This window comes from Undibacterium sp. JH2W (assembly GCF_049340425.1).
In the GTDB taxonomy this organism is placed as follows: Bacteria; Pseudomonadota; Gammaproteobacteria; order Burkholderiales; family Burkholderiaceae_D; genus Undibacterium.
This window is the reverse complement of the sequence record NZ_JBMPOT010000011.1, coordinates 113,781-171,451: the sequence shown is the minus strand read 5'-3', so window position 1 is coordinate 171,451 and position 57,671 is coordinate 113,781. Positions and strand designations below refer to the sequence as shown.

The window sequence follows — 57,671 nt, the reverse complement described above, 5'->3', positions numbered from 1 at the left end:
GTAGTCACCGGCTGGCAGCGTGGCCAGCACACCCTTCTCACCTGAAAAACTCAGGGTTTGCTCACCCGTGGTACGGGTTGCACCGCTGAGGCCATCCACCGGCAATTGCAATTCGCGACCACTGCGACGCCACCATTGACGCAAATCCTTGAGCCATTTGGTTCCCTCGTTGTCCCGCTTTTTCAAGTCATACCAGACCGACAAATTGCCAGCAAATGTCTGGTCTGGTTTTTCCAGCCAGATAGCGACATAGGGTTTGTGGTATTCAGCCACATTCAGGCGTGGCACTTCGACTTTAAGTGTCAGATCAGCCGCGACGACATTCATGGCTGGTGCACCAAGCAGACTGGTGATGGCAAACGGGAGCAATTTACGCATGGGTGTACAACCTTCTTTTGAGTAAGTGTTGAATAATTAATGAATAAACATCAGGGCCAGCATGAGAGGCAACACCAGGCCAAATACCACCACAGGCCAGGTACTGGGGCGCTTGCCTGCATGCATCTTCAGCAGGAACAGGCCAGTCACACAAAAAATCAGGCAGACCACGGCAAAGGCATCGATGAACCAGTTCCAGGCAGTGCCAGTATTGCGACCCTTATGCAAGTCATTGAAATAGGCGATCCAGCCACGGCTGGTCAGCTCATATTCAATCTCGCCATTGTCCAGGGCTATGCGCATCCAGGCGTCGCCGCCGGGGCGAGGCAGGCCTATATACACTTCTTCCGGTGACCATTCCGGCGTTTGATCGCCCAGCTTGATATTCATTTCATGCGCCAGCCAGTCACTGACTTCGCCCGGTATGGCAGCGTCATCGGTATTTTTCAGGGCATTCAATTGCGACAACAGGGCCAGTGGCAGGCGGCCTTCTTTTTTGCTGACCACAGGCTGGGCTTCTATCTGGGCTGAATGGTTCAGGGTGATGCCGGTGGCGGCAAACAGCAACATGGCAATCAGGCAAAGTGCCGAGCTGATCCAGTGCCATTGATGTAAATGCCGTAACCAGAAAGCCCTGCTTTGCTGCGGCGCTAAATTGTCTGAACCGGCTTGCATGGATTTATTCTTGCTCATTCTAAATGATAATTATTCTCAATTGTACATGGAGTCAGGCTGGAAAAGCAGGAGGAATTGTACATTTTTGTTTCTTGCCATCATCCCGATATTTCCAGGCACAAGCTTGCAGCCGCAGTCTGACCATGCTGCGCATGTTAAACTTTTAAGGATTTCAACTTATATTTACCCCATTATGAATGTCGTTATTCTTGCCGCAGGTATGGGCAAACGCATGCAATCTTCCCTGCCCAAGGTCTTGCATACACTGGCAGGCCAGCCCCTGCTGAACCATGTGATTGCCACGGCGCGCCAACTCAAGGCCAGCAATATTTGCGTGGTTTATGGTCATGGTGGTGAGCAAGTGCCAACTACCGTGGCTGCGCAAGACTTGCGTTTCGCCCTGCAAGAGCCGCAACTGGGTACTGGCCATGCGGTAGCCCAGGCCTTGCCCGTGCTCGATATCAGCCAGCCTACCCTGGTCTTGTATGGTGATGTGCCGTTGACTACTGCCAGCAGCCTGGCGCGCCTGATGGCGGTTGCCGGCAATGACAAACTAGGCATACTGACTGTGAATATGACAGACCCGACCGGCCTGGGCCGTATGGTCAGGGAAGCAGGCGTCATCACACGCATCGTCGAACAAAAAGATGCCAATGAGGCAGAACGCCAGATCACCGAAACCAATACCGGCATCATGCTGATACCCACCGCCCACCTGCAAAAATGGCTGGGCAACTTGTCCAATAAAAATGCCCAGGGCGAATATTATTTGACTGACATCGTCGCCCAGGCGGTTGCCGATGGTGTTGAGGTCGTCTCTGCCCAACCAGATGCAGTCTGGGAAACCCTGGGTGTTAACAGCAAGGTGCAATTGGCCGATCTGGAGCGTACCCATCAAAAAAATATCGCCCTCAAACTGCTGGAGCAAGGCGTGGGCCTGTATGACCCGGCCCGCATTGATGTACGTGGCAGCTTGCAATGCGGGCGTGATGTCACTATCGATGTAGGTTGTGTCTTTATTGGCGAGGTCCATCTGGAAGACGGCGTGAGCATAGGCCCTAACTGCGTCATCAAGGATGCCCGTATCGCTGCAGGCAGCAATATCAAGGCTTTCTGCCATATAGAAGATGCCACGGTCGGTGCCAAATCACAGATAGGCCCTTATGCGAGATTGCGCCCGGGGACTGAGCTGGCAGAGGACGTACACATCGGTAATTTTGTCGAAGTAAAAAATAGCCAGATCGCTGCACACAGCAAGGCCAATCACCTGGCCTATATCGGTGACGCCACCATAGGCAGCCGCGTCAATATCGGTGCGGGTACGATTACCTGCAATTATGATGGCGTAAACAAATCCCGTACCATCATCGAGGACGATGCCTTCATAGGCAGCGATACCCAACTGGTGGCACCTGTGCGGGTGGGCAAGGGCGCGACGCTGGGCGCGGGCACGACGCTGACCAAGGATGCGCCGGAAGGCAAGCTGACCGTATCACGCGCAAAACAAATCACGATCGATGGCTGGCAGCGTCCAGTCAAAATCAAGAAGTAAAACAGTCGTGCAGCGGCCAACCCGGAGTTGGCCGCATACATCCGGCAGATCACAATGCCTGCAATAACTGCGCAGCTTTCTGAGCTTGCGGCGCATTGTTTTTCACTATCTCATTCAGATATTTTTTCGCTTCATCGGCATGATTTTTCTCTGCCGCCACAGTCGCCGCGCGCATCCACACTGCACCGCGGAAATTCACATCAGTCTGGGCAAACTGCTGGGCATCGATGACATCTTTCAGCAACTGTTCACCCTGCTCATGGCGGTTCATGATTTTTGGTACCGCCAGATAAGTGGCGGCGGCGACAAAGCGCACTTCCAGCGCTACCGGTACGCTGCCATGCATGGCCTGGCTGGTGCTCGCCAGTTGCAAAGCCTGTTCCACCATCGCTGTGCCATCTTCCAGTGCCGTGGCTTTTTCTGCTTTGGCAAATTTATCGAGTGAAGACTTGGCTGTTGCGGCACCGGCATAAGACATTAGCAGAGGGTTGCCTGGCTCTTGCTGGAGCAAGTGATTGAAGTTGGCAGCGGCTTGCAAATTGGCGGTTCTGCTGGCATCGATCTCGGCTTGTGCCAATGAATTGATGTAATCCTGGTTCAGCCAGGCAGTCACTGCATTGGCAACATATTGTTCCTGGCTGATCGTCGGTGTGCTGATCAGTTGTTTGACCGCGCTCTTGAATTCAGTTTCAGAGAAAGCCATGGCATTGCTGCTGGCCAGGGTGGCGATACCTGCGGCAAGCAGCAGGGTTCTGATCGTCGTAGTAGTAAAAATGTTTTTCATGATGGGCTCCATTCAGTAAGTGATTTGCGTTGTTGGGGACAGCAATGACAGATTAAGACCTGGCTAGGCAAGTCACTACCTGTATGAGATCAGGCGCAGGAATATGGTGTGAAGCATGAAAAATCTGGCGTGAAAGGAAAGCTGGAGCAGAGAGGCTAATTCACAACACTGCACTGCCCTGGCCAGGACAAAGTGCTCTTAGAAAGGCAACTGAAAGCTTGTACTCCTTAGCATGTGTAGCGACTACATGACAGACATGTTGTTCGCAAAACAAAAATTTCCATAGGAGAACACCAATGAAGAAGCTACTTGGCCTGGCCACGCTGGCGTGCATGGCAACAGCAGCCCATGCGCAATCTACCGTCACGATTTATGGCTTGATAGATGCCAACATCACCTACAACAATAATGCCGATGCCAATAAAGGCAGCCAGTTCAAACTCAATAGCGGCGGCATGAATACCTCGCGCTTTGGCTTGCGTGGCAGTGAAGACCTGGGCGGTGGCTTGAAAGCCATCATGCAACTCGAAGGCGGCATCCTGCTCGACACGGGTGCTTCTGATGGCGATATCTTTGGTCGTCAGGCCAATGTCGGTCTGCAAGGTGATTTTGGCCGTGTCATCGCTGGTCGCTCTTACAGTACTACCTACGATTTCATCCTGCCCTTTGACCCCATGGGTTATGCGCCGCAATATTCCTGGGCGACTTCTGCTGGTGCTACAGGTGGTCGCAAAGATGGCATGTTGACCACCATTTCCAACCTGGTCAAATACCAGTATGACGGCAAGGGCTACAAACTGGGTGCGACATATGGTTTTGGTGAAGTGGCAGGCAACACTGCCGGCAATGCCAAATACATAGTTGCAGCCAGTGCCTTTGATGGCCCCTGGGCAGCAGTCATCACCTATGAGCAAAACAATAGCGCGCCTGTCGCCAATGGTTCCTATGACCAGGCCAAGGTCTTGCACCTGGCAGGCTCATATGATTTTGGTGAGGTGAAGCTGTTTGCTGGTTACCGCAATTTCAAGAAAACCCTGGCGACAGGTGCAGCAGATCAACGCAGTGATACCTTGTGGCTGGGTGGCAATTATGCGTTGACACCCGCCTGGACCTTGACGGGCGTCTACTACTATCAGGACATCAAGAATGTGGCAGCAGGTGCAGATGCCGATCCGGGTTTGCTGACACTGCGCGCCAAATACGCCATGTCGAAACGCACTGATATTTATATTGCTGGCGGCTATGCCAAAGCCAGCAATAACAAACTGACAGGTGTGTCACGTGATGATGCAGGCTTTGCGACTAACCAGACTTCAGCAACTGTTGGTATACAACACCGCTTCTAAACTTGCAAAATAAAATTGGCCTGTAGGAGCGGCTTCAGCCGCGAACAGCATACCGTTACGGCTGTAAACGTTCGCGGCTAAAGCCGCTCCTGCGAACCCTGGCAAAGCCTATGTTAATGCGGCCTGACATCTTTCTTCAAAGCCGCCATCGCCATCTTTTCGACCAGGCCAGGTGCTATCAATTTCAACCAGCGACCAAGCTTGCCCTTGAAGCTCATGACCACTTCACGGTCACCACGCTCATAGCCACGTATGATCAGCGACGCGCATTCTTCTACCGACATGGCATCGTCTTCTTTCAAGCCGCTCTTGCCTGCTGCTTCACCCGCAGCGTTATAGCCATGGTAACGTATTTTGGTGGCGACGACACCGGGGTAGGCCAGCGTGACCCTGACGCCAGCCTCTTTCAATTCTGAGCGCAGGCATTCAAAAAAACCAGCCATGGCAAACTTGCTGGCACTATACGCGGTGCGGCCAGGTACACCGATCAGGCCAGCCAGTGAAGAGACGGCGACGATGGCACCGCGTGATTTTTTAAGGTGGGGCAGGGCAGCGTGGGTGCACCAGACGCTACCCCAGAAATTGATACGCATCAGCTCTTGATACCAGCCCAGGTTATCCACTTCTTCCAGCAAGGCCTGGGCTGATTTTCCGGCATTATTGATGAGTACATCAATGCTGCCAAATTGTTCTACGGCAGCCTCTATCAGATTGCGGCAATTGGCTTCCATGCCGACATCGGTTTTTACGATTAAAGATACAGCACCAAAGGTCTTGCATTCGGCAGCGACTTTCTTGAGTGCTTCTTCATTGCGCGCCGCCAACACCAGTGCCAGGCTGGCTCCATATTTCCTGGACAGCTGACGCGCGATTTCTGCTCCTATTCCATCTGAACTACCGGTAATGACGACGACCTTGTGCTTTGCCTTCATAGTTTATAGCTTTCATCCGTTCGATCAAGTTTGCGTATCAGGGAAGGCCAGACAAAGGCACCACCCAAACCACCAGTCTGTACGCGCATGGCTTCTGCCACCCCTTTGACGATGAGGGGATTCACATGGACCAATTCCCCGCCTGCCTGCGCTGCCAGTTGTATCTGGCAAGTCGCTTCAAAGGTGTACATGGACAGGAAGGCATCGGCGATCGATTTGCCCACTGTCAATAAACCATGATTGCGCAACACCAGAAAGTTAGCCTGTCCCATGTCAGCTTGCAAGCGCGGCTTTTCATCTTCCCTGAAAGCAACGCCCTCATAATCATGATAAGCCAGCGATGCCAGCACAAAAGTCGATTGCTGCGACAGCGGCAGCACGCCACATTTTTGTGCGCTGACAGCCACACCCGCCCGCGTATGCGTATGCAAAACACATTGCACATCTTCTCGCGCAGCATGTACTGCACTATGAATGACAAAGCCAGCCGGGTTCACCGGAAAGGGTGAATCAATCACCTTATTGCATTGCTGGTCGACCTTCACCAGAGAGGACGCCGTGATTTCATCAAACATCAAACCATATGGGTTGATGAGGAAATGATGCTCAGGCCCAGGGATGCGTGCACTGATATGGGTAAATACCAGGTCGCTCCAGCCATAGGCTGCCACCAGGCGATAACAGGCCGCCAGATCGGTGCGTAATTGCCATTCTTCTGCGCTGACCTGATCTTTGATTGAGTTTATCTGCATATTGTCTCCAGTGTTGTTTTTTTGTGATTTGGACATACACAAAACCGCCCCAAAGCGTTGCAGCTCCCGCATTCAGCAATACCTTGTACTAAAGTACTGTCTTCGTCGCTACGGTGTTTTGGGGTTTCAGACAACATGTTGTCTGCCAAAGTAACGAACCGCTCCTGCAAGAGCGGTTTCCCATAGCGATAGCCTTGTTGGGGCAATTTTGTGTATGTCCTATTGATTGTTATTTATCGTTATTGGCGCTGATAGCCGCTTTATAAATTGTATTGCGCGGCTGGCTGAACAGCTTTTTTAGCATGGGTTCAAATTCCACCAGCGGAAAAGTTTCTGCATGCGCATCAAAAGAAGGGTTGTCGTACAGGGCGCAAAATTCTGCCGTGCGTTCAAAATGGGGATGAGAGCGGAATTGCTCGCGCATGTCCCTGTCCATCCCTAGATGATGGAAAAAATAATGCCCCTGGAAAATACCATGGTGTTGCACCATCCACAGGTTTTCTTCGCTGACAAAAGGCTTGAGTATGGCAGCGGCAATATCGGGATGATTGAAAGAACCCAGGGTGTCGCCTATGTCATGCAAGAGAGCACAGCAGACATATTCATCATCGCGGCCATCCCGCAAGGCGCGCGTGGCGGTTTGCAGCGAGTGAGTAAAACGATCTATCGGGAAACCACCATAGTCCCCTTCCAGCAAACGCAAGTGTTGTAACACCCTGTCGGGCAAGCCCTGGGCAAACTGGCGAAACTCGCCGCCTATCAATTGCCAGTCTTGCTGGGTACTGTCCTCCATGCGGACGAATTGAGCACGATGTTGCATTTGAATACTCCCTGAAGAAGAGGCAGAGACATACCTTACAATGTAGATTCCCATTGCAACTGTCAAATATTTTACAATTTGATTATTGCCGACTACTGTTGATAATTTTTCTGTTAGTGCAGATTGCAGATGACATCACAAGCACATCTAATGAACACCCTGCTGGCCGACCCATGGTTCGCCAGCTTGCCTTTAGCAGACCGTAAGACCATGTTAGTCTCTTGTGAACATTTGCGCTTACGTCCAGGTGAAATGTTGTTCCGGCAAGGTGACGCGCCCTGTGGTTTTTATGCCCTGCTCAGTGGCACAATCAAGATGTCTACCCTGAGTATGGAAGGGCGCGAAGCCATACTTATTTTCCTTGAGGCGGCTACCTGGTTTGGTGAAATCTCCCTGATCGACGAGATGCCACGCACCCACGATGCAACGGCGCTGGAAGAGGTGGAGTTACTGGTACTTGATCCTGCAGTTTTTCGCAGCATGATGCAGCGCAATTCCTTCGCCGCCGCGATAGCGCACATGCTGGCCAGGCGCATACGCTTGCTGTATGGCATAGTTGAAGATGCCAGCCTGCGTTCAGTACGGGCCAGGGTGGCGCGTCGTTTGCTGTTGCTGGCAGAAGTTGCCCAGCGCCAGCAAAACCAGCATGCCATAGTGCCGGTAACCCAAGAGGCACTGGCCATGATGCTGGGCATGACACGTCAAACCTTATCGAAAGAATTAAGATTTTTCAAGCAACATGGTTTGATACGCCTGGCTTATGGCAAGATAGAAATTCTGGCGGAAAACAAGCTATTTGCCTTATGTGACAAAGAGTGACTTTTCTGACGGCAATCTTGCTTGCTGCAAAGCATCTTTCTGGTCTATCGTATGCAGGTTCGTTATCAAGGTGAGTCTTGATGAATATGCTGACAAAGTGCCATACTGTGCTGTTCTTGCTCCTGAGCCATTTATTATCCCCTGCTCAGGCTGCATGTTCACGCGTCATTAATACACCAGTTGCACCATTGGGGTTTAGTGTGATTGTCAATGGTGATAATGTCACTGGTATCTATCCTGACATCTTGCGTAGTTTGTCTGTCAAAGAAAGTTGCCAATTCCAGTTTTCTTCTGTCCCACGCGCACGCCTGGAAGTGATGTTTGAAAACGGTCAGGCCGATTTGCTATTCCCTGCCATACGCACGGCCAAGCGCGATGAACACGGGATTTTCGTGCCTATGATCTACACCCGCGCCACCTTGATTTCCTTGCAATCGGCCCGCCCCCCCATACGCAGCCAGCAAGAATTGCTGGAGCAAAAAAACCTCAAAGTGGCCGTGGTGCGCGGCTTTGACTATGGCGAGGGTTACCAGACCCTTTTATCCGAGTTGAACAAGCAAGGCAGACTCATCATGGAAGCCGACCCCGTTTCTGTTGCCCGCATCATGAAATCTGGTGTTGCAGACGCAAGCGTCATGGCACCCTATATTTTTGCCGGTGCTGTACAGGGTGATACCAGGGTCGATGATATGGCTGACAAAATCAGGTATGAGCCCTTGGCGGAACTGGGTTGGGGTGATAGCGGGATATACCTGTCCAAAAAAAGCCTGAGTCAGGATGACCGCAATGCCTTGCAAGAGATGATGGAACGTGCTGCCCGTTCTGGCCAGGTGTGGAAATTGTTTTTACGGTATTACAAACCGGAAGTACTGAAAGAGGGTAATCGACCCCGTCAATAGTCAGGAAATAATCGTGGTTTGCTTGATCGCTGATGTACTGATTGCTGAATGTTGTTGAATGTTGTTGAATGTTGTTGAATGTTGCAGGACCAATTAATGAGTTTTCAGATAAATTTACCTGCATTGCGTATTCTCCTCCTGTGCAGCCTCATGGCCCTGGCCCAGCAGGCTTTTGCCGTTTGTTCGCGCGTCATCAGCGTGCCTGTTGCCGCCACTGGGCGCAGTGTCTTGATCAATGGCGACAATATTGAAGGTATCTATCCCGACATCCTGCGTAGCCTTGGTGACGCTTGCAAATTCACCCTGACTGCCGTGCCCAGGGCCAGGCTGGAGTTGTTATTTGAAACAGGGCGGGCTGACTTGCTGATCCCCGCCAGCCGCACTGCAAAACGGGATGAGCATGGCATCTTCATCCCCTTGGTATATAACCGTGCCACCCTGATTTCCATGGAAAGCAATCGCCCTGTGATTGTCTCCATGCAGGATTTGCTGGATAAAAAAGATTTGAAAGTCGCCCTGGTGCGCGGCTTTGACTATGGCCCGGCCTATCAGGACATTATCAAGGAACTGGGCAAACAAGGCCGCCTGTATTTTGATGCCGATCCACTCTCGATCGCACGCCTGCTCAAGGCGGGCATATCTGACTTGACCATTATGGCTCCATCGATACTTGCCGGTGCCATCATGGATGATGCGCGTGTACAAGACATGCTGGACAAGCTGCGCTACGAACCTCTGCCCGAATTAGCCTGGGGAGACAGTGGTGTCTATATTTCAAAAAAATCCCTCAGCAATGAAGACAGGGCGGCTCTCAAGGAAATGCTGGAACAAGTCGCCAAATCAGGCGTGGTCTGGAAAAGCTTTCAGCGCTATTATCCGGCGCATGTCTTGAAAGAAAGCATACGTCCACGTTGAGCGGGTTTACTAAAAAACTATAACGCAATCGCGGTCTCGAACTTACTACGCAAGATAGAAAAAAAACTGCGCACATTACGCACATTCGCATGCGTCGCAAACAGCCTGTGCGCCAGCGCATGATAAGCCGCCATGTCGGCCACCTGTATCACCAGCACAAAATCCGGTCCTTGCGACACCCGGTAACATTGTTGCACCGCCCCTTCCTGCGCCACCAGTTGTTCAAATTCCACCAGTTTCTCAGTCGCCTGATGATCCAGCGTGATTTCGACTATGGCGGTCAAGCCTGCCCCCAGCTTGCTGGCATCCAGCAACGCCACCTGGCGGCTGATGATGCCTTCATCCGTCAGCCGCTTCACGCGGCGCAGACAGGTCGGTGCAGACGCATGCACCCGCAAGGCCAGTTCATGATTGGTCAGCGAGGCATCTTTTTGCAATTGCTGCAAAATGCGTTTATCGAGTTCGTCTAGCTCATTGATAGTAAGCATATGATTGATAATTCCAAATTTTCTTATATATTGAAATAATAGTTCAAATAGAAAATCGATGTTCTATAAATTTCAATAATAGATTAATTTTGAAAGAAAATGTCAAGCCATCTGCTTTAGCATGAACACATATTCATTCTTTATCAGAGGTCACCATGTGCGGTATCGTCGGCGCAGTTGCTCAACGCAATATCACCCCCGTCTTGCTGGAAGGCTTGAAGCGGCTAGAATACCGTGGCTATGACTCATGCGGCGTCGCCCTGCATGTAGATGGCCATCTGCAACGCTCACGCAGCACATCCCGCGTGGCAGACCTGCAGGCGCAGATAGACCAGTCCGGCCTTGCTGGCTACACCGGCATCGCCCACACCCGCTGGGCCACGCATGGCGCACCGTCTTCATCCAATGCCCACCCGCATTTCTCGCGCGAGCGCATCGCCCTCGTGCACAACGGCATCATAGAAAACCATGAAGAACTGCGCGCAGAACTGACGCAAGCTGGTTATGTCTTTGAAAGCCAGACCGACACCGAAGTCATCGCCCACCTCATAGACCACCTCTACAGCGGTGATTTGTTCGAGACCGTGCAAATCGCCATCAAGCGCCTGACAGGCGCATTTGCGATTGCCGTATTCTGCCGCGATGAACCTCACCGCGTCGTCGGCGCACGCCAGGGTTCCCCATTGATCGTCGGCGTTGGCCAGGGTGAAAATTTCCTCGCATCAGATGCCATGGCACTCGCAGGCACTACAGACCAGATCATCTATCTCGAAGAAGGTGACGTCGTCGACCTGCAATTGCAAAAAGTATGGATAGTTGATAGCGAAGGCAAGTCAGTCCAGCGCGAAGTAAAAACCGTGCATGCCCACAGCGGCGCAGCAGAGCTGGGCCCTTACCGCCACTACATGCAAAAAGAAATCTTCGAGCAGCCACGCGCCATTGCCGATACGCTAGAAGGCGTCATCAGCATCATGCCCGAACTGTTTGGTGACGGTGCCTACAAAGTCTTCAAGCAGATAGACTCAGTCCTGATACTCGCCTGCGGCACCAGCTATTACGCTGGCCTGACTGCTAAATACTGGATAGAAGCCATCGCCAAAATCCCTGTCAATGTAGAAATCGCCAGCGAATACCGCTACCGCGAAAGCGTGCCCAACCCCAATTCACTGGTTGTCACTATATCGCAAAGTGGCGAGACAGCAGACACCCTGGCCGCGCTGAAGCATGCACGCAGCCTGGGTATGCTGCACACACTCACAGTCTGCAATGTCGCCACCAGCGCGATGGTGCGTGAATGCGCCCTGTCATACATCACCCATGCCGGGGTAGAAGTGGGCGTCGCCTCCACCAAGGCATTCACGACACAACTGGCAGCACTGTTCCTGCTGGCCCTGTCCCTCGCACAAAGCAAAGGCCGACTCAGCGAAACTGATGAAGCAGAACACATACGCGCCCTGCGCCACCTGCCCGTCGCCATCAGCGCCGTGCTGGCACTGGAACCACAAATCATCTCCTGGGCAGAAGAATTCGCCCGCAAGGAAAATGCACTCTTCCTCGGTCGCGGCCTGCACTACCCCATCGCCCTCGAAGGCGCATTAAAACTCAAAGAGATTTCCTACATCCACGCCGAAGCCTACCCGGCAGGTGAACTCAAACACGGCCCCCTGGCCCTGGTCACCAAAGAAATGCCCGTCGTCACCGTCGCCCCCAACGACACCCTGATAGAAAAACTCAAGTCCAACATGCAGGAAGTCCGCGCCCGCGGCGGCGAACTCTACGTCTTCGCAGACGCCGACTCCCGCATCACCTCCAGCGAAGGTGTACACGTCATCCGCCTGCCAGAGCACTACGGCCAGTTGTCACCCATATTGCACGTGGTGCCACTGCAATTGCTGGCCTACCACACTGCACTGGCAAGAGGGACGGATGTTGACAAGCCACGTAACCTGGCAAAAAGTGTCACGGTTGAATAGGGCATGAGATTGCGTTTGACTAGAACAAATAAAGTTGGTCGGAAGCGAAAATATTCCCTGTAATAAAAGTCTGGGGCATTAATAACCGCGGTCAGCGGATATTAATGCCCGGCTACGGGCCTCCAGCCTGAAACTGTTACAGGTAGCGCGTTTTGCATGGGTGCTTCCGACGCAGGCCAATTGCGGCCCGCTGGCTTGGTTGGAAGATCGTAGGCTGTCACGACAGGAAACGAGCTGGCTCCTAAAGCTCAGTCAGTTAAGCAATGAGTTGCTTAACTGTCCGCCCGGAAGTGTTCAGAATTCGCCTATCCTGTCTTGGTATGACCTATGCAAGCGGACGCGTGCGGTGGCCACTAGTCCAAGTCTCGCTTGAAAAACTGGTATCGAATTTAGCGTGCTTGCCGGCACTCAATCACGAGGCAGCCACCCATCTTCTGCGGACTCAGTTTCTGCGAATCTTGTCTGGTAGTGGTATGACTCATCCACTGCGTTACCTGATCTGGATCTCGACCTGGTTCGATGATTTGTCTCATTTCAAAACTGAGTATGACAAATTGGCTGGTTATATTAATCATTGTGAAGATGAATTGACTGTTCCAAACAAGCCAATGCGCGGACCAACAAGCGAGCAAGTGGAGATTATTGCGATGTTAGAGGCATACGCCAAGGCAGGGTATGCGACATGCTTGTCAATACAAGCACCATCAATTTTACGAACAAAGGCATTTAGAGATTTGTTGGCAACCTCAGGCATGTACCGACTTAGCCAACTGCTTGGGAAACGCTCACGTATCAGATCGCTTACCACAGGACGCTTTCCTGCCACTTAGAGATTTCGCCAGCGATGGCCTTTTTAACGTCAGCTACAGTCACTTTATTGGGCTCGCTTGGGTATTTCTGATAATCGAAGCCGACTAGGCAGATACCACAGTACTCGACGCTGTTGAATGCCGAATCATCCGGATCCAAGTATCTTTTTAGCGCAGCTTCCAGTCCAGGGTCGTTGAATGAGAGCTCCGTTCGTTGCTGGCAGCCCTTCCGACCAACTTTAATTGTATTTGTACTCTCTTGTAAATCAAAGACTTAGTATTTCAGTCCGCGACCAACTTTATTAGTTGTAGTCAGCAACCAGAGTATTGAGTCAGAGGGCTCAAAATTTTTGCCAATAGATTTTTTTTGTCCAAGCATTTTCCCATTTCAATACATAAAAGTATGTATGAGATGCACTATTTTTTTACTTGCCTGCACTGACTAGTGGAAAATACGCAACAGGAAAAGCTATACAAGTTAATTTAGATGGAGAATTGAAAAGCGAAGTATAGCGCAACCAAGTATAAAGTTTTCACACACACGTCAACGGCGCCGTCATGAGTCCGCTGGAGCTGAAAGTTAGGCGATATCACGATGTGCCCTTTGATTGTCTTTGAGATAGAAGGCCGCTAGAATTAATGCAGGAACTGCAGCGACAGCTATTCCTGCTGCGGCAGGGCCTGGGTGCGTGGGACTCAGCCACGGATATGTAACCAATGCCCAGACGCCAAAAGCGACTACGATGGCCATTCCCAGGATAAGGAATACCACTGTCCAGCGAGGCAGAATCACAAGGGTGTCCTCATGCCTGAAGCGAACTACAGTCGCAAACCACAACGCGGCAAGCGGCGGACCGAAAAAGAGCAGCAAGACCGCTTGCGTAAGAATTACGGTCAGGTTAACCCAGTTCGAATACATGAACAAAAGTAGCGAATAAAGTACGGTCACCACGAGCAGATACAACATACCAACTACGGCACCGGTCCTTCCAAAGCTAGACAATGAGGGGCGCGTGAACATTCAGGTCTAAAATAAAATAGGCGTCAAATTCGACGCTAAAACTTGGTTCTCCATGATGGACACAACCGATTTGATCAAGTCCGCACCAAGTATTTTGCCATACCTAATCGAATTGATCATCCTATTTTGATGGCGCACAACTTAATCTATTAGCAAAATTTGCACATGCGATCAGATTGACTGACGAGATAAGGGGTAACATCAGGGCAAGCCCCCTACCAACCCAGGTTGAAGTGGCGTTATCGTGATGGTGGGAATTATTGAGCTGCTTGCCAGGGATGGGGGAGTAATTCGTTGATGTATCGGAATGGCTGTAACGGGAGTTTTTCAAGTTCGTCATTGATGTAGGAGTAAATGGTGGTAACGTATAACGGGAATCTTTATAGGCTCTTTGCTAGCTGAATTGACCCTGTCAGTTTGATCCACCTTCCACTTCCTGGCGAAGGCGGCCACCCGGTCATACGACCCTACAAATCCCAGTTTTTTCAGATCGAGATGAAGCGAGGCAATTTCCAGTGCAAATCAACAACTTCAACCTCAGCTGTCTGTTCTCACCTCGTTTCAATCTTTGCATGGGGCGACATGAAATTTTTCTTGGTGACTCAATTTAAGCGATCGAATTCTGCTGACGCTACTTCCGAATGAAACGCTTTACAGCCTGTCGTGCCTCTCCAGCCAAATTTGGGCACACGCTTATATCCTTCTAGGTCGCCAGGCCCGGGCAGCGATTGGGTCGGCGGCATTCATCCCGCCGGTGCCGGTTTCCCCCCCGATTTGCGGGCATTTGTCGCATGGGTGAAAACACGCGCACCCGAGCCGTTAGAATAGCGGGCAAGTTCTACACGAGGAATTTAATGAGTTCTCCCCCATTTCTGCCATTCAACGAGCCTCCCGTACCGGAAGTCGAGCACGACCGCCGCTTGGTGCGCCGCTACCTGCTGCAGTCGGCGCTGCGCTTCAATGCCGGTTCGCTGTTGTTCCTGTCGCTGGCGATCGCGTTGCTGCCGATCTGGTTGAACTTCGGTCCGGCTGCGCCGGGAGAAGTAGATCACCGCAAGCTGACTCCGTACATTGTCGGCGGCGTTGCGCTGGCGGTGATGGCCTGGCTCGCGCTGATTTCGAGCGGGATCGCCCGCAGCTTTATTGCCCGGCTGGGCGAGGAGGGCAAGGCGCTGTGTACGGAGGCGATGGCTTCTTCGGTGACGCGTCGTATAGATGCGCCGTTCAATACCTATACTACCTTCGACCTGTGTACCGAGTCCTTGTCGGGGCTGGCACTCGGCACTGCACTCGGCTACTCCGGCCCGCCGGCGTTCGTCCACGACCCTTTCAAGGGCCGGATCGTGCTGGGCCGCTGGCGCCCGTTGGTGCTGGGGCGCCATGTCGAGGTGAGGGTATCGTCCGATTTGGGCCCCAGCTGCCGCATCGAGCTGCGCTGCCGCCCGGGCCTGGCTTGGTTCGCGATCCAGCAGGGTGAGTCGCTGAAGACAGCCGAGATGGTGTCTGCTCAACTGCGCCAGCACCTCACGCGCCATGCAAACGCACTGGACGCGGCTCGGCGTGAGCGCGAGCTGGAACGCACCTCGCTGCAGGCGCGCCTGTCAGCCTTGCAGGCCCAAGTCGAGCCGCACTTCCTGTTCAATACCCTGGCAAATCTAAAGTACCTGATCCGTACCGACCAGCAGGCCGCGCAGGACATGCTCGACCACCTGGTCGGCTATCTGCAGAACGCGATGCCGGATATGCGCTCAGTGTCCTCGACCCTGGGGCGAGAAATGGATCTTGTTAACGACTACCTGGCGGTGATGCGCATCCGCATGGGCGCGCGCCTGCGCTTCGCAGTCGAAGTGGCAGAGGAATTGCGCAGCCTGCCGTTCCCGCCGGCGATGCTGATCTCGCTTGTGGAAAACGCCGTCAAACACGGTTTGGAGCGGGCCAGCCGACCGGGCCTGATCACCATCAGCGCAAGGCATGAGAGCGACGGGAAGGACGAGCTGCTGAGCGTGTCTGTGGTCGACGACGGCGTTGGTTTGACCGAACAAGCCGGACAAGGCACGGGGCTGGCAAATATCGCAGAGCGCTTGCTGCTGCTATACGGGCGCAAGGCCAGCCTTTTCGTGGAGCCGGGCGACGGACAAGGAGTACGTGCATTGTTGACCGTGCCTATTGTTGGGAGCCACGCATGATGCCACGCGCCCTGATCGTCGAAGACGAGCCTCTGCTGCGGGCGGAGCTGATGGACCAGCTGCGTGTCTTGTGGCCCGAACTACAAATTGCCGGCCAAGTCGAAAACGGCATCGAAGCGGTGGCAAGTATCGATGCGCTGAAACCGGACATCGTATTTTTGGACATACAGATGCCCGGCCTCAACGGCATGGAGGTGGCGCGCCATATTCCCGAGTCGTGCCAAGTCGTGTTCGTTACGGCGCATGCGGAATATGCCTTGGCCGCTTTCGATGCCGGCGCGTCCGACTATCTGGTCAAGCCGTTGACGACCGCACGCCTGCTGCAGACGATCCGCCGTCTGAAGTCGCGCACGACCGCAAGCCCGCCACCGACCGTGTGGAAACAGCTTTTTGAACAGGAGAGTGCACCGGTGTACCTCAAGTGGATTAAGGCTTCGAGTGGCAATTCGGTGCGGCTGGTGATGGTGAGCGAAGTACTGTACTTCCAGTCGAACGAAAAGTACACGCGGGTGGTGACGGTGGACGGCGATTCGCTGATTCGCTTGCCTCTCAAGTCCCTGCTCGAGCAACTGGACCCGCAGCTGTTCGCGCAAATCCACCGCAGCGCCATCGTCAATCTTCAGGCCATTGACCGGATCGAACGCAGTGAATACGGGGCGCGCGGCGGCGCTGGGCTGGAGGTAATCCTGAAAGGCCGGACCGAGCGCTTGACCGTTAGTGAGGGGTTTACCAAGCAGTTCCGCCAGATGTAGCACAGCTGTTGAACCCCGTCTGTTGAACGGCCACCCTCGTGCCGACGGCGCGTTTTTTGGTTCAGTTTGCAATTAATCGTTTCCATATATTGATCTGAAAGGAAGATAATGAAAAAGAAATGGATGGTCACACTGTCTTTGTTATTGCTGACCGTGACAGGGGTAATCGCCAGCCCGTCGCCGACAGGGGAGGTCGATAGTGCGACCCGGTTGGAGGTCATCGATACGCTGATTGCCAAGCTGAATGCCAACTACGTTTTTCCAGACAAAGCCCAACAAGCCGAGGTCGTCTTGCGCCAGCACCAGCGCGAGGGCAAGTACGATGGGATCACGGACGGTAAACAGCTGGCCAAACAGCTGTTGGATGATATTGAGGGTGTTGTCCACGACAAGCATATGGCGGTATATGTCAGCACCCGCCCGGTGCCGCCCGATGATGCAATGCCGCCGCCACCCCAGACTCGGGCGGAGTGGGAAAAACAGGTGCCGCCTGCCGCTCTTGAAAAGATTCTCGCATCAAACCTTGGCGTGGAAAAGGCTGATCACCTTAGCCCCAATATTGGCTACCTGCAGATTTCCTCTTTCGGGCCAGTTTTCCTCGTATCCGACAAGTTCGCCGCAGTGATGAATGAACTCGCTGACACCGATGGCCTCATCATTGATCTGCGCAACAACGGCGGTGGCGGGGGAGACTCAGTGGCGCTACTGATCAGCTATCTGGTTGACGAGCGCACCCGCCTCAACGACACCTGGGAACGTGCAACCGGCATCACCACGCAGTATTGGACACAGGATAAGCTTGACGGCAAACGCTATGGTGGCAAGAAGCCGGTCCTCATCCTGGCAGGCCCCAACACGAAGTCCGCCGCCGAATCATTCGCGTACCAAATGCAGGCATTGAAACGCGCCACGGTGATCGGCGAACGCACTTGGGGCGGCGCTAACGCTTCGCGCCCATATCGTCTCAGCGAGTATTTTGCTGCCTTTATACCAAGTAGACGCTCGATCAGCCCAATCACCCATACAAACTGGGAGGGCGTGGGCGTCATTCCGGATGTTGCGGCAAAGGTGGACGATGCACTCGCGGCGGCCAAAGATCTGATGCAGCGACAACTTAATGGCGGCGCACCACCTGTTGCTAAGGATCACTAAAACCTGATATCAACATGCTGCGTGCAAAGTTCATGTTTGTCACGATGAGGTCGAAACACCCCAACGCAGTCTTTAAGGTGGTGAAATGCTTCACCTTGACAGTAAGAGCTTCACCCTGTGTCCGTTATTGACAGTACACCTCAATATTATCTGGGTACAAAAATCACACAATAAAGGCCGTACTAACGCCCTTCCGGGTTGTGCAGTTTCTCGGCCCATTTCTGTGCTGCTGTGTCAGCCGTGGCGCGGTGTTCGGGCGTCACGCGCGGGGTCAGCTCGGCGCGCGCGGTGCGGTCAGTGGCGCAGCCAGCGTCGGTGACGCGCATGCCATATGGAAGTTTCAGCACGCAATCGTAGGCATACGCACCGGCCGCGTCGGCATATGCCTCGTCGATCCGCTCGGGCAGCGCCGCCGCGTAGCGCACCACGGTTTGCGCCGACAGGCTCTTATACCCGGGGTCGAAAACGCCGGCCTGATGGGTGTAGCGCACGGCGTCGTTCAGGGTCTTCAAGGCGGCTGGCTGGAGCTCGATATTCGGGATGCCGGCTGACCTGGTTGTCACCGAAGGGCCCTCTTTCTCGGCCCCGGCAGCACCACCGGACATGGTGATTGTCACACGCGAGCTGCTACGGCCAGTCAGCTTTTCTTCGTGGCACGTTAGTCGCCTGACCGCGTCCGCGGCGCGACTTCGAATGGCCTGGTGTTCGCCGGCATTGGCACGGCGCTCGTTGTCGCTGATCCACTTCTTGTATGCCTGAGCAGACTGAGTTCCGATCAGCACATCGCAATCACTCAAATCGAGGGTGGCGGCCTGCACACTGCCAGCCATTGCGCATAAACCCAGCGCGTACATGGCGACGCGCAAGGCGCGCCTGCTCTCAATCAGTAAATTCTGCTTCATCTTTGGCTCCTGTGTAGAGTGATAAAAGTAATGTGTCAGCATCGTGCGCCTATTCCTTGCTCGCTTTTTCATACGTCAAGGGGCGTCCATTGCGCGTCCACACCAGTGCGCCATCGCGCACAGTCATGCTCAGATTGAAGTCTTCGAACACCGCTGGACGCGCAGCCAAGTCAAAGCTGAAGTTGCTCTCCCCGATAGACCCGCCCGGCACTTCATAGACATAGGGGCGACCGCGGTTGAGTTCTGGATGGTAGAACACGATCTGGCGCACTGGCCCCACGTGAGCAGTGTGCCAGCCCGTGCTATCTGTGTACCCGTGCAGCATGACAGGGGCGTCACCCAACACCGTCACATCCACCTTGGCGACGTTGCGCTCGCGCGAACGGACCTGGATCGACAGTTGTCCGGCTTGGGGCACTAACGTCGACGGCGCGAGCGAGGGTGTCAACGGCGCACCGGGCGACCCGGCGGGGTCGCTGCGAAACACGAGCTGACCTTGATTGACCTGCCATCTGCCACGCGCCATCTGATCCGTCGCGCCATACGCGAGCGAATAATTGAAGCGGCCGTCGGCGCGCAGCACGATTTCGGAGCCGACCTCGGTGACCCCCTTCAAGTAATAGTGCCCGGGCAGTTTCTTTTGCAGCGCCAGGTCAGTGCCGACGGCCTTCGGCAACGGCGCCAGTGCTGCTGCGGTGCGCACCGGCGGAGCGCGCCAGCCGGCTGTTTCCAGAACCGCAATCAAGTCGTCGCTCTCGTTTTGACGCAAATTGGCCCAGCTGGCTGCGCTCAAGCTGGTCTCCCTGGAGCCGATTTGCTTCAGACGTTGCTTCAAGCGTTCGGCGATCCAGCCGCGCAGCGGCCGTTCGTTACGCTCACTCAGGTAGTTGATCAGGCGCTCGGCCATGTCACGGCAAGGCGTAGTTTCGGCCATCAAGCCCTGGGCGCGCAGCAAAGCCCAATACTGATCTGATGTGTCGAGCACGGTCTGGGCCAGCATGCGCGTGGCAGGCAGGCACACCTCGTTCAGCCGCAGTTGGCCATTTCCGGTTACCAGCTTGAGTATAGCGACATTGTTTGCCGCGACTGCGCGGTCGAGCACACCACTGCCGTTCTTGTCGCGATAGCTGGTATCGAAGCGCCCGCCTTTGTCGAGCAGCGCCTTGAGCATGTCGGTGTTGCCGCGCGTGATGGCCAGTTCCACCGGGCTGGGCATGTCTTCGAAGTGCAGGTTCACGTCGAAACCCAGTTCCAGCATGCGCCGCACCAGGTCGATCCGCTTGCGGTCGATTGCTGCCAGCAAGGCCACCACATCCGCGGCCGCGCGCGTCTGTCCGGCCGCTAAACTCAGCATGCCATGCTCGAGCAGGAAGCCGGCCAGCTCACTATCGGGCGAGTCGAGCGCGCTGCGCACCGCCTGGGCGCTGAGCCCCTGGGCGGTGAAACCCGCGGCCACCAGCACACGCACGCGGCGTGCGCCCTGCTCTGTGTCGGCGGACAACACGGCCTCTTCCAGCGCCGCCGGCGCGATGCTGCTGAGCGACGCTTTGTTCCCCCGGGCTATATGCTCCAGCAACAGCGGCAACATATTGGCATCACCCTCTTTCGCCGTCAGCACCTGGGTCAGCGGCGGCTTCTTGCCGGCCAGCGGATCGGCACCCAGGCTCAGCAGCAGCTTCACCATCGCCGCATCGCCAGAGCTCAGCGCCAGCGCTAGCGCGCTCTGATTATTCGGGCTGCCTACAGGTGCGCCCAGCGCCACCAGCTTGGCGACCCAGTCGAGACGATGGGCCCGCACCGCGTGGCCAAGCAGGGTGTCGCCGCTCATCTGCACCACGGGCGAGCGGATCGGATAATAGTCCGGTTGGCCGCTTTCCCACAGAGGGCCGGTCTGTGCCCAGTGCAAGTCCGGCACCAGCAACTGGCGCAATACCTGGTCGGACGATTCCTTGCTGTTGTACATCGCCAGCATGGCCGCGTCGACCCACCGGTCGCGCCCGGCTTCATCAAAGCGCGGCACACGGGTTTTCAACCAGCCGATTGCATCGGCATTGCCGGCCCGGGCGGCGTAAGCCAGCGGCGACACACCATCGTCGCCAGCATACGGGGTGGTACCGGTGGCGACCAGGGCGTCCAGCACAGCCGCCCCCGTCGTCAGCCCGAGCAGCGTGTTCCACACGAGGTAATCAGCCGAAGGCCGGTCGGGCGCGGCCTGGCCTTTCGCCTTTGCCTCGCGTGCCCTGCGCTGGTCTAGCAACAGATAGGGGCGTTGCGCCCCGGCTTTCAGCAAGGCGAGCATGATCTCGCTGCGTTGTTCTGGATCTATCATCTCGGGAAACTGCAGGCCATGCTCATGCTGTTTGAGCGCGTATTCGAGCGGCGCATAGATGCCGTTGCTACCGCCATATTGGCGCGGGTCCGCGCCCTTGGCCAGCAACATGCGCACCATCTCCGGCGAGCCAAACATGCTGGCCAGATGCAGCGCGGCGGCATTGCTGTTGAAGCAGCCTTCGTCAAAGCTGGCACCATGGCTCAGCGCCAGGGCCAGCATGCGCGTCTTGGCGGGCAACAACGCAAGGTGCTTGGCGCGTTGGCTCTGCCAGTGCGCCAGATCAGGCGTACTGTCGTGCACGCGCTGCCAGGCAGTTTCGTCGGCACGCAGGCTAAGGGCTGGCATCAGCAAGGTATGCAATAGCTTGCAATTTTCCACCATGTAGTCGTTGGGATTGACGACCCTTGCTATCAGATGCGTGAACGTGGCTTCATCGCCTTCGCTGGCGGCCGCAAACAGCTTGCGCACCTCGTCCGTTGGCGCTGCCTTACTGGTGCCGCTGCGCACATAGTGCACTTTGCGCTGTGCGCCGTATTGTGAAGTCTCCGGCAATGGCGTGCCCACTTTCCATTGTGTCAGCATGCCTTTCGCCTCGGCCAGTTGCTGATCGGTCAGCGCTGCTTCCCACTCCGCCATGCTACTGACGGCATTCGCGGCGCCGCCGCGAGCGGCCAGCGACAGACTCAGGTAGGCCAGCACAAAGTCTTCGGTCACGCCGTCGCCGTGTGCATAAGCTTTAGACAGACGGGACTGGGCTTCGGCGCTGCCACCCTGGGCCGCTTTGCGCAACCAGTGCGCGGCCAGCTCAAGATTAGTTTCGCGACCCGAGTCGTAGCTGCCATATAGCGTGCCCAGTTTGAGCGCGGCGGCCAGATCACCGCCCTCGGCGAGACGCAGATACCAGTCAATCGGCGAGCGTCGCCCGCTTTGCGAGGTGGCTGGAAGTGCAGTGCCCTGCTTCCAGTTGGCAGCCAGACTCTTCCCTTCCTCAATCTGGTCGGGCGACAATTTCTCGCTGAAGATAGGGAGATAGTTTTCTGTGTTATGACGCCCAAGCCAGTCACTGCGCTGTAGCGACAGCGTCATCATCGCGTAGGCCAATGTGAGATCGCGTGTCAGGCCCTCGCCATTTTCATACACGGTGCCAAGCGCCGACAGATCCGCGCCGCCGCCCTGTGCTGCCGCCTTCAGCAACCAGCGCACGGACTGTTCGGGATTGGGCGACTTCCCTAGCTTGTAAATAAAGACCAACTTCTTTTGCGCCTCCAAGTCGCCTTGTTGCGCCGCCATCAGGTACCAGGACAGCGCCTTAGTTTCATCAGCAGGTGTATCGCTGCAGTCGCGCCTCGCACGTTGATACAAATCCCCCAGCGCCTTCTGGGCCTTGACATTGCCGGCGCGCGCAGGCGCACTCAGCTCTTTGATGGCGACCTCGCAATGGCCGTCGCTGAGCGCGGTCATACCGGTGTCGACGTCGGCCGCCGCATGAGCGCTGATCATCAGACTGAGTACTGCTACTACTTGTTTTTTCATCACAGAGGACTTTCGATAGGCTGGCGCAGCTGCGCCACAATACAATTTCGGATTTCAACTGAAGTGTTAACAACACGCACCAGCTTGCTTGGCTTGGTGACTTTTCAGTCAAGCGGATTAATTCGTCACTCACCGTGCCACCGTCATGCATCTGCTTATCGGGCGAGATCGGTGCAGGCTTCAGTGCCACTAGCTTAGGGTTAAAAAATTGGACTGCATATCATCGCCCGGCTTGACACCGGGTGCGGCAAAGCTTGTGTCCCTGCATTCCGACTGAGCAGAGCGGTAACGAAGGAATCGCGGGCAACACAAACGGCAGCGCCAGCTTGAAGAAGGCATACGCCAGTATGCTTGGTAGTATGGGGACGGCATGTGGCAAAACTTTCAGCAGAGGTTACCAGCAAGCGCCGTTCGTCCATGTCCGGTCGCTCAGCATGCAAGATTGCTGAAGCGGACCATCTGAGGAATAGAGGGCGACACAAAATATTGCCAATTATACCCCATTAATTTTTGAGCAAGTTTTCACCCTCTTCAGATGACCAAGCGCACCAACCATGCACAGCTCGCACGCTGACCGTCAGGTGACGGGATGGCTGTCCTGATTTGAGCACAACGCCTGCAAGGGCTATGCTGCAACCCGCACTTCCTGCTATCCTAACCAGATGGTTTTCAGACCCGGCTCACCGTTAACTTTTGCCGGTGCTTGCACTCTGCCGGGCAGGACGCCGCAAACAGTATAAGGAATTCACGATCATGGCAAAGTATCTCATTTCATTCCCCAGTGCTGCAATGAAGGTAGCCGACAGTGAGATGGAGATAGTGGGGCGAGACGCGCATGCCGTGATACGCGAGGCCAAGCAAGCAGGTGTCTACGTTTTCGGCGGTGGTATTGACGAAACAGTAGCCCCCGTACTGGTGTCTGCCAATGGTAGGATCGCCGAAGGAGGCTATCCTTGGGCACCGCCACTCAATGGTGGCTTCACTGTACTTGAGCTTACTTCAAGAGAAGACGCCATCGCCTGGGCTACACGTATCGCGAAAGCTTGTCGCTGTGATCAGGAGTTGCGAGTATTTGGGTTTGATCCTGAGTCGTGAGGATGGGGTGTTGTTGAACATTTTGCTGGTTCACGACACTAAAGCCAGAATTGGTGAATCACAATTCCGACCAGGGCAACCAATGCGTAATTGGCTGCATTCTTCCTAGACCGATTACCAGTCAACAAGACCAGCCCGGAAAGCTTCGCTCTCCTTCACAAACTGTTTATTGCGTATGAAACGCATGACGATTTGCACAATTTTTGTACGGGCTGTGTCAGGTAATGCGATCAGCGCGAATTGGCGTTTTGCGGCGATGGGCAGATCTGCGATTTTTACGCCATCGGGCGTTGGAAAGACGGCAAGCCGGGGGAGTATGGAATAACCTACGCCATGTCTGACCATGGCTGCGATGCTGGTGTCGGTAGTCAGTGTGCGTGAGAGTTCGGCATTAAATCCTGCAGCGCGACACCGCTCCAGTATGTCGAGCGCACCTGAGCAATTGAGCTGGATATAGGGCAGGCCCTTGAATTGTTCCCAGGATATGGGCGCGTATAAATGCAGCGAGGCTGGCACCAGCAGCACGTAGGAATCCGCGACAAAAGAATGCGCCAGAAATTCTGAATCGACGGGCAGATGTGCAATGCCTATTTCGGCGCGGCCTTCTTTAACGGCATGAGCCACATCTTCGCGTTCTTCACAACTGTCATCTATATCGACACGTATGCCTGGATATTCGCTGGCGAGAGCCGCCAATGCCCGCGGTAGTAAGTGGGTGGCTACGCTACGAAAACATGCGATGCGTACCCGGCCTGCCACCCTTGTATCGTCTTTTGTGGTGTCGGCCATGCTATTCACCAGATGCTGCACTTGCCGCGCTTTCGCCAGAACCTGGTGACCTGCATCAGTGGGCTGGCAGCCAGAGCGTGAACGCAACAGCAGGCGGGTTCCCAAACTTGCCTCCAGTTCCGTAATGGCGTGGCTGATGCGCGATTGGGTGCACCCCAGTTCTGCTGCAGCAGCGCCAAAGCCACCTGTATCGGCCACGGCGATCAATATTTCAAGCTGATTGAGTTTCAGTCTGTTCATTTATGTGATCGAAATCCTTCATGGATAGGCGTGAAGTATAGGGGATTTCGGTTGTTGTGGTGAATGCAGCACCCTAAGATAAATTGACCTCGATATTTATTGAAAGGAATTTGTATGAAACCCTTATCCCAAGATGCTGTATTGATCGTGATTGATGTGCAACAAGCATTTGATGATCCAAGCTGGGGACATCGTAACAATCCAGCCGCTGAATCCAATATTGCAGCGCTGCTGGCTGCCTGGCGTGACATGCAGCGCTCTATTATTCATATCCAGCACCGTTCACCCAGGATCACGAGCTTGTTCCACCCCAGCCATCCCGGCTTCAACGTGAAACCGGAAGCTGTGCCGCTACCCGGTGAACCTGTGCTTTACAAGAGTGTGAATAGCTCTTTCATTGGCACCGACCTGGAACAGCGCCTGCGTGAAAATGGCGTGACAACCTTGGTCATTGCAGGCATCACGACCGATCATTGCGTGTCCACCACGACACGCATGGCAGGTAATTTTGGATTCGTCACTTATCTCGTCGCAGACGCTACCGCAACGTTTGAACGCCGCGGGCCGGACGGGCGCTACTTTAGTGCTGAAGATATGCACGATACTGCATTGGCGAGCCTGCATGGCGAGTTTGCAACGGTAGTCGACAGCGCCGGTATCTTGAAAATGCTGCAGCCGGAAATATGATGCAACTCGTCACTGGCAGCAAGAACTACTCTTCCTGGACCATGCGAGTATGGTTGCTTATGCGTTTTTTCGATATTGCTTACGAAGAGATTAAGATTCGTCTAAATCAACCGGATACGGCTGAGTCGATTGCGCGATATTCGCCATCAGGGCGCATACCCTGTCTTGTTTTGGATGATCAAGTGATCTGGGATTCGTTAGCGATATGTGAGTATCTGGCAGAACGTTTCCCCGACAAACACTTGTGGCCAGCAGATAGCAGGAAGAGGGCGCATGCCAGGAGTATTTGTGCCGAAATGCATGCAGAATTTATCTGCATGCGCCGGGCACTGCATTTCGATATCAGCAAGATCGATGCCGATAGCGGCAAAAAAGCAATCTGCGTGGCAGCAGTCAAACGAGATGTCTTGCGTATTGAAAAAATCTGGGAGCAGTGTCTTGGAGAGTATGGCGGCCCTTTTCTTTTTGGAGAATTGTCGATTGCCGATGCCTACTTTATTCCCATGGTTTTGAGATTTCGGACCTATGAACTTACTGTTAAGTCACAAGCTGTTGCGGATTACATGGACAGAGTTGCCTGTCTGAAGCCAGTACAAGAATGGATTACTGAAGCGAAAGAGCTGCAATGCTGATTTGTTTCTAAAATACAAATACATTCCATAGTCAAATTGTCTAGGAAAATGGGGCAAGTTTCTGTACAAATCAACATGCTGTTCAACAAGCTTTCCTGTCCGCCCAGAAAAAGACGGATAATAGCGGCCACATGATTTTGTACATTATTTTGGAACTCCCCCATGGAAATTAAGGTTAACTTTCTCGATAAGCTTCGTCTGGAAGCCAAGTTCGATGATTTTACGGTGATAGCTGATCAGCCTATCCGTTATAAGGGGGATGGTTCTGCGCCTGGTCCTTTTGATTACTTTTTGGCTTCGTCGGCTCTGTGTGCGGCTTATTTTGTGAAGCTGTATTGCAATACCCGCAATATCCCTACTGAAAATATCCGGCTGTCGCAGAATAATATTGTTGATCCTGAAAATCGTTACGCACAGATTTTCAAGATACAGGTGGAGTTGCCTGCGGATATTTCTGCCAAAGACCGTGAAGGCATCTTGCGTTCCATAGATCGTTGCACGGTCAAAAAAGTGGTGCAGGCCGGGCCGGAGTTTGTGATTGAAGAAGTCGAGAACCTGGATGCCGATGCGCAGGCTCTGCTGAGCTTGAACCCTACTGCAGATGCTGCCACGTATATCCTGGGCAAGGACTTGCCGCTGGAGCAGACCATTGCCAATATGTCTGGCTTGCTGGCGGGTCTGGGTATCAAGATAGAAATTGCTTCGTGGCGCAATATTATTCCTAATGTGTGGTCGCTGCATATACGCGATGCGCATTCGCCCATGTGCTTTACCAATGGCAAGGGTGCGACCAAGGAGAGCGCGCTGGCCTCGGCCCTGGGTGAGTATATCGAGCGCCTGAGTTGCAACCATTTTTATGCAGGTTCGTTCTGGGGTGAAGACATCGCCAATGCGGCCTTTGTGCATTACCCGGAAGAGCGCTGGTTCAAGCCTGGCAAAAGGGATGCTTTGCCCAAAGAGATACTGGATGAGTATAGTCGGGAGATTTATGATCCTGAGGGTGAGCTGCGTGGCTCGCATCTGATTGATACCAATTCTGGCAATGCAGAGCGCGGCATCTGTTCGCTGCCTTATGTGCGTCAGTCAGATGGCGAGGTCGTTTATTTCCCATCCAACCTGATCGAAAACCTGTACGCCAGCAATGGCATGAGTGCCGGTAATACCCTGGCTGAGGCGCAGGTGCAGTGCCTGTCCGAAATTTTTGAGCGCGCCGTCAAACGTGAAATTTTGGAAGGTGAGATAGCCTTGCCGGATGTGCCGCAAGAAGTGCTGGCGAAATATCCTGGCATTGTGGCGGGCATTCAGGGTCTGGAAGAGCAGGGCTTTCCTGTGCTGGTGAAAGATGCGTCGCTGGGTGGCCAATATCCTGTCATGTGCGTGACTTTGATGAACCCGCGCACGGGTGGCGTGTTTGCCTCTTTCGGCGCACACCCCAGTCTGGAAGTGGCGCTGGAACGCAGCCTGACAGAGTTGCTGCAAGGCCGTAGCTTTGAAGGCCTCAACGATTTGCCTCAGCCTACCTTTGTCAGCAATGCAGTGACTGAGCCAAATAATTTTGTTGAACACTTCATTGATTCCAGCGGCGTGGTGTCGTGGCGCTTCTTTAGTGCCAAGGCTGATTACGAATTTGCGGAATGGGATTTCTCTGGTCAGGGTGAAAATTCGAATGCCGATGAAGCCGCGACCTTGTTTGGCATACTCAAGGAGATGGGTAAAGAAGTTTACATGGCCGTGTATGATCATCTGGGTGCCACTGCCTGCCGTATCCTGGTGCCCGGTTATTCTGAAGTGTATCCGGTGGAAGACCTGATCTGGGATAACACCAACAAGGCCCTGCTTTTCCGCGAAGATGTGCTGAATTTGTATACGCTGGATGATGAACAACTGGAAGACTTACTGGAGCGTCTGGAGAATAATGAACTGGACGAGTACAGCGACATCGCCACCCTGATAGGCATAGAGTTTGACGAGAACACGGTCTGGGGCCAGCTCACTGTCGTCGAATTAAAGCTGCTGATCAATCTCGCTTTGCAGGACTTTGAAGAAGCGAAAGAGCTGGTCGAAACCTTCTTGCAGTACAACGACAATACCGTTGATCGCGGTTTGTTTTATCAGGCCCTGAATGTGGTGCTGGAAGTGACGCTGGATGATGAGCTGGAACTTGATGATTATGTCGTCAATTTCCGCCGCATGTTTGGTAACGACCGTATGGATGCGGTATTGGGTTCAGTCGATGGCAGCGTGCGCTTCTTTGGCCTGACACCAACCAGCATGAAACTGGAAGGGCTGGAAAGACATCAGCGTCTGATAGATAGTTACAAGAAATTGCATGTGGCGCGGGGTAAGGCGGCTGCATCCAATTAAGTGATGAGGTAGATTTTTTAGCTAAATAATTCAATTGAGATGACGTGTTTCAAACCCTTTCCCCTTCAAGGGGAGATTTGTGGGAATTCGCAAAGCGCAGCTTGTGCCACGAATCTCTAAGCAGCTTGCAAGCTGCGCGGTGGAATGGTTGGGATGGGGATGGGTTTCCGAAGTAAATTCACTTACCGTAAATTGACCGAAACCCATCCCCACCCTAACCCTCCCCTTGAAAGGGAGGGAATTTATCAGTCATTTGTTGTCAGGCACATTATCTCAGACAGTAGCGGGTGAAGTTCAAAGCCCTACAGCTAGAAATATTTACTCCATCTCCAGATCACCTTACAGTTTATAACTAGCCCGCAAATAAAACGAACGCCCTATAGGATCTCCGAAGCGCGGGTCATAGCCGGTTTGTGCATTCGGTGCCTGATTCGAGAACGGCGGATTGGTGTTCAGCAAGTTCTTGATACCTGCTGACAGTGTCAGGTTCTTGAAGCCGGTATAACTGGTCGCCAGGGTCCAGATGGAATTGGCAGCCACATCTCGCTTGAACTTGTCTTCCACAAGGTTTTGATCGGTGTAACCGCCAGAGTAACGTTGCGACAAAGTGGCAGACCATGGGCCCTGGGACCAGCGTATGGCAGCATTATGGCGCCAGCGTACCACACCGTTATAGACACCTATGTTGTCAGGCGTGTCGCCGTCTATGGTGGTATAAGTATCCTTCAATACATAAGAGCCATTGAACCAGCCGTCGATAGTACCGAAAGAGAATGCTGGCAGGCGCCATTGGGTAGTCAAATCCAGCACCTGCGTCGTGACTTCTCCCGAATTACCCAGCGACGATACATTGATGTAGTCAAGCGCAGTGCCAGCAGCATTGTAGTGGAAGCGATCACGGTACTTGTCGAAGTCGTTCATGATCATTTGTTCGTACAGCACTTCGCCGATTTCATCGCGTATAGAAATCTTGGCATAGTCCAGCGATACCGTCAGTTTTGAATTTGGTTCAAATACCATGCCCAGCGAATATGATTTGGAACGCTCAGGCTTGAGATCACGGTTCCCGCCCACATGGGTGGGCAAATTCATATTGCAAGAAATATTCGGATTCACACCTGGCTTTGCTACGCCACCCGGACACAGCAAGGGATCATTGTATTGCGTAGATGTGATGCTGCTGACGATAGGGCCATTCAACTCATAGAGCGTAGGTGCGCGAAAACCAGTATTCATCGAGCCTCGCAAGAGCCACAGTTTGGAAGGTTGATAACGGAAACCAATCTTGGGATTGAAGCTATTGCCTGCATCGTTATAGCGGTCATAACGCGCGGCCACCTGGGTTTCAAGTTCACGGGTGATGGGGATGTTGGCTTCTGCAAAGACGGCAGAAAGATTACGTGATCCGCTGGTGTCCTTGGCTGCCACCAAGCCGCTGGCACGCGATATCATCATCTGGTCGAGGGGGCCACGTTTGACGATGAATTCTGAAGTTTCGCGTCGCCCTTCAATCCCCATGGAAAAACCCAGCGGACCAGCTGGTAGCTGCATCAGGTCGCGTGTTGCACGCATGTCGAAACCGGTATTGCGGGCAGTCGCGGCAATGACCTGGCCGCGCACCTGTGAGCTTGCCAGCAAGCTTGCCCCGGTAGCATCTTGTGGCCCAAACGGATTCAAGACTCCATTATTGATGCCATTCTGTATCGCCTCATCATTCAGGTAGCCTGCGCTCAAATCCTCAGTCACTCTGGTGCGCGCACCGGTGATGGAACCGCTGAGTTCCCATCCGGCCAGCGTACCTGATAAAGAAGCTACCAGACGGTCAGAAACACCGAGATTGGTCGCTTCGCGACGGCCACCTTCGACCGTGCGCCAACTGACTGTCAGGTCTTCACCATTGAGGCCAGCAACGGCGGGTGTGCCACCTGTGCCACCCGGATACCATTTGCTGCTGGAGTGCATGATCAGGCCAGTCATCGGTGGCGGCGCGATACGGTTGATATTGGTACTTTCGCTATGCAATAGCTCCAGGCCAGCAAGGCCGTCCTGGCCGATTTTCATGGTGGCTTTGCCGAGCAAGCTGCTCTGCTTTGTCTCTGGAATATCATCGACGAAGCGTGCATAATCTTCGCGGCAGGTCTGGTTGGTCGTACTCTTGATGGCATCTGGTGCCAGGCAACCGCTTGCAAAGCGTGGGTTGCCAGAAATGCCTGCGGTGGAAAAGAAATTGGCTGGAAAGGTCGTGCCACTGGTCTTGCTGATGCCTCTGTCCGGCAAGATACCGGTTGCCGAGAATGCGCGCTCAGTCGCCATCAGCCTGGCTTGTTCATGATGATCGATTGCACCGAAAACATTGTAGCCATCTTTGTCGAGATCGCCAAAACCCGAGGTGATGCTGAAGCGCTTTTCCCTGGCGCCGCTTTGTTGCGGCATGACTGCTTCTACTGTCACGGTTGTGTCCTTGACCGAGCGCTTGGTGATGAAGTTGATGACACCTGCTATCGCATCGGTGCCATAGATATGCGAAGCGCCATCGCGCAGCACTTCTATCCTGTCGATGGCGGCAAAAGGGATGCTGTACAAGTCGGCACTGCTACCATCATAGGGATGGTTGGGCAGGCGGTGGCCATCCAGCAAAATCAGGGTACGCCCGTCGCCCAGGCCGCGCAGGTTGGCAGACGATTTACCACCGGTTTCTGCACCGACATTGCCGGCTGCCACCGTGGTTTGCTGGTTCATCGATAGTGAGGTCATCACCTCTTCTATCGTCGTCATGCCTTTTTTGACGAATTCATCTGCCTTGATGACGGTTACGGGGAGTGCTGTCTCGGCGTCAATGCGTTTGATGGAAGAGCCCGTGACGGTAACTCGCTCTATCTTTTCTTCTTTTGGTTTGTCGGCTTCCTGGGCTGATGCGGCTACCGTCATGCCGCCCAATAGCAGAATTGCACTGCCATAATGTAAACTTTTCTTAATCACTGCGTCTCCAGTCTTCTTGCTATTTGAGTGAACCACCGGCACCTCTGAGTGCGCCGGGATATCGCTGCGGTGATGAAGACGATGGTGATGTCTATGATAATTTTTGCCCAGGGCATACATCAGGCAAGCATCGCGATTCAACATCATTCATCATTCACGCAGATTCGATGGAATCGAGTATTGCTGCGGGAAAAATTCTCTGCTTCACATTTCTTGCTGAAGTTATCGAAACCTGCTCAAAAAATCTTCAGTCAATTGATGGTGTTGCTGTACATTCCCGTCACCTCAGTCTTGCAATAGCCCCTACAGTGAAAGCGATAGCAAGATGAGATGTGACCTGCGTTTGGTAGGGGGCACCATGCGCACCATTTCTTGATGTAGCCATGCGCTTCCGTGAATGAAGTCATGCCTTTTTTTGGGGTTTTTGACAAGGCGGGCGGTGCGGATGGCGTACCCTGCCAGGATATGTTGGCTCGCTACTGCGCTACAGCTTGCGCCTGTCGCATGAAGTAATCTGATCCCATTGCGCCACTGCTCTGCTCCTGGAAAAAGCGGATCATGAACTGGTGCTTGGCAGCGAGCGAGGTATCATCGCCAACCCATTGCAGTACGCGCTGGGCATAGCCTGGGGTCATCATCCAGCCAAACATTTCTGCCTTGTCTTCTTCCGGGCCATAATATGCATAGCGGCTCACCATGGCAGCGGCTGGGTGGCCAAGATTGACAAAGCCTGTGCCGTAGGCGGTCGCGCCACCCTGACCATACGATATGGTAGCCGGGTTTAGCGATAGCCAGGCAGGATCGCGATAGTAAAAGTCACCAAATGTCCGGTGTTCTATGAAGTGGTAGAACTCATGATGTGTGCGTAACTCCATCCCCGCCAGGCAAATGTTTTCATCGTTGTCGGCATAGACCAGGCTATCGGTCTCCGGCGCTGGCATGGCCTTGCGTCGTTGGCCAGCCACGGTGAGGTTCTTGACCAGGGCGATATGCTGCAAGCGCATGCGCTCGAAAAGAGTGGCTGGATAACGCTCCAGCGCGGGCAGCACCACGCTGAGCAGGCGTTGCAGGCGCAGACGGTCGGCCTGGTTATCGATGAAAGTCTCGCCTTCAGGCACTGTCCATACTGCCTTTAGATGCAGGGCTGCCAGGCGTGCCTCGGTCAATGTTTTCAGTTCAGTCAGCGTAGCTTGTGGCGCAGCCACTGCGGCATAGCGAACTTCAGTGGGGCACTCGGCACGCAAGCTATCGGTTTCTGGCTGGCTGGAATTACCCGTCGTAGTGACTGGCGCGGCGCAGGCTGAGAGAAAAAGCAGGGCTGCGGCAGCCTGAAGGCGCAAGAGTATGCGTATGGCTGGCGTATTGATAGGAGCAATTGGCAAACGATGGCGCATAGGGCTCATCCTTTCGTCAGGCGAGGTTGGCGGAGCGGAAAAGATCGCACGTGAGAATATTTATCCGGCGATGGAGTGTGCCGCATTGTGCAGGCGCATCGTCAACGCATCGCTGCAAATCCTGCCAAAATTGCCTAATCCTGTTGCGACCTGTCAGGCGCAGTTGTGACGATTACGCCTGAAATTGGCGGGAGGTAAGCCGTAACGCATGGCAAAAGCGCGCGAAAAATGGCTGACATTATTAAAACCCAGAGAAAAGGCGATATCAATGATGCGGGCATCACCTTCCAGCAAGGCCAGGCTGGCGCGTTCCAGGCGTAATTTCATCACATACTGGTGAGGTGGCAGGCCGACGGCTTTGCGGAATTCGCGCGAGAAATGCGATTCGCTCATGGAGCAGGAATCAGCCAGGGCGGCAATCGATACGTCTTCGGCCACACTCTCAGAAATATGTGCAAGCACTTTCTGCAAGCGTGTTCCGCAAAGACTGCTAGGTTTTTGTCCAGGCAAGGGTTGGGAATAATTCTCCAGCAAGTAGGCCATCAGTGCTGTCATCATGCTGTCGCAAAACTGTTGAGCGAGAGAGCCGGCCAGCATCTGCGCATTGAGCAGCTTCCAGACCAGATCCAGGACCACGCGGTCTGGCGTGAACGAGGTGTCGGCCAGCGCGGACGGAGCAGCAGAATTGCGCAAGCGTCCTAGTGCACTGATGGCGGTGGTAGGAATGAATATATTGACAATGTCGCAGCTGCTCAAACGACGCCAGCGTCCTTGTGATTCTGGTGGGCAGATACGAAAGCGATTTGCGCCTATCATGCCGCCGCAGACTGCGCGTTCGCCATTCCAGATCTGTGATTCCAGGGGTTCTAGCAAGACCGCAATGCGATAATTGTTCGCGTGTGCACCTATGGTTTGTATGGTGGTATCCGGCTTGTCGGAAGACCAGCGCACGATGGATGCTCTGGACATAGGCAGAGGCCCTATGCAATTGCGCAGGGGGCCTTTGACGCCGCCACGCCGGAACCATTCGACCAGACCTTCGTGGCTATCTATAGTTGGTTCTGACATTTTGAAATCTCCCTCAGGCATCAATTGCGGAAAACCTGATCATTTCGACAAAATTCACTGAATAAATCGGCATGGTGCTGGCCATCATGGAATGCCCCAGGGCCGCCATGAGTTTTTTGCTACTTGCCAGACTTTTCCCCATGAGCTGTACCAGTATTACAGAAGCATGACAAGATCGTCTTGACGATTCCCACTGGTTTTGATGACGAAATCAGCATAGCTATATGGCAGGTGGTGATTGTGCCGATTTCCAGCAAATATGCGCCCATAAGCATCAAGCCCTTTTTGACGTCTGATGGTTAACTTTGCTGCGTTTCATTGCCGCCAGGCGATCTGCCCTCGCCATCACGTCATCACCAGGGAATATTTTAATGACCACAGAAGCTGCTCTCCATGCACTTGCCAGCTTACGCTTTGCTTCCGATCTCTGTTTTACCCGCAATGGCGATGCGCTGTTCGCCACGATTAGATGCGCTAGCAGCGAGGCCGGTTTACCTGAGCCCAGCCGCATCTGGCGCTTTGATGCGGCTGGTGCCCGTCAGCTTACCAGCGGCCCGCAAACTGCCGTACTTGTCAGGCCCTCACCTTGCGACGACAGCCTTGCGTTCGCGTCGGATCGTGATTGCCCAGGTAAATTTGCGCTTTTCCTGCTTGAAGCATCAGGTAAAGTAAAGGGCATAGGCCAGGTTCCCGGCACGATAGAGGATTTGCGCTGGTCTGCCGATGGCAATTCTATCGTCGTGCTGTCTGCCGACCGCGGTTTGAATGGTGGTGCGACCCGTGCCGCTACCAGGATCTGGTGGGGTGATGCGCAAGAGCCCGAGATCGCGGTTGACGACACAGTACGTCGTCGCTTATTTCGGGTCATGCTCGCTTGCGGCACGACGGAAGAAGTCGGGCCGCGTGAACATAGCGTGTGGGAATTTGCTCTGGTGCCGGGTGGCGCTGTCGCCATCGCTTCGCGTGATGCCAGCGAGCGTGGCTGGCATCATGCGCAATTGCTGCGCGTCGATTTCGATAGCCGCGCAGCGACAGTTTTGCATACACCTGTCTGGCAGTTGCAGGGCCTCGCCGCTAGTCCTGATGGCAACAAGCTGGCTTTTGTGGAAGCCTGGGCCAGTGATCGTGGCCTGGTGGCCGGCGACATGAGCATACTTGATTTGCAGAGCGGGCAAGTGGTCGTTCATGGCCGCGAGCGGCAATCCAATCTGACTTCTCTTCAATGGCTTTCCATTAGCAGCTTGTGCTTCGCTGGCTGGGACCGCCTGGGGACTGTGTATGGGGTAATGTCAGTTGATGGCGAGATAGAATGGCAACAGCGGGAAAATATGGCGCTGGCAGAAAATGGCTATACAGCCAGGGTCATCGCTTCTGGCGATGGCAAGATGATCGCTGCCGTACGTGAGTCCGTAGGCATGCCGCCGGAAATTTATTGGAAGCGATTGCTTGGGCCTGAATGGACGCGCATCAGCCAGTTGAATCCGCATGTGATGTCTGCGTTGCCCGATTATCCAGAAGTACGTCATCTGACATGGCAAGGCAAGGATGGCCTGGCGCTTGAGGGCCTGCTTTTGTTGCCACGTCATCGTGCTTCATCGCCGCTGCCTATGATAGTCGATATCCATGGTGGCCCCAGTTATGCAAACAAGTACAGTTTTAATCCCGGTCATGCCTTGCCCTATGCCCTGGCTGGCTTTGCGGTTTTTTTGCCCAATTATCGCGGCAATACCGGCTGGGGGCAGGACTTTGCCCGCATGAATCTTGGTGACCCTGCAGGTGCAGAATTTGATGACATTCAAACTGGCATCGACCACTGTATCGCACTCGGGTTTGCCGATGCAGAACGCCTGGGTGTTACAGGTAGCAGTTACGGTGGCTATCTGACCAACTGGGCGGTGGCGACCACGCAGCGTTTCAAGGCTGCCGTGTCGGTATCCTCGATTTCCTGTCATGTCAGTTGTCATTATGTCTGTGAGCATGATTTCCATGCCTTCATCAATGGCGGACCATTGACGGAGGCAGCCAATATGCATATCGCTGTCGAACGCTCTCCGCTGATGCAGATGCATAAACATGATCCGCTTACCCCCACTTTATTTATCCATGGTCGTGATGACCTTTGTACGCCTGTCAGCGAGGCGCAGCAATTTTATGCAGGCTTGCACGAACGCGGTGTTATTACGCAACTGGTGATTTATCCGCGTGAGGGTCATGGCAGTTTCCGTGAACCTGCCCACCGTATCGATAGCTGGCTGCGTCGTGTGGCATGGTTTAAAAAGTATTTGAAATTGGATTGGGTGGTTATATGAGAAGGATCTCTAAACTGCTGCAGTTGCTGACGTGCTTTGTTCTGTCGCTGTGTTTGTCGTCAACCTCATTCGCGCAAGCCAGGTTAAATGTGAAGCTGGAGCAGGCTGTATTCCAGGGGCTAAGCGGTATCACATTACGCAGCAATCTGCCATTAAGCGGCATAGCCGCTGCCGATATTCTGATCACACGCCCGGATGGATTGATCGTCGCACCTACCGATATTCTGGATGTCAGGAGCCAGGGTTACGAGCTGGCTATCTCGCTCAGTGCCGCTGTTTTTGCCCGCATTGCTTCAGAAGGTACTACCGTGGCAACCCGCCCGTTTGGAAAATTTAAGGCAAGTCAGGCTATAGCGGTAGTGAGGCCAGGTGAGCCTGCACAGAATGGCCATCTGACAGGCACCAGCGGCTGGACTGACGAAGGCTGGAATACCATAGTCAGCGACCCTCAATATGCTGATGCCTTGACTGGGCAACGCGGTCTGTATCGCTTTAGTGATACGACACCAAATCGAGATCTGGCCGGACGCCTGCTTGCAAAAACCAAGCTGCTAACCACGCCCTCTGTACGCATTAAAAACATGCTGGTGCTGTTTGTTGAATTCCCCGACCGCAAAGCAGAGAATGCAGAAGCGCCGTATCGCCAGTTTGGTCCTTACCTTCATTATTTGCAGCCAGCAGCCACCTGGTTCAACACCTCGTCTTATGGACAATTGCAACTTAAACTGGTCGCGCCTCAGCAGCATCGCAAGCTGGATTGGTTGATGCTGGGGAAGAAGGCAAAAGACTATAAATGGGGCGGTAGTGCAGAAGATACCGGTGATATGTTTAACTATTGTCACGATGTCGCCCAGCTTGCTTATGAACGCTACGGCATACGCGTTGATGATTATGATCTGCTGCTGATCATACCCGCACAAGGCAAGCCTGGTTTACCCAATGGGCCAGCGACGATCAACGACCAATACATGGGCCAGGCACAAGTGCCTGAGCGTGTGGTTCTGGTCGAGCGTGATGGCAAGGCACATACTCTGGATACCTTTGTCACTGCCGGGAATGACCTCTTCATCTGGGGTTATCGCTGGCTGATCCACGAGACTGGCCATACCTTTGGCCTGCCCGATTTATACATGTACAAACCTGAAATCAAAGGTGCAGAAGTTGATCGCTTCTTCTACGTCGGTGGCTGGGACATGATGGGTAATATAGGCGGGCAATCCACGGATTTCCTGGCCTGGCATAAATGGAAAATGCACTGGATACGCAATGACCAGGTGGATGTCGTCAGTCAGTCCAGCGGACTGCCCAGCCATCATGTCATCAACCCGGTGGAAACGCCGGGTGGCAGCAAGATGGTGGTGATACGCACAGGATTGGCTACTGCTTATGTCGCTGAATTTCGCACCAGGCTGGGTGTCAATAGCGACCACCCAGAGGGGAAACAGGCCGGCGTCTTGCTGTACCGTGTTGACACCACTTTGCCAGAGAGCGGTGAAAAACCTGTGTTGCAGATCATTTCCAGGCAGTATTACCATAGCCCGGAAGTAGGTGGCGAACGCAATCTGACAGGTCTCTGGCGTCCCATCGACAAGAGCCTGGATGGCTATGAAAAAGGAGCAACATGGCAAGCTGGCGATGTCTTCTCTGATCCGGCAACGGGAGTGACTATCAGCATAGACAGTATTGGGAATAATAAAGACAGTTCTAAAGCGGATGGCCGTAGTTATACAGAAGAAGACACGGCATCTTTAACTGTTATCAAGCGTAGTAACGCAGCACTGGCCAGGAAAATCACATTGAGTAATGCGAGCCTGCACAAACTTAGTCATTTGCATTTTACGATAGACATAGAGCAAGCGAAAGAAGAAGATAACTGGTTCATACGCCAGCGTACACGCTTGAGTAAAGACAATATTGTGCTTCAGCTAGCCAATGGAAAAGTCATCCCTGCCGAGCAGATAAAATCATTGACTATCAATGGACAGGAAGTCGATGTAGAACTGCAAGCCGGGACTTTTAGCACTGCACAGATGGCCCGCGGCTTGCGATTGGCGACCAGGTCTTATTTCAACATAGCTGCGGCTGCTGGCATAGCTGTGCGTTTGCAGCCTTAAAAGCTTCTTGCAAGATGTAGTGCCATGGGGCGCATGGCGCACCTTACTCAATTGCTGACGTCAAGAGTGAAAATATCTGTGCATTCTGTAGGGTGCGCCATGCGCACCGTTTCGTCCTCGTATTGATGATGAAGATGCTGAGTTACAAGGCCCACTGTTTTACTGCACTTAGCCCAAGGCTCTTTCACCGGCACGTAGCGTCAAAACCTGTACGCCGTCTTTTGTCACGGCGACGGTATGCTCGAACTGGGCGGATAATTTGCCATCCATGGTGACAACGGTCCAGCCATCATCTTGAGTCTCTACCTCATGGCGACCCTGATTGATCATGGGTTCTATGGTGAATACCATGCCTTCTTTCAAAATCATTCCGGTACGGGGCTTGCCCCAGTGCAGGACTTCTGGTGGTTCGTGCATTTCCTGGCCTATGCCATGGCCGCAATATTCCCTGACGACTGAATAGCCATTGCGCCTGGCATGGCTTTCTATGGCATGACCTATATCACCCAGCCTGGCACCGGGGCGCACGGCTTTGATGCCCTTCCACATGGCTTCATACGTCACTTGCACAAGTCGCCTGGCTGCTGCAGACACTGTGCCGACAAGATAGGTCTTGCTGGAGTCGGCGATATAGCCATTTTTTTCCAGGGTGATGTCGAAATTGACGATATCACCATCCTGCAAGATTTCTGTAGTGGATGGCACACCATGGCAGACGGCATTGTTGCGCGATGAGTTCAGCGCATAGGCGTAACCGTATTGCCCCTTGCTGGCCGGGCGTGCTTTCAGTTCATTGACGATAAAGCTGTCGACCATGTCATTCACCTGCATGGTGGACATGCCAACCAGGTTCATGCTGTCCAGGTGGCTAAAAACGCTCGCCAGCAGTTTGCCTGACTCTGCCATCAGGGTGATTTCTTCCGGGCGCTTGGTCATGCTAAAGCAGCCCTGAAAACCTGGGGTTCAACACCAGCAGCCCGCAGTTCGTGTACGACTATCTCATTAAATGACATGGTCGGATTCATTTCGCACAACATGCCTATCCTGATCCAGAAAGCGGCTTGCGCATTGATGGAGCGGCAGGACACGGCACTGGCTTTACGCATCTGGTCGTGCAAATCATCGTCGATATTGACTATGCCCATTGATTACCTCTATATATGAAACGTATATGAATTGTATATTCATCGCATGTGATGAGGCAAGCGGCTTTTGCACTGGTCAAGATTGCTTAGTGCATATATAGTCTTTTTAACATCTGCTAAAAACCTGCTGGCAAACACTCTTCATATTCATTAAAGAAAAGGAAAAGAACATGGGACCCACCAAAATCATGATCATCCGCCATGCAGAAAAACCTGGCACTTATGGCAGCAATACCTTGAGTGGCGTGAATTTGCAGGGAGCTAGCGATAACGAGTCATTGGTTACCCTGGGTTGGGAAAGGGCAGGCGGGATAGGCAATTTGTTTTGTCCCAGCAATGGACAGCTCCAAAGCGCCGAATTGGCCATGCCAGATGTCATCTATGCCGCAAATCCGGCGACTGTCAATCACAAGGAACCCAGTCAGAGACCTTATCAGACTATCTCGGCGCTGGCGGCCAAGTTAAATCTGACACCGAATACATCATTCGATAAAAGTCAGTATAAACACAGCGATGGCATGGTGGCTGATGTGCTTGCGCAGTCTGGTACTGTGCTCATCTCATGGCAGCATGAAGACATATGGCAGGGGCCGGGTCAGGATTCCATCGTCAATGAATTATTGAAGAAGACAAATACAACCTCCTTGTCCAACCTGCCTACTGAGCCCTGGCCAGGTTCGCGTTACGACATGGTCTTTGTGCTGGACAGGCCAAGCGGTACGGGCGTGTTTACTGCTTTTACCCAGGTGTCGCAAATGCTGCTGGCAGGGGATAGCTGTGAGCCTTTTAAATAATGGCGTTTGCCATTTCGCTGTCGACAAATCATCCACCTATGGGCTGGACCTTGCTTGACATCAGGTCCAGCCTCTAGGGGTTTATCTACAATTCCACATATACCAGACCTTTAAGCCTACCCAGGCAAGCTTCATGTAAAGCCTGTGGTGCCCTGTCTATACCCGAGAATTTTGAAGACACCAGATGCATGCCCCCACATTCTTGCCAGGCATTCAGTTGTTGTAGCCATTCATGGAAGGCATCGGCATCGTTATCTGCACTATAGCCGCGCATGCTGATACCCTTGAGTATGAGTTGAAAGCTATCCAGTTCTACCGGCGCAAGTTTTGTTGCTCCCTTGGTTGCCAGCTCTGCTGACAGGGCGCCGAGCAAGACAAAGCGTGCCCCATCCCTGGCGACTTCCACCGCAGCTTGCAATTGTTCGCCACCGACAATATCGACATACACATCGATGCCTTGAGGTGCTGCCTCAGCCAATAATTCTACGCAGGGTTTGCTACCGGTCACGATCACGGTGTCGTAACCCAGCTCGGCTTTCATCCATGCAGCCTTGCCCGGGGATGTGGTGCTGCCTATGACATGCGCAGCACCCAGCTTGCGGGCAATTTGTCCTGCCATGGAACCGATAGCGCCAGCTCCGCTGGAAATGAACACCGTATCACCCTGGCGCACCTCGACTGCCCGTGTCAGCGCTGCGTATGCTGTCCAGCCATGCCCCAGATAAGCCACGGGATGAACAGGCCCAGGGGCGAGGGGCACGCACAGCTCCAGCGGGACAGCAGCATACTCGCGCCAGCCATAATGGTGCGCCACCATATCCCCAGGACGCAAACCACTGCCGGGTGGGGCAGAGATCACTTCCCCTATCGCCCCGTCAGCCAGCGTATCGCCGGGCTGGATAGGCGGAAAGGGTATGCCCTTGATATCCTCTGCACCGGCACTCATCATGAGACGTGCAGAAATCGAGACACGGAACCAGCGGTTACGCACCAGTACTTCTTGTGCAGATGCCTGCGGCATGGGACAGTGAAGCACTTCGAAATCGCTGGGAGTAGGCGTTTCACCGGGGCGTCGCAACAACTTGACTTCACGGGATGTGGTGGGCAGTACTGTCATGTCTGGCTCCTGGTCAGGGTTAAAAAAGTGCACGATGCTCTTCATGTTTTTTGAATGCGAGCATATAATCGCATTTTATCTTTTAGGCAATAACTTGCCTACTCGCATTCCGGGAGCACCCAAGACCATGCGTAAAGCACCAAGCCAACAGCGTTCACAGATCATGGTGAACACGATATTAGAAGCCGCGACTCGCGTATTGGCGCAGCGTGGCTGGGCGAATTTCAAAACCAATGAGGTTGCCGAGGTGGCTGGCATCAGCATAGGATCGCTGTACCAGTATTTCCCTGACAAGCTGGGGCTAGCCGAGGAAATACGCAAACGGCACCTCAGTGCCGTGCTGGCAGCACTGTCCAACTCTGCTCATGGCGAGGCAGCTGCGACGCTGGAGCTAAGAGTGACGCGCCTGATCGATGGCGTCATTGCCGTGCATGCTGTTGACCAGGCCCTGCACCGTGTCTTGCTCGAAGAGGTGCCTTTCGCCACTGTAGCCAATGGGGAAGAATTTGAACGTGAATATCAGGGCCGTTACCGGGAATTGGTTGCGGCGAGTGCCGGTGCCAGCACAAATGCCAGTGATGAAGTTGCCGCAAGGGTGCTGGCTGCTGCAGTTGAGGGAGTGGTGCATGCTGCAGCCAGAAATGGAGAGTTGAAATCAGCTTTGCTGAAACGGGAACTTGCTCACCTGGTCATTGCTTATTTGCGGGTACGAGCCGGAGGGAGGGCCGCATAAGCAAAAGCATGTCGCCTTTTGCCTGCAGGAATAGCGGAGTTGATCGAATTATCAGCGCATGCTGAGGTGATGCAAGATGCCATCACAGGCACATCACATCCACGCCCACTATGTCCCTGACATGTATTTCCTCAACAATTTCAGCCTGGTAGTTGGGATTGGCTATCAGCAGCAGATCGCCTGGTTTTGCGGCTGCAAAAAAAGCTTCCTTGCTTTGAATCTGTACATGTGAGCCGGGTAAAAATTTACCGCATTTCAGGGGATTGACGTCGATGGCAAAGCCGACTTGCGGTATGAGCTTACCCTGGTTCATGCAATGCACCAGGAACATGCAACCCTTGGTTGCTGCCCCCCAGATATACAGCTCGCTTGTTGGTGCCAGTCTGGCTTCTATGGATGCTATTTTTTCCGCATGCGAGGGGAATAGTTGTTCGAAATCCAGGTCTTTCCACGCACTGTTTTCATACAAACTGGCGAATTGCCCTGACAGGCTTGCCAGGTCGGCTATGGCATACTGATATTGGCCATTGAAACATCGTCCCGACTTCAGGACATGGCGATCAAACAAAGCCAGCAAGGATTTTTCTGAAAAATAATTGACGTGTTCATAGGTGACATCGAAGAATGCCTGGTTATCAAGCATCCAGTCGTAGCTGGGAACTTCTATGTAAATGGCCGCTTTACCGAATATATCCCTGAGCATCGTCAAAAAATCATGTGGTGCTTTGATATGCTCAAGGACATGGCGTAACACGACGACGTCGGCAGGTATTCTATCCTCAGGTGTCAGGAATCTCTTTTGTATGAAGGGATTATTACCTTCATAACTGAAGTCATAGCCGGATGCCGAGAAATAAGCATCCGCCTGGACTAACTCAACAAAATCTCCTTTGCCGCAACCAACTTCAACCAGCACACTGCGCCGAGGAAATTCAGCCTTCAGGATAGCAAGTACATCTTTCATATGTGCTTGAAAGAGTTTTGAATGTACCTGACTGGTTTGATAATTTTCGTCGTAGGTGGCAAGACTGGAATCAAACGCGGCATTTTCGACAAAGCCCAGCGCTACATTTTCACGCAAGCGCATTTCACCAAACCTGTCTTCGTCTTCAACCGAAGACAAGAGCTGGTTTGGGACTGTCGGCAGGAGTAATTTGTTCATGCAAGTAAACTTAAACGCGTTTCAAAAATCCATCTGGTGCAACGGTAATCAAGAGCTGGTTTTCAATTTCTTTATCAATGACGAAGTTCAATTGACCATCATCCCTGGCTTGCACGGGGTTAGCCTGCAACTGCTTCATGTATTCCCAGACAGCAGTTTTAGGGTTATTGGATTTGCCCCAGGGCCTGACTGGGCCATGTCCTGCCGGGAAGTCTTCAATGATGGTATCAAACACTACGCAATAACTGCCTTTGCTGACCAGTGTTGCATACAGCTTGAGCTCTTCCAGCACGTGATCGTGGGTATGATTGCTATCCAGGCAGACCAGGATTTTTTTGTAGCCAGCCGCAAATTTGTGCACGGATTCAACAATGTCGGCAGCAATGCTGGAGCCTTGTATCATCTCTATCCTTTTGGACATAGGATGTTCCAGGATGGCCTGGCGATTGTGCTCGCGTATATCGATGTCTATGCCAAGAACTTTGGCATCAGGGTTGCCGCCGCATAAAGCGATCAATTCCAGTATGCTGGCACTGAAAATCAGTGAGCCACCGCGGGCGATACCGGTTTCTATAACCAGGTCAGGTTGCACATTCCATAGTAATTGCTGCAGGCCTATCATGTCTTGCGGATGCTGGATGATGGGGCGACCCAGCCATTCAAAATGATAAGAATACTTATGGTCCGCAGCTACGGTTATCCACTCATTCGTCAGCTTTTGCAATTCAGGGCTGGCACCTTGCTGGGCGATTTCAGTTTGGCATTCAGCTTTGAAATTTTCATGTTCGGTCATTTTATTTCCTTATTATTGATACCCCAGAATGCCATAGGCTCATAGTCAGGGTAGGGGTAGTGGCCCAGGTTGAGATGAATGTTAGCACCTCGTTCTTTGATTCTTTCTTCGACCAGTCTCCTGATGGAAATAGCTTCACCACTGCATACATTAAACACACCAGCTTTATTTGATTTAAATATGTCCAGTAGTTGCTGTGCGACTGCCTCCACTGGCAGATAGTCGCGCAACTGCTCGCCACCGCTCATATTGAAGACAGTGTCGCCGTTGGCTATGGCGGTATCAAGCTGGGCCAGTATGGACTTGGGGTTTTGTCCTTGGCCATACATATAGAATAATCGCGCCCATTGCAGCTTAAAGCTGGATTCTGCCTGCAAATGTCCCAGATATTGACGCAAGTTATCTTTAGCCAGCGCATAGGGGTTGGCAGGCATGGGCCTGGCCTTTGCATCTATGGGGCCATATTGAAAGCCATATTCAAAGCAAGTGCCGGTCACCAGCACATTGCTGACACCAGCTTTGACCAGGTGTTTAATAAAGTCATAATTGCGGGGAAGATTTTCTTCCAGATGGAACAGTGACTTATAGTTAGGCAAGCCTTGCCAGGCCAGATGGATGAGGCTGGCACCCGCTTCTGGCTGAAATGTTAGATGGCCCTGGTGAAAATCCAGGCTGATGAATCTGACTTTGTCATACCAGGCAAAGCTGCGGGCTTTTTGTTCGTCCCTGGCTATTGCCACCACTTCATAGTCATCGAGTAGCAAGGGGATTAAATGCTGCCCTATAAACCCGGTCGCACCACTCACGATGAGTTGGCGGCGGCCAGTATTGTTGCTGCGCCCTTCGTTGAGTGTCATGTTGTGCTTCTGTATGTTTAAATATGAAAGGTATTTTACTTTGTCGTAGCTGCGCTGTATATGTATGAGAAATCACAAGCAGGTTTTTGTGTTTAATATGACTAATTTTAATTGCAAGCATATTGATAGCCCGGTCTTGCAATGCTGGCAAAGAATTTTGTATCCTGCTTTTCCAGGCCAGCTGATTGGTGGCTGGGTGATAGTTTTGTAATATCATGGAAATTTATTGGAATATGTTGATGGAAAACCAAAACAGCGTACTACTGCAAGCTCGCAATCTCAGTTTTTCCTATCCTGGTAAAACTTTGTTCAGCGAATGGTCTGGCGATATCAGCGCTGGCATCAACCTGGTGCTTGGTGGTGATGGCCGTGGCAAAACCAGTTTGCTGCAAATGCTGGCAGGTGATTTGCAGGCTCAAAGCGGGCAGTTACAGATACAGGGGATTACCCTGCATGAGCAAGCGGAACAATATCGCAGCCGTGTATTCTGGCTGGAGCCACGCACAGATGCCTTTGACCAGATCAGCGTGCAGGAATATTTTTCCAGCGTGCGCAATCGCTATCCTCAATTTGACGAGAAGTTGTTGGAAAATGTGATTGAGGGCCTGGCCCTGACTAGCCATATACACAAGCATTTGTATATGCTGTCTACCGGTAGCAAGCGCAAAGTCTGGCTGGCAGCGGCTTTTGCCGCTGGTGCGACGATCAATTTATTGGACGACCCGTTTGCCGCACTGGACAAGGCATCGATAGAATTTATTCATAAAACACTGCTACAACTGGCGCAAAATCCAGGCCAGGCCTGGGTGCTTGCCATGTATGCCACACCACCAGGCCTGCCCTTCTCGGGCTTGATTGATCTGGGTGACTGAAGGCAATCAAGGCATGGGCAATGGGGTTTACTCGCTGCGCTGCCACTCAGCCATGACAGTGTTTTGTATATTTTCTATGGTTTTGTCCTTTTGCATTTTTTGTAAAACTGCCGTCAGTGCCGGGACCATGGCTTCGTGTTTTTTATTGAGATAGTGAAAGACAGGAAAGGTCGCCAATGGCGGCATGAGTACCGTGATATCGCTTTGCTTTAATTCATTCAAGGTAGCCAGACCTGAGATACGATTTCCCACGACGATATCTGAACGTCCCAGTAGCATTTTTTGAAAAGCCTGGCGCATCGTAGGTGCGGCTTCCAGTTTCATGCCTATGGTATTTTGCTCAATAATCTTGATGCCTTTCACAAAGCCTATCGTATAAGGACGCAAACTCTCCCAGCCAGTGACGACGAAATTTGTACCATAGGTGAAAATAACAATTTCATAAGTCAGCAAGGGTACTGGTACGATGAGGAGATTGGGATAATCTCTTTCCATGCCCAGTTTTCTATACAGCTCTGCATCCATTTCACCATTATTGGAACTGCGCAGGGAGCGTTCACCAGGCAAGTAATGAATGGTGAAATTCATACCCAGTTTGCGATATGCCGTCTCCATGACTTTTTCGGCTATGCTGGTAGCAGGATCTTTTTCTATCAGGGTAGAAATTTGCAAAATCTTGTTTTGCTGTGCCAATGCGGGTAAGCAAACCAGGCCAGGCAAGCTGGCAAGTTTCAATAGCGTGCGTCTTTGCATGATAGGGTCTTTCATCCAGTGATGAGAGTTCAACATCTCAAGCATAGACTGTGTTTGCGGAAAGAGCATCCATGTTTTAACAAAAGTAACATTATTCATTTGCAAAACGAACTTGCCGACTTATCTTTAATGAAACCGGTAGAAAATGAAAGTTGCTCTTGTGATATTGGCGCAATTGGGGAATACTGCGCTTAGACGCCGGAAATGCAGTATCGGCAAGCCAGGATAGTAACAGTATGAAAGTGGGAAGCCCATGTTCGCTGTTGTACACAATTCCCCGGATCACCTTGAACGTATGCGCATATGGCACACGTATCTGAACAAAATCGTCTTTGTATCCTTACAGATCATATTGGCAAGCTGTATTTGTTTGCCGCTTTGCCCTGATGCACGGGCAGGTCAGACTAGTCTGAAATATTTCCCGGTTGGTCCTATCTATGAATATCGCTGGAAGCTGCTTGAACTGGCACTCGCACATACCCAGTCTGGGACAGGGAATATCAGGCTGGAGCCCTTTGCTGAAGAAGTAACCCAGAATCGCGGTATCTCTCTATTGCAGTCAGGGGCGATTGATGTCATCGCCCTGGGTACCAATGGCGAGCGCGAGGCGCAGATGCTGCCCATCAAAATCGACATCCTGCATGGCATTATCGGTTATCGTTTACTCGTGATTCGTAAAACTGACCAGGCCAGCATTGCTCTGATGACTGAGCAGGCACTACGTCAGCAACTGACTTTTGGGCTGAATAGCCAATGGGCTGATTTGCCAATTTTACGTGCCAATGGATTTGCAGTGGTGACCTCGACCAACTATGAAAACCTGTTTGGCATGTTGGCAGCGGGACGCTTTGATGCATTTACGCGTGGCTTGAATGAAGCTGCTCTGGAGATAGAAAAGCACAAAAAACAATTTCCACAGTTGATAGTCGAAAAAAGCAAGGCCCTGTATTTTCCCTATCCAGTTTATTTCTGGGTGCGCAAAGACAATCAGCTACTTGCATCAAGAATAGAACAAGGACTGAAGCTGGCTTTGGCAGATGGCTCATTTCGCCAGTTATTCGAGACGTATCATGCAAAAGAAATAAAGCAGTTGGCAAGCGAGAAACGCCAGTTAATCAGGCTTGGTAATCCAGTTTTGCCAGCCGGAACGGTAGAACCGGACACCCGTTGGTGGTGGCATTAGTGGAGTGTAACTTTGAAATATAAGTGAAAGACGCATGCATGGCGATCAAGGCAAGGCTGGGGTTATCGCGAGTATTTGCAACGCAGCCATGGTCATCGCGTAAGCGGACGGGACTCTGTTCAAAGTTACAGTTAACCATGTGTAGTGCAAACTCTTGAAGGAAAACTGATGTTCCTGGCGCAGACACTTTCCCGACGCTTGTTGTACACGATGTTGCCATGGTATCTCTTGATTGCCATCAGTATGACTGTGGCACAATTGCTGATCCAGTATGTCAGCGTCAGTCGTGATATAGATAGTGATCTGGCTTCCCTGGGACGAACGATAGCGCCGCACGTGAGTAATGCCGTATGGGAACTGGATCATCCGCAACTCGATAGCATAGTACAAAGTGCCCGCCAAAATGCCATCGTTACCGGTGTGCAGGTAGAAAATGCCACCGGCGAAATGCTGCTGGAAATGGGCAGTGTTCCACCTGCAACGCAACAGTCAACTGGACTTTTTTCAAGACAGATCAAGCGTACCGTCATTCCGCTTTTTTATCATACTCCGCGTGGTGACAGTCGTCTGCTTGGTCAATTGAAGATGTATTCTGGTCACGACGTCATCTGGGATCGTGTCAAGTACGGTTTCCTGATCGTACTGTTGAACTCCATTATTGTCACCAGCGCCTTGTGGTTGATTTTTTTATGGACCATACGCTATCGCTTATCCAATTCCGTGACCACGGTCGCTACGGCAGTAGCGAACTGGCGTTTTCGTTCCAGCGATATGCCCATCGAAGACATTAGTTATCCATACCGTGATGAACTGGGTGAGTTGGTCAAGGCTTTCAATGATGGCCGCCAGCAATTATTTTTATCCTTGCAGGAACTCGATAAACTCAATCGTAATCTGGAAAAAATTGTGACTGAGCGTACCCAGGAATTGCAAACGGCCAAGGAACAGGCTGAGTCTGCCAATCTGGCCAAAGGTCAGTTTCTGGCAAATATGAGTCATGAAATCCGCACCCCCATGAATGCAGTGCTGGGCATGCTTTATCTTGCACTTAAAGGCGATCTGAGTCCGGTACAGCGCAATTATTTGAGCAAGGCGCAAGGGGCAGCGCGCTCACTACTGGGCATCATCAATGACATACTTGATTTTTCAAAGATAGCCGCCGGCAAGCTGGAGATGGAGCAAATTGAGTTCGCGCTGGAGGCGGTACTGGAGCAGCTTAGTGATGCGATCAGCTATCAGACTGAGCATAAAGGTTTGGAATTTCTGATTCGTTATGATGTTGCCATTCCCCCTGTGCTGATAGGTGATCCTTTGCGGCTGGGGCAAGTCTTGCTGAATCTGTGCGGCAATGCTGTCAAATTCACGGAACATGGCGAGGTCGAGCTGGGTTTTCAGTGTCTTTCATTGACAGATGCGGATGTCAAGCTGCGCGTGCATGTGCGTGATTCCGGCATAGGTATCGCTGAAGATATCAGGGACGGTTTGTTTACCAAATTCACCCAGGCCGATCAGTCGACCACGCGCCGTTTTGGAGGGACCGGGCTGGGTCTGGCAATCTGCAAAAACCTGGTTGAATTGATGGGTGGACAGATCTGGATAGAAGATACCCAGCCAGGCAAGGGCACTACTGTTTGCTTTACCGTGCAATTGAAAATAGCTGCCACGGCGCAACCCGCTGCCAATAGTCTGATAGAGCAAACTGGCCGGCTGCTGGATGATGTGCGCATCCTGGTCGTCGATGACAACCAGGTATCGCGTGAAATCCTGACAGAGATGCTGAGTTATTTTCATGTCGATGTCAGTACCGCAGAAGATGGTGGCAGTGCGCTCGACATGCTCAGAAATGCTGGCGATAAAGCCTACGACCTGGCCTTGATAGACTGGCGCATGCCGGGCATGAATGGTGATGAGGTGACCAAGCGTATACATCTCGATACTGCCATCAAATCACCACCCAAGATCGTCATGGTGACTGCCTATGGCCGCGAGGATGTCATACATCTTGCCGAACTGGCTGGCGTGGATGGCTTTCTCATCAAACCGGTATCACCTTCCACGCTCCTGGATGCCATATTGACGGTGCTTGGCCGGGCTCGCATCCTGAGGCCTGGCGATAACTTGCGTATGACAACGCCCGACCTGGCTGTCAGCGGTCAACTGGCAGGTGCCAGCATTTTGCTGGTGGAAGACAATGACATCAACCGCGAATTTGTCACCGAACTACTACGCAGTGAAGGGATGGATGTGGATCAGGCAGTCAATGGCCTCGATGCCATTGAGCAAGTGCAAAAACGCGACTACGACGCTGTGCTGATTGATATACAGATGCCTGTCATGGATGGCCTGGAAGCTGCGCAGCGTATCCGTGCACTGACCCATGCCGATGGCAGCGCACGCTTTGCGCAAATGCCTATTATTGCGACGACCGCCCTGGCAATGGCACAAGATGCAGAAAGGACGCTGGCTGCAGGTATGAATGATCATGTCACCAAGCCTATCATGCCAGACAAGCTGATGGCAGTATTAGCCAAGTGGATACATATTCCAGGCCGCAGGGTAGGTATGCAAGTTGCTCTGCGGCCAGCACTTGAAATCCCGGCAGAATTGCTGGCCATGCGCAGTCTGGATGCGCGTGAAGGCGTGCGTCGCATAGGTGGGAAAACTTCCGCCTATCTCAAGCAGTTGCGCCGCTTCAGGGTGAATTATGCCGACATGGCCAGTCATTTGAAAAATTTGCTGGAACAACAAAATGTGCAGCAGGCGGGGGAGTATTGTCATATGCTGAAAGGGGTGACAGGCAATGTTGCTGCCGTGGCATTGCACAAAAAAATAGCCGATATTGATGGCGTGCTAAAACTGGGGGAAGTGCCCGCTCAGGCTGAACTGGATGAGTTGCAGCTTTTGGCGCAAGACTTGTTTGCTGAGATTGACAGACTGGATAGCGATGCGGATGTTGCCGTCGCCCCGACTCCAGGACTGCTGGATGGCGCACATGTCCATTTGTTATTGCAACAACTAGGCGAGGCATTGGAGTATGATCTGGGTAGTGTTGAGTCTATACTGAGTGAGTTACAGGCCGGAGTCAGTGGCACACATCTGCAAGCGGACCTGGCTGCCATAGCGGCCAGCGCTGATGTGTTTGATATTGACGTTGCGCTTTCTTTGCTCACTGATCTGAAAAAACGCCTCAGTCCACCAAGTGAGTGACAGTATCATGACCGACATTGCCAATAGCCGCCAGCGCATACTCATCGTCGATGATGTGATAGAAAATCTGCATGGCTTGATGAGCATGCTGCGTGATGAATATGCCATCATCGCCGCCAGCACGGGTGAAAAAGCCCTGGAACTGGCACAGCGTTTTCCTCATCCTGATTTGATCTTGCTGGATATAAAAATGCCGGGGATGGATGGTTATTCTGTTCTGGTGCATTTGAAAGCCAATCCAGTCACGGCAGACATCCCGGTGATTTTTGTGACGGCCATTTCTGATGCCGGTGACGAGGCACGTGGCCTGACACTGGGAGTGGCAGATTACATTACCAAGCCTGTCAATCCAGATCTCTTGTTATTGCGTGTACGCATACAACTGGAATTGCAGCGCTATCGCCGCTATCCCATCAATTTTGATATTGCACGCCACGCTGATCCTGCACACCCGCCTACATTGCTGGTAGTCGATGATGTGCCTGAAAATATTCATGAATTGCTGGAGGCACTGAAAGCCAGCTACCGCATCATGGTGGCTAATTCAGGTGCCAAGGCAATTGAAATGGTGGCTGGTGCAACGCCGCCAGATCTGGTTTTGCTCGATATCATGATGCCTGGCATGGATGGGTATGAAGTTTGCCGGCGCATCAAGGCCACACCTGCCGGTAATCGCATTCCTGTCATCTTCGTCACCATCTTCGATACCACCCAGCAAAAACTGAAAGGTTTTGAGGTTGGTGGTGCTGACTATATCACCAAGCCCTTTGACATAGATGAGGTACATGCGCGCGTGCGCATCCATCTGGAGCTGGCCAGGCTCAGGCATTTTCTCGAGCAACTGGTGGCGCAACGCACGGCCTTGCTGATCAAGAGTGAAGAAAAATACCGTATCCTGGCTGATTATTCGCCCAACTGGGAATACTGGATGGCACCCGATGGCAGCTATCTGTATGTATCCCCGGCTTGTCTGGAAGACTCTGGTTATACACCGGAAGAATTTTTTGCAGACGCCGGCCTGATAGAAAAAATCATACATCCTGATGATCTGGATGCATGGAAATTGCATGGGCCACACTCAGGCGATGTGCATGGTGCTGCCCTTATTTTTCGCATAAAAGCCAAGGATGGAACAGAGCGCTGGATAGAGCATGTATGCAAGACAGTGTACGATGCCAGCGGTAAATACCTGGGTTTGCGCGGCTCACACCGCGATATCTCCCAGCGTCACTATGCCGAGGAAAAACTGGATTTCTTCATCAATCGTGATCCGCTCACAGGCTTGCCCAACCGGGCCCTGTTCCATGAATTATTGCATCATGCCTTGCAATCTGCTGAACGTGAGCAAGCACAGTTTGCCTTGCTCTACATAGACCTCGATAATTTTAAAACCATCAATGAAAGCCTGGGCCATAGCCTGGGGGACCAATTATTGATAGAAGCAGCCAGGCGCTTGAAGATACTGCTTCCTGATATAGATGCTATTGCCCGCATCAGCGGCGATGAATTCAATATCATCCTCCATCCCAACGATGGCATGCCCTGGGTGGATCTGCTGGCGCAGCGCGTGATAGAGGAAATGGCCAGGCCTTTCGAACTCGGCGGCCATAGCGTATATGTTGGTGCCAGCATAGGTATTGCCTTATATCCCAATGATGGCAATGATACCGAGTCCCTGCAAAGCAATGCCGATGCTGCTCTGCATCAGGCCAAGATGCAGGGGCGTGGCATCTTGCGCTTTTTCTCTTCCGATATGAGCCGTCGCGCCAAAGAACGCCTGACGCTGGAGGCAGACTTGCGCCGCAGTATAGAACGCGACGAGTTGCGCCTGCATTATCAACCCCAGGTGGATTTGATCAGTGGTCAGATTGTGGGCCTGGAAGCACTGGTGCGCTGGCAGCATCCTGTACGGGGCCTGATACCACCGAATAATTTTATTTCACTGGCTGAAGAGAGTGGTTTTATCGTGCAATTGGGGGCCTGGGTATTGCGCAAGGCCTGCCAGCAAATCAGGCAATGGTCAGATCTGGGGTTTAGTTTGCGTCAGGTTGCTGTGAATGTCTCTGCACTGCAGTTAAGTCGCGGCAATTTGCTGGAAACCGTGCAAACATCCCTGCAAGAAACGGGGATCGCAGCAGATCAACTGGAACTGGAAATCACTGAGAGCAGCATCATGCTGGACCAGGAGCGGGCTTTCAAATCTCTGGCAGATTTAAAAGCGCTGGGAGTACGTTTGTCGATTGATGATTTTGGCACGGGTTATTCTTCGCTCGCCTATCTGCAACAACTGGAAGTACATAAACTCAAGGTTGACATGGCGTTTGTGCGTGACATGACGAGCAATAGCGGCAATGCATCCATCGTCAAGGCTATCATCGCCATGGGCCATAGCCTGGGGCTGGAGGTAATTGCCGAAGGGGTGGAAACCATAGGCCAGGCACGTTATCTGCGGGCGCTGCAATGCGATGTCATGCAGGGTTACCTGATCAGCAAGCCGCTCTCTGCTGAAGCCATGACGAATTTTCTGACCAGCTATATTGCACAAGAAATCCAGGAAGAAGAAGGACGCCTGGCGCTTTTGCTGGTGGATGACGAAGCGAGTATTTTGTCGTCGTTGTCGCGTTTATTCCGTCGTGAAAATTATCATATCCTGGTGGCCAGCAGCGCCGAAGAAGCATTGGCATTACTGGCTTTGCACCCCGTGGGCGTGATCTTGACTGACCAGAGAATGCCGGGCATGACAGGGACAGAATTATTGGCCCGTGCGCGCAAGCTGCACCCCAAGACCATACGCATGGTCTTGTCTGGCTACACCGGTCTGGATAGTCTGACTGATGCTATCAATCGCGGGGAAATTTATAAATTCCTGACCAAGCCCTGGGAAGACCAGGATTTATTGGATGCAGTACGCGAGGGTTTCCGGCGCTATGCAGAATTGAATGGCAATGATACACAAAGCTGAGTTTGTAAGCGCAAGCAGGTATTTTCTGGCATGGTATTAAGATGGACTGTCGAACACTTCTACCAGCATATCGATGAACAAGCGGGTGCGCAAAGGCAAATAACGGCGTGAAGCATACATGACTCTTATGGGCGCGCTGTCACCACTCCAGTCGGCCAGCACTTCCACCAGGCTGCCATCGGCCAGTGCCGGTGCCACATCCCAGATAGAACGCCTGACCAGGCCCAGGCCAGCGCAGGCCCAGTCATGAGCCTGTTCACCATTATTGGTCAGCCAGTTGCCTTGCACTCTTACAGTCTGGCTTTCGCCGGTTTGAGTTGAATGCAATTGCCAGTCTGCATGCATGGCACTGGATGGCTGCATGAGTATGCAACTATGCTGGCTTAAATCGGCTGGTATGCGCGGCGGATCTCGTCGGGCGAAATACCCAGGCGCTGCACAAATGACGCGACGATTGTCGGCCAGTTTGCGCGCCACCAGGCGTGAATCACCATTCGACCCTATGCGCACCACGCAATCGAAACCAGATTCTATGACATCCACTACATCATCATTGAGCGAGAGCTGTACCTGCAAGGCTGGATGCTGGCGGGCGAATTTCGCCAGTGCCGGGCCTATGTAATGCCGGCCCAGGGCCACCGGGGACGAGACTCGCAGCAGACCGCGTGCCTCTGCCTGGCCCAACCCCAGTTCCGCCTCGGCATTGGTGACATCCAGCAAGATGGCCTGACAGCGTTCAAAATACAGGGCGCCTTCTTCTGTAAGACTCAGGCTGCGTGAACTGCGTTGCAACAGGCGCACACCCAGGGCGGCTTCCAGACGGCTCATGCGCTTGCTCCCTACGGCAGGGGAAAAGCCCAGTTCCCGCCCTGCTGCAGACAGGCTGCCACTGAGCACCGCCTGCACAAACAACTTCATATCGGCCAGTTCTATCATCTGCAAATCCATGCATCTTTTCAATAATGGAATAGATGCTTTGATAAATAAGTCTATTTTCAAGAATTTGGAATGGTAGCACAGTAGCGTTCAGGACAAATTCGCTGATCAACTCAAAACCACTCGTTTATTAAAGGAAATACCATGCATACCAAATTCTTATCCAGCCTCGGCTTCATCTTGCTCACTGGTTTCGTTGCACAAACTGCCCAAGCGGAGGATGGCTTGCCGCAGCCACTGAACACCATAGTCGATAAATCCATCCCGGCGGCACAGCAGCAAAGCATGGCTCTGGCTGCACGTCGCTACTATGCTTTCTGGAATAGCGGCGAGGCGCAATACGCGCAAACTGCGCTTGCTGCTAACTTTATCGACAGGAATTTGCCCGCAGGCCGCCCACAAGGACCAGATGGCGCTTTGTTTGCCTCAAAAAACTTTCGCACGGCTGTGCCTGATTTGAAACTGCAAGTCGACGAGATGTTGCTGGTCGGTGACCGCGTCATAGGTCGTTTGCATTTCACTGGTCACTATAGCGGCAGCTTTCATGGGCAACAGGGGGATGGCCGCAAGGTGGATTTTATAGCGACCGATATTTATCGCATTGCCGATGGCCGCATCGCTGAAAACTGGCATCTGGAAGATAACCTGACGCTGTTGCAGCAAATGGGCGTAATAAAAAACTGAAATCAAAAACTGAATAGCGCAGAGTAGAACGGGAGCAAGAAAATGTCAGAAAAAATCATCCTGCCAGCAGGCCAGTATTGGCCAGATGGTATACGCATGGTGGTGTCCATTTCCATGCAGTTCGAAGCCGGAGCGCAAGCTGAGCATCAGAATGGCTCTCCTTTCCCGGCCATGGCAGACCAGAGCCTGCCAGATTTGCCAGCGCGCACCTGGTTTGAATATGGAGCAAGGGAAGGTATACCCCGTATGCTGGATTTGTGGGACAAGTTCAAAGTGCCGGTCACCTCGCATATGGTAGGCCAGGCGGTATTGCACAGGCCAGCGCTGGCGCGTGAGATTGTCGAGCGTGGTCATGAAGCTGCTGCCCATGGTCATAGCTGGACACCACACTGGAGCATGACAGAGGCAGAAGAGCGCGCCTCTTACCTTGCCAACAGTGAAGCGATATTTGCAGCCACAGGCACGCGTCCTACCGGTTTCAATGCTTTCTGGCTGCGTGGCACGGTGCATACCCTGAGCATCTTGCAGTCACTGGGTTTTAGCTATCATATCGATGACCTCAGTGCCGATGAACCCATGCTTACTACCGTCAATCAACAACCTTTTGCCATCGTGCCCTATACCTTGCGCAATAATGACATCGCCCGCTTTGGCGCAGAAGGGCCACTGACGGCACAGGCTTTTGGGCAAGAGTTGCGCGATGAGTTTGATCAGCTGTATATGGAAGCTGGCTACAAGCGGCGCATGATGTCAGTGTCGCTGCATGACCGCATAGGTGGTACACCTGCACGTGCCAGGATCATGGGTGAATTCCTGCAATATGCCTTGCAGCATCCCGGTGTCGTTTTCATGCGCAAGGACCAGATTGCTGCACTGGCACTGAGCCTGCCAGATGTACCGCAGAAATGAAGGCAGGGTAGAACTGAGTTTATCTGCGTTTTCTGGATAAGCAAATTCCAAATCCATCCTTGTGATTTTTGTAAGTCATTTGTATGATCTGAGTAGCTCAAATCACATAAAAGGATGTCTGGAATGAAGCTGGAAACTATTGCCGTACATGGTGGCTATACACCCGACCCGACCACGCGCGCAGTGGCCGTGCCTATCTACCAGACCGTTGCCTATGCCTTTGATAATACCCAGCATGGAGCAGACCTGTTTGATTTGAAAGTGCAGGGCAATATCTATTCACGCATCATGAATCCCACCAATGATGTGCTGGAAAAACGCGTGGCCGAGCTGGAAGGTGGCATTGCCGGTCTGGCCCTGGCTTCTGGCCAGGCTGCGATCACCTATGCAATACAGACGATAGCCGAGGCCGGTGACAATATCGTCTCTGCCTCTACCCTGTATGGCGGCACCTATAATCTGTTCGCCCATACTTTGCCGCAGTTCGGCATAGAAACCCGCTTCGCCGATTATCGTGATCCTGAATCCTTTGCCGCACTGATTGATGGCAAAACCAAGGCGGTGTTTGTTGAATCTATCGGTAACCCGCTAGGCAATATCACCGATATCGAAGCGATTGCCAAGGTGGCCCATAGACATGGTGTGCCGTTGATCGTCGATAACACCGTGCCTTCGCCTTATCTCTTGCGCCCCATAGAATTTGGTGCCGATATCGTGGTGCATTCATTGACTAAATACCTGGGTGGGCATGGTAATTCCATAGGTGGCATCATTGTCGATTCTGGTAAATTCCCCTGGGCGGAACATAAAGAAAGATTCAAGCGACTCAATGAGCCTGATGTCTCTTATCACGGCGTAATGTATACAGAAGCA

Annotated in this window: 50 protein-coding genes (2 of these 50 cut by a window edge); 26 read left to right on the top strand and 24 right to left on the bottom strand. The window is 52.8% G+C overall.

What is annotated here, in order from left to right:
• Positions 1-378 carry the 5' portion of a DUF2271 domain-containing protein gene (locus ACO0LC_RS18095; protein ID WP_423005584.1) on the bottom strand. It extends 141 nt beyond the left edge of the window, so 378 of the gene's 519 nt are visible here — the first part of the coding sequence; the start codon lies at positions 376-378; its stop codon lies beyond the left edge, outside the window.
• A 36-nt stretch (positions 379-414) separates the two neighbouring features.
• Positions 415-1,071, bottom strand: coding sequence for a PepSY-associated TM helix domain-containing protein (locus ACO0LC_RS18090; RefSeq protein WP_423005582.1), 657 nt, complete (start codon positions 1,069-1,071; stop codon positions 415-417).
• Between the two features lie 175 nt (positions 1,072-1,246).
• On the opposite strand from ACO0LC_RS18090, the gene glmU reads away from it, so the two are divergent.
• Positions 1,247-2,605 (top strand): bifunctional UDP-N-acetylglucosamine diphosphorylase/glucosamine-1-phosphate N-acetyltransferase GlmU, encoded by a 1,359-nt coding sequence (glmU, locus tag ACO0LC_RS18085; RefSeq protein ID WP_423005580.1) that lies wholly within the window; start codon positions 1,247-1,249, stop codon positions 2,603-2,605.
• Between the two features lie 49 nt (positions 2,606-2,654).
• Here the strand turns inward: glmU and ACO0LC_RS18080 are convergent, their stop codons facing one another.
• Positions 2,655-3,389, bottom strand: a complete 735-nt coding sequence (locus ACO0LC_RS18080) for a hypothetical protein (protein ID WP_423005578.1) — start codon at positions 3,387-3,389, stop codon at positions 2,655-2,657.
• A 296-nt stretch (positions 3,390-3,685) separates the two neighbouring features.
• Here ACO0LC_RS18080 and ACO0LC_RS18075 point away from each other — a divergent pair, with 296 nt between their 5' ends.
• Positions 3,686-4,735 carry a porin gene (locus tag ACO0LC_RS18075; RefSeq protein WP_423005576.1) on the top strand — a complete coding sequence of 350 codons (1,050 nt, stop codon included), beginning with the start codon at positions 3,686-3,688 and terminating at the stop codon, positions 4,733-4,735.
• A gap of 113 nt (positions 4,736-4,848) precedes the next feature.
• On the opposite strand, the gene ACO0LC_RS18070 is transcribed toward ACO0LC_RS18075, so the two are convergent.
• The 3 genes from ACO0LC_RS18070 to ACO0LC_RS18060 form a co-directional block, all read right to left on the bottom strand.
• Positions 4,849-5,667, bottom strand: a complete 819-nt coding sequence (locus ACO0LC_RS18070; RefSeq protein ID WP_423005574.1) for an SDR family oxidoreductase — start codon at positions 5,665-5,667, stop codon at positions 4,849-4,851.
• Positions 5,664-6,419, bottom strand: a complete 756-nt coding sequence (locus ACO0LC_RS18065; protein ID WP_423005572.1) for a class II aldolase/adducin family protein — start codon at positions 6,417-6,419, stop codon at positions 5,664-5,666. The genes ACO0LC_RS18070 and ACO0LC_RS18065 overlap by 4 nt, the downstream gene beginning before the upstream one ends.
• Before the next feature lie 229 nt (positions 6,420-6,648).
• Positions 6,649-7,239, bottom strand: a complete 591-nt coding sequence (locus ACO0LC_RS18060; protein WP_423005570.1) for an HD domain-containing protein — start codon at positions 7,237-7,239, stop codon at positions 6,649-6,651.
• Between the two features lie 150 nt (positions 7,240-7,389).
• Between ACO0LC_RS18060 and ACO0LC_RS18055 the strand changes: the two genes are divergently transcribed.
• The 3 genes from ACO0LC_RS18055 to ACO0LC_RS18045 all read left to right on the top strand — a co-directional run bounded on the left by ACO0LC_RS18055 (position 7,390) and on the right by ACO0LC_RS18045 (position 9,872).
• Positions 7,390-8,058 (top strand): Crp/Fnr family transcriptional regulator, encoded by a 669-nt coding sequence (locus ACO0LC_RS18055; RefSeq protein ID WP_423005568.1) that lies wholly within the window; start codon positions 7,390-7,392, stop codon positions 8,056-8,058.
• Positions 8,059-8,138: 80 nt separating this feature from the next.
• The gene (locus ACO0LC_RS18050) at positions 8,139-8,957 is read left to right on the top strand and encodes a substrate-binding periplasmic protein (protein WP_423005566.1); all 819 of its coding nucleotides are present in this window, start codon (positions 8,139-8,141) and stop codon (positions 8,955-8,957) included.
• Positions 8,958-9,053: 96 nt separating this feature from the next.
• Complete coding sequence (locus tag ACO0LC_RS18045; RefSeq protein ID WP_423005564.1) at positions 9,054-9,872, top strand: substrate-binding periplasmic protein; 819 nt, start codon at positions 9,054-9,056, stop codon at positions 9,870-9,872.
• A gap of 17 nt (positions 9,873-9,889) precedes the next feature.
• Here the strand turns inward: ACO0LC_RS18045 and ACO0LC_RS18040 are convergent, their stop codons facing one another.
• Positions 9,890-10,360 (bottom strand): Lrp/AsnC family transcriptional regulator, encoded by a 471-nt coding sequence (locus ACO0LC_RS18040; RefSeq protein WP_110254856.1) that lies wholly within the window; start codon positions 10,358-10,360, stop codon positions 9,890-9,892.
• 155 nt (positions 10,361-10,515) lie between these two features.
• Between ACO0LC_RS18040 and glmS the strand changes: the two genes are divergently transcribed.
• Together glmS and ACO0LC_RS18030 are read left to right on the top strand one after the other, a co-directional pair.
• Positions 10,516-12,333 carry a glutamine--fructose-6-phosphate transaminase (isomerizing) gene (glmS, locus tag ACO0LC_RS18035; protein WP_423005562.1) on the top strand — a complete coding sequence of 606 codons (1,818 nt, stop codon included), beginning with the start codon at positions 10,516-10,518 and terminating at the stop codon, positions 12,331-12,333.
• A 473-nt stretch (positions 12,334-12,806) separates the two neighbouring features.
• Entirely contained in the window at positions 12,807-13,163 is a 357-nt protein-coding gene (locus tag ACO0LC_RS18030; protein WP_423005746.1) for a hypothetical protein, read from the top strand.
• Here ACO0LC_RS18030 and ACO0LC_RS18025 read toward each other — a convergent pair.
• Positions 13,135-13,302, bottom strand: coding sequence for a hypothetical protein (locus ACO0LC_RS18025; RefSeq protein ID WP_423005560.1), 168 nt, complete (start codon positions 13,300-13,302; stop codon positions 13,135-13,137). The two genes, ACO0LC_RS18030 and ACO0LC_RS18025, sit on opposite strands and share 29 nt — an antisense overlap.
• 420 nt (positions 13,303-13,722) lie before the next feature.
• Positions 13,723-14,163 carry a hypothetical protein gene (locus ACO0LC_RS18020; RefSeq protein ID WP_423005558.1) on the bottom strand — a complete coding sequence of 147 codons (441 nt, stop codon included), beginning with the start codon at positions 14,161-14,163 and terminating at the stop codon, positions 13,723-13,725.
• Positions 14,164-15,017: 854 nt separating this feature from the next.
• Here ACO0LC_RS18020 and ACO0LC_RS18015 point away from each other — a divergent pair.
• The 3 genes from ACO0LC_RS18015 to ACO0LC_RS18005 all read left to right on the top strand — a co-directional run bounded on the left by ACO0LC_RS18015 (position 15,018) and on the right by ACO0LC_RS18005 (position 18,253).
• Positions 15,018-16,349 (top strand): sensor histidine kinase, encoded by a 1,332-nt coding sequence (locus tag ACO0LC_RS18015; RefSeq protein WP_423005556.1) that lies wholly within the window; start codon positions 15,018-15,020, stop codon positions 16,347-16,349.
• Positions 16,346-17,101: a LytR/AlgR family response regulator transcription factor gene (locus ACO0LC_RS18010; protein WP_423005554.1), complete on the top strand. Its 756-nt coding sequence runs from the start codon at positions 16,346-16,348 to the stop codon at positions 17,099-17,101. Before ACO0LC_RS18015 ends, ACO0LC_RS18010 begins: the two co-directional genes overlap by 4 nt.
• 108 nt (positions 17,102-17,209) lie before the next feature.
• On the top strand, positions 17,210-18,253 hold the full coding sequence (locus tag ACO0LC_RS18005) for a S41 family peptidase (RefSeq protein ID WP_423005552.1): 1,044 nt from the start codon (positions 17,210-17,212) through the stop codon (positions 18,251-18,253).
• A 182-nt stretch (positions 18,254-18,435) separates the two neighbouring features.
• Here ACO0LC_RS18005 and ACO0LC_RS18000 read toward each other — a convergent pair whose 3' ends face one another.
• Both ACO0LC_RS18000 and ACO0LC_RS17995 read right to left on the bottom strand, forming a co-directional pair.
• Entirely contained in the window at positions 18,436-19,155 is a 720-nt protein-coding gene (locus ACO0LC_RS18000) for a hypothetical protein (RefSeq protein ID WP_423005550.1), read from the bottom strand.
• A 49-nt stretch (positions 19,156-19,204) separates the two neighbouring features.
• On the bottom strand, positions 19,205-23,020 hold the full coding sequence (locus tag ACO0LC_RS17995) for a hypothetical protein (RefSeq protein ID WP_423005548.1): 3,816 nt from the start codon (positions 23,018-23,020) through the stop codon (positions 19,205-19,207).
• A gap of 753 nt (positions 23,021-23,773) precedes the next feature.
• Here ACO0LC_RS17995 and ACO0LC_RS17990 point away from each other — a divergent pair.
• Positions 23,774-24,115, top strand: a complete 342-nt coding sequence (locus ACO0LC_RS17990) for a YciI family protein (protein ID WP_423005546.1) — start codon at positions 23,774-23,776, stop codon at positions 24,113-24,115.
• Positions 24,116-24,229: 114 nt separating this feature from the next.
• Here ACO0LC_RS17990 and ACO0LC_RS17985 read toward each other — a convergent pair whose 3' ends face one another.
• Positions 24,230-25,144, bottom strand: coding sequence for a LysR family transcriptional regulator (locus ACO0LC_RS17985; RefSeq protein ID WP_423005544.1), 915 nt, complete (start codon positions 25,142-25,144; stop codon positions 24,230-24,232).
• Positions 25,145-25,258: 114 nt separating this feature from the next.
• On the opposite strand from ACO0LC_RS17985, the gene ACO0LC_RS17980 reads away from it, so the two are divergent.
• From ACO0LC_RS17980 to ACO0LC_RS17970, 3 genes are all read left to right on the top strand, one after another.
• Complete coding sequence (locus ACO0LC_RS17980) at positions 25,259-25,831, top strand: cysteine hydrolase family protein (protein WP_423005542.1); 573 nt, start codon at positions 25,259-25,261, stop codon at positions 25,829-25,831.
• Positions 25,831-26,463 carry a glutathione S-transferase family protein gene (locus ACO0LC_RS17975; protein WP_423005540.1) on the top strand — a complete coding sequence of 211 codons (633 nt, stop codon included), beginning with the start codon at positions 25,831-25,833 and terminating at the stop codon, positions 26,461-26,463. The genes ACO0LC_RS17980 and ACO0LC_RS17975 overlap by 1 nt, the downstream gene beginning before the upstream one ends.
• A 162-nt stretch (positions 26,464-26,625) precedes the next feature.
• Positions 26,626-28,827 carry an OsmC domain/YcaO domain-containing protein gene (locus ACO0LC_RS17970; RefSeq protein WP_423005538.1) on the top strand — a complete coding sequence of 734 codons (2,202 nt, stop codon included), beginning with the start codon at positions 26,626-26,628 and terminating at the stop codon, positions 28,825-28,827.
• Positions 28,828-29,166: 339 nt separating this feature from the next.
• On the opposite strand, the gene ACO0LC_RS17965 is transcribed toward ACO0LC_RS17970, so the two are convergent.
• Positions 29,167-31,806 carry a TonB-dependent receptor gene (locus ACO0LC_RS17965; RefSeq protein ID WP_423005536.1) on the bottom strand — a complete coding sequence of 880 codons (2,640 nt, stop codon included), beginning with the start codon at positions 31,804-31,806 and terminating at the stop codon, positions 29,167-29,169.
• Positions 31,807-31,829: 23 nt separating this feature from the next.
• Here ACO0LC_RS17965 and ACO0LC_RS17960 point away from each other — a divergent pair, with 23 nt between their 5' ends.
• Positions 31,830-32,135 (top strand): hypothetical protein, encoded by a 306-nt coding sequence (locus ACO0LC_RS17960; RefSeq protein WP_423005534.1) that lies wholly within the window; start codon positions 31,830-31,832, stop codon positions 32,133-32,135.
• A 147-nt stretch (positions 32,136-32,282) separates the two neighbouring features.
• On the opposite strand, the gene ACO0LC_RS17955 is transcribed toward ACO0LC_RS17960, so the two are convergent.
• The 3 genes from ACO0LC_RS17955 to ACO0LC_RS17945 form a co-directional block, all read right to left on the bottom strand.
• Positions 32,283-33,200: a hypothetical protein gene (locus ACO0LC_RS17955; RefSeq protein WP_423005532.1), complete on the bottom strand. Its 918-nt coding sequence runs from the start codon at positions 33,198-33,200 to the stop codon at positions 32,283-32,285.
• 153 nt (positions 33,201-33,353) lie between these two features.
• Entirely contained in the window at positions 33,354-34,268 is a 915-nt protein-coding gene (locus tag ACO0LC_RS17950; RefSeq protein ID WP_423005530.1) for a helix-turn-helix domain-containing protein, read from the bottom strand.
• A gap of 13 nt (positions 34,269-34,281) precedes the next feature.
• Positions 34,282-34,410, bottom strand: coding sequence for a hypothetical protein (locus tag ACO0LC_RS17945; RefSeq protein WP_423005528.1), 129 nt, complete (start codon positions 34,408-34,410; stop codon positions 34,282-34,284).
• 229 nt (positions 34,411-34,639) lie between these two features.
• Here ACO0LC_RS17945 and ACO0LC_RS17940 point away from each other — a divergent pair, with 229 nt between their 5' ends.
• Together ACO0LC_RS17940 and ACO0LC_RS17935 are read left to right on the top strand one after the other, a co-directional pair.
• Complete coding sequence (locus ACO0LC_RS17940) at positions 34,640-36,577, top strand: S9 family peptidase (protein WP_423005526.1); 1,938 nt, start codon at positions 34,640-34,642, stop codon at positions 36,575-36,577.
• 89 nt (positions 36,578-36,666) lie between these two features.
• Positions 36,667-38,691 carry a hypothetical protein gene (locus ACO0LC_RS17935; RefSeq protein ID WP_423005524.1) on the top strand — a complete coding sequence of 675 codons (2,025 nt, stop codon included), beginning with the start codon at positions 36,667-36,669 and terminating at the stop codon, positions 38,689-38,691.
• A gap of 168 nt (positions 38,692-38,859) precedes the next feature.
• Here the strand turns inward: ACO0LC_RS17935 and map are convergent, their stop codons facing one another.
• Both map and ACO0LC_RS17925 read right to left on the bottom strand, forming a co-directional pair.
• Positions 38,860-39,627 carry a type I methionyl aminopeptidase gene (gene map / locus ACO0LC_RS17930; protein WP_423005522.1) on the bottom strand — a complete coding sequence of 256 codons (768 nt, stop codon included), beginning with the start codon at positions 39,625-39,627 and terminating at the stop codon, positions 38,860-38,862.
• The gene (locus ACO0LC_RS17925; protein WP_423005520.1) at positions 39,624-39,836 is read right to left on the bottom strand and encodes a ParD-like family protein; all 213 of its coding nucleotides are present in this window, start codon (positions 39,834-39,836) and stop codon (positions 39,624-39,626) included. The genes map and ACO0LC_RS17925 overlap by 4 nt, the downstream gene beginning before the upstream one ends.
• 170 nt (positions 39,837-40,006) lie before the next feature.
• On the opposite strand from ACO0LC_RS17925, the gene ACO0LC_RS17920 reads away from it, so the two are divergent.
• Positions 40,007-40,630: a hypothetical protein gene (locus tag ACO0LC_RS17920; protein ID WP_423005518.1), complete on the top strand. Its 624-nt coding sequence runs from the start codon at positions 40,007-40,009 to the stop codon at positions 40,628-40,630.
• Positions 40,631-40,715: 85 nt separating this feature from the next.
• On the opposite strand, the gene ACO0LC_RS17915 is transcribed toward ACO0LC_RS17920, so the two are convergent.
• Positions 40,716-41,747, bottom strand: coding sequence for an MDR family NADP-dependent oxidoreductase (locus ACO0LC_RS17915; RefSeq protein WP_423005516.1), 1,032 nt, complete (start codon positions 41,745-41,747; stop codon positions 40,716-40,718).
• Positions 41,748-41,841: 94 nt separating this feature from the next.
• Here ACO0LC_RS17915 and ACO0LC_RS17910 point away from each other — a divergent pair, with 94 nt between their 5' ends.
• The gene (locus tag ACO0LC_RS17910; protein WP_423005514.1) at positions 41,842-42,480 is read left to right on the top strand and encodes a TetR/AcrR family transcriptional regulator; all 639 of its coding nucleotides are present in this window, start codon (positions 41,842-41,844) and stop codon (positions 42,478-42,480) included.
• Positions 42,481-42,562: 82 nt separating this feature from the next.
• On the opposite strand, the gene ACO0LC_RS17905 is transcribed toward ACO0LC_RS17910, so the two are convergent.
• Genes ACO0LC_RS17905 through ACO0LC_RS17895 form a run of 3 tightly spaced genes read right to left on the bottom strand, consistent with a single transcriptional unit; the run spans position 42,563 to position 45,292 of the window.
• A complete protein-coding gene (locus ACO0LC_RS17905; protein ID WP_423005512.1) occupies positions 42,563-43,642 on the bottom strand; it encodes a class I SAM-dependent methyltransferase in 1,080 nt (359 codons plus the stop codon).
• A gap of 10 nt (positions 43,643-43,652) precedes the next feature.
• The gene (locus ACO0LC_RS17900) at positions 43,653-44,435 is read right to left on the bottom strand and encodes a cephalosporin hydroxylase family protein (RefSeq protein ID WP_423005510.1); all 783 of its coding nucleotides are present in this window, start codon (positions 44,433-44,435) and stop codon (positions 43,653-43,655) included.
• Positions 44,432-45,292: an NAD-dependent epimerase/dehydratase family protein gene (locus tag ACO0LC_RS17895; RefSeq protein ID WP_423005508.1), complete on the bottom strand. Its 861-nt coding sequence runs from the start codon at positions 45,290-45,292 to the stop codon at positions 44,432-44,434. The genes ACO0LC_RS17900 and ACO0LC_RS17895 overlap by 4 nt, the downstream gene beginning before the upstream one ends.
• Positions 45,293-45,531: 239 nt before the next feature.
• On the opposite strand from ACO0LC_RS17895, the gene ACO0LC_RS17890 reads away from it, so the two are divergent.
• On the top strand, positions 45,532-46,164 hold the full coding sequence (locus ACO0LC_RS17890; protein ID WP_423005506.1) for an ABC transporter ATP-binding protein: 633 nt from the start codon (positions 45,532-45,534) through the stop codon (positions 46,162-46,164).
• Positions 46,165-46,191: 27 nt separating this feature from the next.
• Here the strand turns inward: ACO0LC_RS17890 and ACO0LC_RS17885 are convergent, their stop codons facing one another.
• Entirely contained in the window at positions 46,192-46,917 is a 726-nt protein-coding gene (locus ACO0LC_RS17885) for a substrate-binding periplasmic protein (RefSeq protein ID WP_423005504.1), read from the bottom strand.
• A 253-nt stretch (positions 46,918-47,170) separates the two neighbouring features.
• Here ACO0LC_RS17885 and ACO0LC_RS17880 point away from each other — a divergent pair, with 253 nt between their 5' ends.
• The 3 genes from ACO0LC_RS17880 to ACO0LC_RS17870 all read left to right on the top strand — a co-directional run bounded on the left by ACO0LC_RS17880 (position 47,171) and on the right by ACO0LC_RS17870 (position 54,269).
• Positions 47,171-48,100 (top strand): substrate-binding periplasmic protein, encoded by a 930-nt coding sequence (locus ACO0LC_RS17880; RefSeq protein ID WP_423005502.1) that lies wholly within the window; start codon positions 47,171-47,173, stop codon positions 48,098-48,100.
• 168 nt (positions 48,101-48,268) lie between these two features.
• The gene (locus ACO0LC_RS17875) at positions 48,269-51,307 is read left to right on the top strand and encodes a response regulator (RefSeq protein ID WP_423005500.1); all 3,039 of its coding nucleotides are present in this window, start codon (positions 48,269-48,271) and stop codon (positions 51,305-51,307) included.
• A 7-nt stretch (positions 51,308-51,314) separates the two neighbouring features.
• Positions 51,315-54,269, top strand: coding sequence for an EAL domain-containing protein (locus ACO0LC_RS17870; protein WP_423005498.1), 2,955 nt, complete (start codon positions 51,315-51,317; stop codon positions 54,267-54,269).
• A 36-nt stretch (positions 54,270-54,305) separates the two neighbouring features.
• On the opposite strand, the gene ACO0LC_RS17865 is transcribed toward ACO0LC_RS17870, so the two are convergent.
• A complete protein-coding gene (locus tag ACO0LC_RS17865) occupies positions 54,306-55,217 on the bottom strand; it encodes a LysR family transcriptional regulator (protein ID WP_423005496.1) in 912 nt (303 codons plus the stop codon).
• A 132-nt stretch (positions 55,218-55,349) separates the two neighbouring features.
• On the opposite strand from ACO0LC_RS17865, the gene ACO0LC_RS17860 reads away from it, so the two are divergent.
• The 3 genes from ACO0LC_RS17860 to ACO0LC_RS17850 all read left to right on the top strand — a co-directional run.
• Positions 55,350-55,889 (top strand): ester cyclase, encoded by a 540-nt coding sequence (locus ACO0LC_RS17860; protein WP_423005494.1) that lies wholly within the window; start codon positions 55,350-55,352, stop codon positions 55,887-55,889.
• A 42-nt stretch (positions 55,890-55,931) separates the two neighbouring features.
• The gene (locus tag ACO0LC_RS17855; RefSeq protein ID WP_423005492.1) at positions 55,932-56,798 is read left to right on the top strand and encodes a polysaccharide deacetylase family protein; all 867 of its coding nucleotides are present in this window, start codon (positions 55,932-55,934) and stop codon (positions 56,796-56,798) included.
• A 123-nt stretch (positions 56,799-56,921) separates the two neighbouring features.
• A protein-coding gene (locus tag ACO0LC_RS17850) for an O-acetylhomoserine aminocarboxypropyltransferase/cysteine synthase family protein (RefSeq protein WP_423005490.1) crosses the window boundary here: on the top strand, positions 56,922-57,671 show its 5' portion. Its footprint extends 522 nt past the window's final position; the window shows 750 of its 1,272 coding nt (coding positions 1-750); it begins with the start codon at positions 56,922-56,924; its stop codon lies off the right edge, out of view.

Excerpts from the sequence above, each read along its gene's own strand:
- ACO0LC_RS18090 (WP_423005582.1), bottom strand. The coding sequence starts at position 1,071 with ATGAGCAAGAATAAATCCATGCAAGCCGGTTCAGACAATTTAGCGCCG.
- glmU (WP_423005580.1), top strand. The coding sequence starts at position 1,247 with ATGAATGTCGTTATTCTTGCCGCAGGTATGGGCAAACGCATGCAATCT.
- ACO0LC_RS18080 (WP_423005578.1), bottom strand. The coding sequence starts at position 3,389 with ATGAAAAACATTTTTACTACTACGACGATCAGAACCCTGCTGCTTGCC.
- ACO0LC_RS18075 (WP_423005576.1), top strand. The coding sequence starts at position 3,686 with ATGAAGAAGCTACTTGGCCTGGCCACGCTGGCGTGCATGGCAACAGCA.
- ACO0LC_RS18070 (WP_423005574.1), bottom strand. The coding sequence starts at position 5,667 with ATGAAGGCAAAGCACAAGGTCGTCGTCATTACCGGTAGTTCAGATGGA.
- ACO0LC_RS18065 (WP_423005572.1), bottom strand. The coding sequence starts at position 6,419 with ATGCAGATAAACTCAATCAAAGATCAGGTCAGCGCAGAAGAATGGCAA.
- ACO0LC_RS18060 (WP_423005570.1), bottom strand. The coding sequence starts at position 7,239 with ATGCAACATCGTGCTCAATTCGTCCGCATGGAGGACAGTACCCAGCAA.
- ACO0LC_RS18055 (WP_423005568.1), top strand. The coding sequence starts at position 7,390 with ATGAACACCCTGCTGGCCGACCCATGGTTCGCCAGCTTGCCTTTAGCA.
- ACO0LC_RS18050 (WP_423005566.1), top strand. The coding sequence starts at position 8,139 with ATGAATATGCTGACAAAGTGCCATACTGTGCTGTTCTTGCTCCTGAGC.
- ACO0LC_RS18045 (WP_423005564.1), top strand. The coding sequence starts at position 9,054 with ATGAGTTTTCAGATAAATTTACCTGCATTGCGTATTCTCCTCCTGTGC.
- ACO0LC_RS18040 (WP_110254856.1), bottom strand. The coding sequence starts at position 10,360 with ATGCTTACTATCAATGAGCTAGACGAACTCGATAAACGCATTTTGCAG.
- glmS (WP_423005562.1), top strand. The coding sequence starts at position 10,516 with ATGTGCGGTATCGTCGGCGCAGTTGCTCAACGCAATATCACCCCCGTC.
- ACO0LC_RS18030 (WP_423005746.1), top strand. The coding sequence starts at position 12,807 with ATGACTCATCCACTGCGTTACCTGATCTGGATCTCGACCTGGTTCGAT.
- ACO0LC_RS18020 (WP_423005558.1), bottom strand. The coding sequence starts at position 14,163 with ATGTTCACGCGCCCCTCATTGTCTAGCTTTGGAAGGACCGGTGCCGTA.
- ACO0LC_RS18015 (WP_423005556.1), top strand. The coding sequence starts at position 15,018 with ATGAGTTCTCCCCCATTTCTGCCATTCAACGAGCCTCCCGTACCGGAA.
- ACO0LC_RS18010 (WP_423005554.1), top strand. The coding sequence starts at position 16,346 with ATGATGCCACGCGCCCTGATCGTCGAAGACGAGCCTCTGCTGCGGGCG.
- ACO0LC_RS18005 (WP_423005552.1), top strand. The coding sequence starts at position 17,210 with ATGAAAAAGAAATGGATGGTCACACTGTCTTTGTTATTGCTGACCGTG.
- ACO0LC_RS18000 (WP_423005550.1), bottom strand. The coding sequence starts at position 19,155 with ATGAAGCAGAATTTACTGATTGAGAGCAGGCGCGCCTTGCGCGTCGCC.
- ACO0LC_RS17995 (WP_423005548.1), bottom strand. The coding sequence starts at position 23,020 with ATGAAAAAACAAGTAGTAGCAGTACTCAGTCTGATGATCAGCGCTCAT.
- ACO0LC_RS17990 (WP_423005546.1), top strand. The coding sequence starts at position 23,774 with ATGGCAAAGTATCTCATTTCATTCCCCAGTGCTGCAATGAAGGTAGCC.
- ACO0LC_RS17985 (WP_423005544.1), bottom strand. The coding sequence starts at position 25,144 with ATGAACAGACTGAAACTCAATCAGCTTGAAATATTGATCGCCGTGGCC.
- ACO0LC_RS17980 (WP_423005542.1), top strand. The coding sequence starts at position 25,259 with ATGAAACCCTTATCCCAAGATGCTGTATTGATCGTGATTGATGTGCAA.
- ACO0LC_RS17975 (WP_423005540.1), top strand. The coding sequence starts at position 25,831 with ATGCAACTCGTCACTGGCAGCAAGAACTACTCTTCCTGGACCATGCGA.
- ACO0LC_RS17970 (WP_423005538.1), top strand. The coding sequence starts at position 26,626 with ATGGAAATTAAGGTTAACTTTCTCGATAAGCTTCGTCTGGAAGCCAAG.
- ACO0LC_RS17955 (WP_423005532.1), bottom strand. The coding sequence starts at position 33,200 with ATGCGCCATCGTTTGCCAATTGCTCCTATCAATACGCCAGCCATACGC.
- ACO0LC_RS17950 (WP_423005530.1), bottom strand. The coding sequence starts at position 34,268 with ATGTCAGAACCAACTATAGATAGCCACGAAGGTCTGGTCGAATGGTTC.
- ACO0LC_RS17945 (WP_423005528.1), bottom strand. The coding sequence starts at position 34,410 with ATGGGGAAAAGTCTGGCAAGTAGCAAAAAACTCATGGCGGCCCTGGGG.
- ACO0LC_RS17940 (WP_423005526.1), top strand. The coding sequence starts at position 34,640 with ATGACCACAGAAGCTGCTCTCCATGCACTTGCCAGCTTACGCTTTGCT.
- map (WP_423005522.1), bottom strand. The coding sequence starts at position 39,627 with ATGACCAAGCGCCCGGAAGAAATCACCCTGATGGCAGAGTCAGGCAAA.
- ACO0LC_RS17925 (WP_423005520.1), bottom strand. The coding sequence starts at position 39,836 with ATGGGCATAGTCAATATCGACGATGATTTGCACGACCAGATGCGTAAA.
- ACO0LC_RS17920 (WP_423005518.1), top strand. The coding sequence starts at position 40,007 with ATGGGACCCACCAAAATCATGATCATCCGCCATGCAGAAAAACCTGGC.
- ACO0LC_RS17915 (WP_423005516.1), bottom strand. The coding sequence starts at position 41,747 with ATGACAGTACTGCCCACCACATCCCGTGAAGTCAAGTTGTTGCGACGC.
- ACO0LC_RS17905 (WP_423005512.1), bottom strand. The coding sequence starts at position 43,642 with ATGAACAAATTACTCCTGCCGACAGTCCCAAACCAGCTCTTGTCTTCG.
- ACO0LC_RS17900 (WP_423005510.1), bottom strand. The coding sequence starts at position 44,435 with ATGACCGAACATGAAAATTTCAAAGCTGAATGCCAAACTGAAATCGCC.
- ACO0LC_RS17895 (WP_423005508.1), bottom strand. The coding sequence starts at position 45,292 with ATGACACTCAACGAAGGGCGCAGCAACAATACTGGCCGCCGCCAACTC.
- ACO0LC_RS17890 (WP_423005506.1), top strand. The coding sequence starts at position 45,532 with ATGGAAAACCAAAACAGCGTACTACTGCAAGCTCGCAATCTCAGTTTT.
- ACO0LC_RS17885 (WP_423005504.1), bottom strand. The coding sequence starts at position 46,917 with ATGCAAAGACGCACGCTATTGAAACTTGCCAGCTTGCCTGGCCTGGTT.
- ACO0LC_RS17880 (WP_423005502.1), top strand. The coding sequence starts at position 47,171 with ATGTTCGCTGTTGTACACAATTCCCCGGATCACCTTGAACGTATGCGC.
- ACO0LC_RS17875 (WP_423005500.1), top strand. The coding sequence starts at position 48,269 with ATGTTCCTGGCGCAGACACTTTCCCGACGCTTGTTGTACACGATGTTG.
- ACO0LC_RS17870 (WP_423005498.1), top strand. The coding sequence starts at position 51,315 with ATGACCGACATTGCCAATAGCCGCCAGCGCATACTCATCGTCGATGAT.
- ACO0LC_RS17865 (WP_423005496.1), bottom strand. The coding sequence starts at position 55,217 with ATGGATTTGCAGATGATAGAACTGGCCGATATGAAGTTGTTTGTGCAG.
- ACO0LC_RS17860 (WP_423005494.1), top strand. The coding sequence starts at position 55,350 with ATGCATACCAAATTCTTATCCAGCCTCGGCTTCATCTTGCTCACTGGT.
- ACO0LC_RS17855 (WP_423005492.1), top strand. The coding sequence starts at position 55,932 with ATGTCAGAAAAAATCATCCTGCCAGCAGGCCAGTATTGGCCAGATGGT.